Below are 57,671 nucleotides of genomic sequence, written 5' to 3'. Positions count from 1 at the left end.
CCCCAGTTCGTGGCCGGCTTGAAGGGGTCGGGCCTGCCGCAGGCGCTGTTCGCGCTGCTGCTGGCGATCGTCGGCTTCGGTACGGCCATCGGGATCAGCACTACGCTCGGATACAACCCTGGACTTGCAGCCGGTCTCGCCGGCGGGGGACTGACGCAGTCGTCCATCATCGGTGTTGCGCAGGACTCCATCGCAGGACTGCCAATCAGCAAGGAGACCGCACAGACGTGGAGCGATCTCGTTCCCGTCGCCTACGCCGTCACCTACATCTTCGGCACGGTCGGCGCAGCGCTCTACGTTTCCCTGTTGGCTCCACGCTTCCTCGGCATCAAAGACCTGCCTGCCGCCGCGAAAGCGCTGGAGACCAAGCTCGGGGTGCACGACAAGAACCCCGACGTCACCAGCGCCTACCAGCAAGTGGTGCGCCGTGCCTACCGACTGCATGACAGTTTCGTCGCGACCACGGTGTCCGCCTTCGAGGCGGAAGCACAGCGACGCTCGGGCGTGGCGCTATTCGTCGCCCGCATCCGCCGCGACGGCACGATCATCGAGCCGACGCTGACCGACCCAGTAGAGCCCGGCGACACCGTCGTCGTGTCCGGGCACCAGACGGGGCTCATCGAAGACCACCTCGACACGGTCGCAGATGAGGTCGACGATCAGGCACTGCTGGACTTCCCGATCGAGGAACTCACCGTTGTCCTGACCAATCGCGAGCTGGACGGGCAGACCGTCGGGCAGCTGCGGCAGGATCCACGCGCGCGGCGGATCTTCCTGCGCAGCATCACTCGTGGTGGTCAGGACGTTCCATTCGGTACGGAGACAACCGTTCACGCTGGCGACGAACTCCGAGCACAAGGACCCCTGCCGCTCCTGGAACAGGGAATCAAGTACGTCGGCTTCCCGGAGCGAACAGACCCGAAGACTGACATGATCACCGTCGCTCTCGGCATCACCGTCGGCGCCATCATCGGAGTTCCCGCCATCACCATCGGGAACGTACCGCTGTCGCTGACGACCAGCGTTGGCGCCTTGATCGTCGGACTGATCCTCGGCTGGCGGCGATCCAAGAGCCCCACTTTCGGGCACGTCCCCGCCGGAGCCCAATGGTTCTTCGAGACCGTCGGGCTGACCGCATTCGTCGCAGTCGTCGGCATCAACGCCGGCCCGGGCTTCGTCGACGGCCTCCGCCAATACGGTCTGCAACTCTTCCTTGCCGGCGTCGCCGTGACGCTCGTGCCGCTGATCGTGATGACCTTCGTCGGCCGATTCGCATTCCGATCGACCGACCCGGTACTCATCCTCGGCATGCTCACCGGCGCCCAAACCACGACCGCAGCAGTCGGAACACTGCAGGAAACCGCGAAGAGCAGCATTCCGCTGCTCGGATTCACCGTCCCGTATGCCATCGGCAACATCGTGCTCAGCATCGGCGGCGCCGTCGTCGTCGCCGTGATGGCTCATTAACACCTCGTCAGGAGAAACGTCATGCCCATCGCCAGTGTGTCCCGCGACCAGATCGCACGCTTCGAGACCCTCTCACCGTTCGAACTCAAGGCCGAACTCCAACAGATCGCGGGCGAGCACGAATCCCGCACCGCGTTCCAGATGCTCAACGCCGGACGCGGCAACCCGAACTTCATCGCTCCGACCCCCCGTGCAGCGTTCTTCGCCCTGGGCCAGTTCGCACTGACCGTGTCACGCGAGAACGCCGAATGGGACCCAGAGCTCATCGGAGTCCCCGAGAAGGACGGCATTGCTGACCGCTTCGACACCTGGTTGACGGAGCATGACGGAGAGCCCGGTATCGACCTCCTGCAGCGCACACTCCGCTACGGCGTCGATGAACTCGGTTTCACACCCGACTCGTTCGTCTGGGAACTCGCCGACTCCATCATGGGTGACCACTACCCGGAGCCGGACCGGATGCTCCACCACACAGAACAAATCGTGCACCGCTACCTCGTGCAGGAGATGTGCAACCGAATCGAACCAGACAGCCCCTACGACCTCTTCGCCGTCGAAGGCGGCACCGCAGCCATGTGCTACATCTTCGACACGCTGCTGGAGAACCGGCTGATGCACAAGGGCGACAAGGTCGCCCTGATGACCCCGATCTTCACTCCCTACCTAGAGATCCCCGAGCTGGACGACTACGCCTTCGACGTCACACACCTGCACGCCACCGCAGTGGACGCCAACGGTGTGCACCTCTGGCAATACCCTGACGAGGAACTCGAGAAGCTCCGTGACCCGTCTATCCGAGCCGTGTTTGTCGTCAATCCGACCAACCCGCCTTCAGTGCGGATCGCGGAAGAGACACTGACTGCGATCGCTGACATCGTCCGCACCGACAACCCCAACCTCGTCATCGTTACCGACGACGTGTACGGCACGTTCATCGACGGATTCCGGTCGCTGCTGTCCGAGATCCCACGCAACACCATCGGCGTGTACTCGTACTCCAAGTACTTCGGCGCCACCGGCTGGCGCCTCGGAGTCATCGCCGTGAACCAGGACAACATCTTTGACGAGCAGCTCGCAGCACTTCCCGAAGACGACCTGGCCGCACTCGACCGCCGATACGGGTCCCTGTCGCTCAACCCACGGGCGATCAAGTTCGTCGACCGATTGGTCGCTGACAGCCGATCGGTCGCGCTGAATCACACCGCCGGGCTCTCGCTGCCGCAGCAATGCATGATGCTGCTGTTCTCGGCCTATGCGCTCCTGGACACCGACGACCACTACAAGCACGAAACCCAGGGGCTGATCCAGCGCCGTCTCCGCCTCCTCCTCGACGGAGCGCAGGTGGAACTCCCGGAAGACCCGAACCGGGTCGGCTACTACATCGAACTCGACATGCTCTCCTACGCGGAGCGGCTGTGGGGTCCGGAGCTGTCGCAGTACCTGCAAGACACCTACGAGCCGACGGACATCCTCTTCCGGCTCGCCGACCAGACGGGCATCATCTTGCTCAATGGCGGAGGGTTTGAAGGTCCTGCTTGGTCGGTCCGCGTGTCGCTGGCGAACCTCCGTGACGACGACTACGTCCAGATCGGCAAAAGCCTGCGCGCGGTCGGGATGCAGTACCTCGACGAGTGGAAGCGATCGAATGCTTCGCTCACGCAGCCCATGGTGATCCCTGCGGATGAACAGCCGTGACCGATGTCTAATCCTGCGACGAAACCGGACAGTGCAACCTCCCCGGTGCTGCGATTAGCTGGCCTCGCAATCGGCAGCGGACCAGGCGCCGTCCTCCCGGCACTGTCTGCCACGGCACAGCCCGGTGCACCTGGCGTGGCGTTCGTCGAGACGGAGGAGACACCCGTCATCGCCTCGCTGGTCGCAGCAGGTCGCATGGTGGCAGAGCGAGGACGACTGCTCATCGACGGAATCGAAGACCGCGCCGCGGTCCGAACACGATCCGCACTGGTGGACACCCCGGGCGTTGCCGAACCCTTTCCAGTGCTCACCCTCCGGCAGATCATCTCTGAGGAGCTGATCTTTGCAGATCAGCACGCTTCCCCGGATGCCGTCAGCACGGTACTCGAGGCGCTCGGAGCGCAGCCCTTCGAGCACACCCAAATCCAGCACGTGCCAACGCATCTACGAATACGCCTGCTGAGCGAGCTCGCGTTGCTCCGTGACGGAGTCGACATTCTTGTCGTCACAACCCCCGAACGCCACGGCGGGCCGATCGACGCATGGTTCAACGAGATCTGGACGATCGCGCAGCGCGGTATCGCCGTGATGCTCATCACCTCGTACCCGATCAGTGGCCATCCTCTCCGCTCGTCCCCGGCAGCCGATCAGTCGACGCCAATCAGTAAGGAGGTCAGCGGATCGCTGACCTCTACCGGTCACCTTCACGATCCTCAGGAATGAGTCCCAATGACCCTGCTCGCTCTCATCCGAACGGAGCTCGCACGACTCACCGCGACACCGATGGCTCGACTGGCGTTCGTCGCGCTGATGATCGTTCCGCTCATGTACGGCGGCGCGTACCTCTGGGCCAACCAGGACCCCTACGCACGCCTCCACAACATCCCAGCAGCGATCGTCAACTCGGACCTCGGATCCACGAACACTGACGGCCAGAGCGTCAACTACGGCAAAGACGTCCAAGACCGAGCCGTCAGCGGCAACACATTCGCTTGGCACACCGCCTCAACTCGGACGGCTGCCGCTGGAGTGCGGAGTGGACGCTACGACTTCGTCGTCACCATCCCGAGCAGCTTCTCAAGCGACCTCACCAGCGCTTCGACTGAGAAGCCACGGCAAGCCAAGATCATCCTCACCACGGCGGACACGAACTCCTACCTCGCGTCCACCATCGCCGAGCAGGCAGGCAAGACACTCCGCCAAGCAGTGCAACAACAAGTCGGCAGAGAAGCCGCGAAAACACTGCTCGTCGGCCTGTCAGACATCCGCGACCAACTCGGCTCCGCCGTGTCAGGTGCCGACAAGCTCGCCGCCGGCGCCACTACCGCACAACGCGGATCCAGCACCCTCAAAGACGGATCCGCGGCCGTCAGCGACGGAGCCTCAGAGCTCGCCGCCAAGACACGACGCCTTCCTGCGCAAGCCAACGAGCTCAACGACGGTGCGCAGCAACTCGCGACAGGTGCAAGCGCGCTCGGAGAGGGTCTTCAACAACTTGACCGCCGGAGTGCTCAACTGCCAGCGAGCACGTCCGCCCTGGATGACGGGGCGCAGCAACTCGCAACCGGGCTGAACACGATCGACGACGGCACAGCCAAGCTGCCCGAACAGACCGCTGCCCTCAACACCGGTGCACAACAGCTCGCAGCCGGGCTGAACACGATCGACGACGGCACAGCCAAGCTGCCCGGGCAGACCGCTGCCCTCAACACCGGTGCACAACAGCTCGCAACGGGGCTCACCGCCCTCAGTAATCAGACGACGAACCTGCCAACACAGACGAGCGCCCTCAACGACGGCGCCCAGCAGGTCGCCGGTGGGACCACCGACCTCCAGCAGCGGCTCGTTCCCCTCGTCAACGCTTCGAATCTCACAGCGGAGCAGAAATCTGCCCTCATCAGCGAGATCGAGTCCGTCCGCGCAGGGAGCCAGACGGTCGCCGACGCGACCGGGCAAATCGCGTCAACGGCGCCGGCCCTCACCGCAGGGATCAGTCAGTCCGCTGCTGGCGCCTCACAACTCGCCAACGGCACGAAAACACTGTCCGAAGCAGCCCCCACACTTGCGGCCGGAGTTCAGAAAGCATCAAGCGGAGCAACGCAACTCGCCGACGGCACTGGACGGCTCGCGAAGGCAAGCCCAGCACTTGCGTCGGGAATCAGCGACGCCTCGAAGGGAGCACAGCAGCTCGCCGGCGGCACAACAGCGCTCGCATCGGCGGCGCCCGCGTTGACAAACGGCATCCAGGAAGCGGCGAGCGGAGCAACCCGACTCGACACTGGCGCCTCACAACTCGCTGCTGGCACCAAAGCACTCGCGGCCGCTGCCCCCGCCCTGCAACAAGGCACCGCACAACTCGCCGACGGAGCGTCCCAAGTCGACACCGGAGTTGGCTCGCTGCAGAACGGCCTCGCCAAACTCACCGACGGAGCACGTGAACTGTCGTCAGGGCTAGCCAAGGGGCAGCAGCAAATCCCAGCATCCGACACTGCGAGCCGCAACAAGCAATCAGCCGTCATCTCGAACCCGACCGACGTCACCGATGACAACATCGCCGCCGCCGGCACGTACGGCGCTGGGCTCGCCCCGTTCTTCATCTCGCTCGCCGCCTGGATCGGGATGTACGCCCTTTTCCTGATCCTCAAACCGCTCTCGAAGCGGGCGATCTCAGCTCTGCGCGGACCGATCAGCATCACCCTCGGCGGTTGGCTCACGCCCGCCATCCTCGGTGTCATTCAGATGATCGCTCTGTACTGCATCGTCCGTTTCGCGCTCGGTTTCGGCGTCGTCCATGTCGCCGGCACGATCGCGATCATGATCCTCGCCTCGGCGACCTTCGCAGCCATCATCCTCGTCTTGAACGTGCTCCTTGGCTCCGTCGGGCAGTTCCTCGGCCTCGTTCTGATGCTGCTCCAACTCGTCACCGCAGGCGGCACGTTCCCGTGGCAGACCCTGCCGCCGCCGCTGGCCGCGCTCCACCACCTCCTTCCCATGAGCTACTCCGTCGACGCACTTCGGCAGCTCATGTACGGCGGATCGATCGCTACCGCATGGTCAGACGCGGCAGTGCTCATCGGATGGCTCGTCGCGGCCCTCACAATCACTGCCCTCGCCGCCGCGCGACAGCGGCGAACTCGCCAGCTGCGAGATCTCCGCCCGAGCCTCATCGGCTGACCCGACACCAAACGCAGCCGCACTTACACCCCAGGAGACACACATGAAAGCAGCACGCTATTACGACCGCGGCGACATTCGCATCGAGGACATTCCGGCCCCGACCGTTCAGCCAGGCTCAGTCCTGATCGACGTCGCCTGGTGCGGAATCTGCGGAACAGATCTCCACGAGTACCTTGACGGGCCGATCTTCGTTCCCCCTGCTGGGCACCCGCATCCGGTCTCCGGAGAATCAGCGCCCATCGTCCTCGGCCACGAGATGTCCGGCACGGTGGCCGCTCTCGGCGAAGGGGTCTCCGACCTGAAAGTCGGAGAAAGCGTCGTCGTTGAGCCGTACATCATCCGAGCAGATGCCGACACCTCCGCGACGTCGGAGTACCAACTCTCCCGCGACATGAACTTCATCGGACTCGCCGGTCGCGGGGGAGGACTCTCCGAACAGATCGCCGTCGAACGGCGCTGGGTGCACCCCGTCGGCGCTATGCCGCTCGACCAGGCGGCGCTCATCGAGCCCTTGTCGGTAGCGCACCACGCCGTCAAACGCAGCGGCGCGCACGCAGGCGATGTGGCGCTGGTCGGCGGCGGCGGTCCCATCGGACTCCTCACCGCTGCAGTGTGCAAAGCCGAAGGGCTCACCGTGATCCTCAGCGAAGTCAGCACCGCACGGATGCAAAAAGCCCGTGCAACGAGCGTTGCGCACCATGTCATCGATCCCACCGAGGAGGATGTCCCCACCCGCGTCGATGAACTCACCGACGGTCGCGGCGCTGACGTCGCCTTCGAGTGCGCCGGCGTGGACGCCGTCCTCGACACCTTGCTTGTGGCTGTTCGACCCGGAGGTGTCATCGTCAACGTGTCCATCTGGGGACACCGGCCAGTGGTCGACCTCGAAAAGCTCGTCACCAAAGAGGTTGACCTTCGGGGCACGATCGCGTACGCCAACGATCACGTCGCCACAATCGACATGGTGCAATCCGGGGCCCTTGACCTCGCTCCCTTCATCACCAGCAAAATCGCGCTCGACGACCTCATCGACGAAGGGTTCGAGCAACTGATCCAGCACAGCGACCAACACGTCAAAATTCTTGTGCATCCATGATAGATATGGGAATCACGAAAGAGGCTATTGGTCCGCGCGACCAATCCGCACCATGGATGAACGCTTCTCCGGCGACAGCAGTACGACGTTTCTGGACTGGTTTTTTCATCACAACGGGGCGGGCATCACGGAGTGAGTACTGGTGGTGGCTGCTCATTGCCTCAGCAGTGGGAACAGTAGGTGTGCTGTGTTGCATGCATCGATGATGCAGCAGGGCGACTGTCGATTGCGATCGGTGTGGGTTGGGTGATACTCCTGATCATCCCGACAGTAACGCTGACCAGCCGACGGCTTCACGACGCCGATCTGTCAGCCTGGTACAGCTTCCCGGGATGGTGCGTAGCAGCTTTCGGCGCATTCCTGTTTCTACTCGGAGCGGTATCGATCCCGGAAGGGGGAGAGCTTATAGCTGCTCGAGCAAGCACTCTTTGGGCTTGCTCCACAATCTCGTTTGCAGCCGCCATCCTCATAGCGGGCACACTTGCTATTTTCCCTTCGCGTGGTGCTGGGGAGCGCTTCGACGCTTCGAACTGAACCGTTATCGATCCGAGGTTCACAAACAGACTCCTGCGTACTGAGACGCTCGGGCTGATGGCTGATGGCTGATGGCTGATGGCTGATGGCTGGTCAGCGGTTTCGTCGAAGTGCGAACGCGACGAGCGTGATGCCGATGAGGGTGGCAATGGCGCCGCTGCATGCCCAGATCGACCCGACCATGCTCGCATGGTTGATGCTATGGATCACCTCAGCGGTGGCTGGGTGGAACGTGTCGGCTTGTTCGGCGGCAGCGTGTTGGAGAAGCAACCCGATCACTGCGGCGACGGCTCCCGCGACGAGAACCATCATGCCGGCAATCAGCCATCCGGGACGGGGCGAATCGCCTGAGAATCGTCGTCCGGGCGCTGGCTGCAACACGCCACCATCGTCTCGTTACGGCCAGGTTCAGCACAATGGGGGTGTGGGGGAGCTGCAGCGACGGTGGGAAGCGATGGCCAAGTCTCTATCCGCGTTCGGGGCGGAGCGCGGTCATGTTGACGTGCCGCGGTCTCACAGAACGGCTTCAGGAGCGCCGCTGGGCGCATGGCTGCATCGTCAGCGCACGCTTGCCGCGGACGGCCGGTTGCCGCCCGACCGACGGGAACGTCTCAACGATCTCGGAGTGCGGTGGACGGTCTACGCACGGGAAGCAGGGATTGCCGCATTCGCGGCGTTCGCCCGACAACATGAGCACGGTCTGGTTCCACACACGTTCCGCACGGCTAGTGGCTTTCCGTTGGGAACGTGGGTGCAGTCCCGACGGAAGCAGTGGTCGGCTGACCCCGATCGTGCGCTCCGATTGTGGCCGGAATTGGTGGCGTTGGGGTTCGTGTGGGAAGTCCGCAATGCTGAACATGCCTGGGTGGCCGCCATCGCAGCGCTAACGCGGTATCGCGACGGCCATGGAGACGTGCTGGTCCCGCAATGGTTCATCACCGAGGACGGACTGCACCTGGGCCGGTGGGTGGACTCCCGACGGGTGGAGTACCGGTCGGGCGTGCTGACACCGTCACGCGTCGCCCAGTTGGAAGCACTCGGAATCGTGTGGAAGCTTCGCGAGTCAGCGGACGACCCTGCGCGGCAACGCCGGGAGGATGCGCACTTTGCCCGGATGCTGGACCGCGTCGCTGCCTGGTCGACACAGCACAACGACCGCATTCCCGGTGTTCGGGTGGTAGACGGTGACGGGGTCGCGATCGGCCGATGGCTGCTTCGACAGCGGCGACTCTCCCAGCAGCGCCGCCTCACTCAAGACCGGATAGCACAGCTCGACGCGTGGCACGCTGCATGGTCAACAGGCCGCGGAACCATGCCCGGCATCTGAAGCTCTGGTCCAGCTGCTTCACTGATCGGAGGAATCACCTTGCATCGTCGCCCCGTGTTGCGTCGTCCTGTCCGTCGACGTGCTTCCGATCCCGGCAGCTCGTCCACTTCACCGTTCCGGACGGGATTCTGGTTCGTTCTCGGTGGTGCCGCCGCGGTCGGGGTCGCCGTCGGGATGGTGCGTCTTGGTGGCGTGATGACCTGGGTGAGACTAGCGGTGTTCGTAGCGTTGGGCTGCAACCCGGTTGTGCGGGGGCTGATCCGGCACGGACTGTCACGATCTCAGGCGGTGCCGGTCGTGGTCGCCGGTGGCGGGCTGCTTCTTGCAGGTGCGGTGGCCCTGGTGATCCCGACCGTGCTCGCCCAGATGCGGAAGCTCATCGCGGATGCACCCCAGCTGGTCGCGTCGATCGGCGATCAGGCATGGCTCGGGCACCTGCAGAGCCTGCTGCCCATCGGCGTGAACGTCGAGGTGCTGCTCGAGCAAGGTCAGCACGCGCTGACGCGTCCGGCTGTGCTGGAGAAGTTGACCAGCGGAGCCGTGTCGACCGGGATCGGCGTCTTCGGGACGGTGTCCGCGATCGTGACGATCGGGGTGCTGGCGTTGTGCCTGCTCGCGACGTTGCCGCAGGTAGGTGCCGGGATGCTCGCCCTCGTCCCGGCGAGGTCTCGAACGTTGGTCACGTCGCTGGTTCCGAAATCGCCGTCTCAACCGGCCGGTACGTCGGCGGGATGCTCCTGCTGGCGGCGCTGAACGCCGGCCTGGGGTTCGTGGTGATGCTGATCGTGGGCGTGCCGTTCGCACCCGCGGTCGCTGTCATCGTCTTCTTCGTCGCCCTGATCCCGCTGGTCGGATCCGTCCTCGCGACAATCCTGACCGTCCTCGTCGGGTTGACGGCCGGGCCATCGACAGCGATCGCTATCGGCTTGTACTACCTGGTCTACATGCAGATCGAGGCCTACGTCCTCACCCCTCGCGTGATGGGGAAGGTTCTCGCTGTACCGGTGCTGCTCGTCATCATTGGTGCTCTCGTCGGTGGAACGCTGCTCGGGCTCACCGGTGCGCTGGTCGCGATGCCGGTCACGACCGCCAGCCTGCTGATCATCCGACGCGTCGTCATCCCCGCACAGAACGCCAAACAACACTGACGCCTGCGCCTACATCACATTCTCGAGCTGAAGTGGGTGGAGGGGTACCGCTATTTCTGTCAGTTGACTAAATTTCGTGTTGGGGACACAAAGATGTGTGTTCGTGACGAAGCGCAGGGAGCGTCATGAGGCAGCAGCAAGGTGGCAAACCGTCGAAACTGGTCGGGGCACTCGTCGTGCTCGGACTTATCGGGTTCGGTGCGGCTGCAGTGCCGCAGCCGGCGTACGCGGCGGGATCGACGCTGGATCAGGAGACGTTCCAGAACGCGACCGTGCAGGATCCACGCTGGCTGCCGCTGAACGACGCCTGCTTGACCGCGCAGACGGCGGGAACCGCGGCGCCAGCGGATGCCTCGGCGCTGGGAGGGTGTACACAACTGACCGACAGCGTCATGAACCTCGGTTCCGGCACGGACGGTTACTTGCAGCTCACCGACAACGGGTACTTCCGCTCCGGCGGTGCCGTCTTCGACCGGGCGTTCCCGTCGTCGGCCGGGTTGGTGGTCTCCTTCGACCAGTACCAGTACGCGGCGACCAGCACCGGCGACGGACCCGCGGACGGCATCGGGTTCTTCCTCTCCGACGGTTCCTACACACTGAACCAGACCGGCCCCCAAGGCGGTTCACTCGGCTACGCCACCCAGGGCGGGTCAGCCGGCCTCGAGCACGGTTACCTCGGCGTCGGCTTGGACGTGTACGGCAACTACGAGAACCAGCCGTTCGTCGGAGTGCGCTGCCCGGACGGTGTCGGCGTGTTCTCCCCGGGCTCCGTTGCCCTCCGCGGCTCTGGGGATGGCCTCGGCGGGTACTGCCTGCTCGGGTACGAACGCTACGGCCAGCTCCGCAACGCCCCCGCGGTCGCGCCCGGCGGCGCGCAGGGCACACCGCAGCGAGTAACGGTCACGATCTCCCCGACCACCTCGGCCGATCCCTACCCGTCGGTCACGGTGGAGATCAACGGCACGGTCATCCTGACCCAGCGAGCCAACACCCCGGCGCCCGCAACACTGAAGTTCGGGTTCGCTGCCTCCACCGGCGGCGGCCACGAGGTCCACATGATCCGTAACGTCGCTGTGTCGACGGTCAACGCCCTAGGTGCGATCAACCTGGTGAAGACCGTCGACCACACCGACCGCACCGGCACCCCAAACACGATCTTCACCGAGGGTGACCGCATCCCTTACTCATTCGTCGTCACCAACTCCGGCGCCGAAACCCTCACAGGCGTCGCGGTCACCGATCCCAAGATCGCCGACATCGTCTGCCCGGCGACAACGCTCGCAGCCGCGAATTCGTTCGTGTGCACGGGCACGTACGGGCCATTGACCGCCGCCGAAGCGTCCACCGGTACCTTCACCAACACCGCAACGGTCACCGGCATCGACGAGGACGGCACACCAGTCACAGCCAACGACACCAGCACGGTTCCGACCTACACGCAGGGCACCGTGTCGGTCACGAAGCGTGTGACCGGGAACGCCATCTCGCAGCTCCCGGCGGATGCGCCGTTCTCGGTGCGGTACTCCTACCCGGCGGGCGTCTACCAGCCAGCGAACGACCCCACGCAGACCTACCCGGCCGGATCCGGCACCCTCACACTCATCCGTGACCAGACGGCGACGAGCCCGCCGATCCCGACCGGCGCGGACGTCACCTTCTCCGAAGACACCCCCGCAGCGATCCCCGACACCACCTGGTCAACACCCACCATCGATCCGAACCACGCCGTCGTTGGGGACACCGGCCCGACGGCTGTCGTCGTAACGAACACGTTGCAGCAGGTTCCGGGCAGCATCTCGTGGACGAAGACCGATCCGGACGGCACCCTCCTGGCAGGCTCCGAATGGTCCCTCACCCCGGCAGACGGGGGCGACGCGGTGCAGGTCGCCGACAACGGCACAGGTGACGCCGACCCCGCTGCAGGGGCACTCCGCGTTGAAGACCTGTCATGGGGCGACTACACCCTGACCGAAACCCGAGCACCCGACGGGTTCCTTCCTGACATCACACCCCGCACCATCACAATCGGTCCCGGCGCGCTCACCGCGGAACTCGGCGCGATCAGCAACGACCCCGCCCCCGCGGTGACCGGCACCGTGACCTGGACGAAGACCGACACGGACGGCGTCCTGCTGCCGGGGTCGGACTGGACCCTCACCGGACCCGACGGCAGCACCGTCATCGCCGACCGCACCGGCCCCGACGACACCGCCGCCGACGAGGACCCGACGGCGGGGGCGTTCCGCGTGACGGGTCTGCCGATCGGTGCCTATACCCTCACCGAACGGACCGCTCCCGACGGATACGAGCTCGACCCGACGGCGCACCGCTTCGCCCTCACTGCGGACGATCCGAGCCTGGACCTCGGCGCGTTCACGAACACCGCGAACAGCGTCGTCCCGCCGGTCACTCCGACACCTACACCACTGCCCGGGTCCGGGGTGGAACCGCCCGGAGGGCTGCCTGAGAGTGGTGTCCTCGCGTTCACCGGCAGCCCGCTCGGGGTCGGCACGATCGTGCTCGCGATGCTTCTGCTCGGTGGCGGTGCCGCACTCCTGGTCCGCAACCGACGCGCACACTCGACGAAAGCTGACGCCTCATGAGCACCGCACACGACACCACCGGCTTCACCCTCGACGCGCACCGACTGGAACACACCGCCCTCCGCACCTTCCGGATCGCGTTCGGGATCAGCGGCGCAGCAGCCATCGTCATCGGCATCGTGCTGCTGATCTGGCCCGCACACACCCTCGTCGTCGTCGCAGCCGCCGCCGGCATCTACTTCGCCGTCACCGGGATCATCCGCGTCGTGGTCGCCATCACCGCGACGACGACCAGCACCGGCCACCGCATCCTGAGCATCGTCCTCGGCCTATTCCTCCTGGCCGCCGGCATCATCGCGCTCCGCAACCTGCAGGTAGCCGCCGTCACTCTCGTCATCGTCGCAACCGCCGTGATTGGCATCGGCTGGGTCATCGAAGGTGTCCTCGCGCTAGCGGAGAGCCGCGGCCCGAGAAGTGGGTGGTCGATCACCTTCGGCGTGCTCAGCATCATCGCCGGCATCATTGTCGCCGTCACCCCGGTGTGGTCCGCGATCTGGCTGCTGACCTTCACCGCCATCAGCCTGATTATCCTCGGCATCATCGCCATCATCCGCGCCGCCACCCTCGGACGGAAAGCTCGCACAGAACGCCCCTAATCGCATCCCGCCATAGCAGCACTATCTACATCACTCGGAGGGGGAACCGATGACAACCAATAATCAGCAGCCGCTGCTCGAGCCGCTCTACGGTGCGTCGTTCAGCCAGGCGTTCGTGCGATTCTGGCAAAAGTTCTTCATTTTCTCCGGCCGGGCATCGCGCAGCGAGTATTGGTGGTGGTACCTCTTCGCAGCACTCGTGAACACGGTCCTCGGATCGCTGTCGAACATCGACGGCCTGGCGGGACGGATCTTCTCAGCAGTTAGCACGGCCTGGGGGCTGCTGATCCTCATCCCGACCCTGGCTCTGCTCTGGCGGCGCTTGCACGACACGAACCGTTCCGGCTGGTGGGCGTTCTCACCGTTGCTCTGCACCCTTGTTGGGTTCGTGCTCCTCGGGATCGGAGGGGGCATCGCGCTGCAGCACACGCAAGCAGCCGTCGCGACCGCAATTGTGTTCTGGTTCATCGCCGCGGTCGCGTTCCTCGCCGCCCTGGTGATTCTGCTCATCCTGACGGTGCTGCCAGCGAACCCGGCGGGAGTCCGGTTCGACCGGGCCCCGTAGATCAGCATGGCGGATGCATTGTGGCAGCCGGACCCGCTGGGTCCTGACTTCTAGATGCGAGCCCTCCCGCTCGGGACCGACAGCGAGGCGCCAGTCACCGCAACGGTCATCCGCTACACGGGGCGGGTGTTTCGGCGTCCCCGCGCGCCGCTGACCGAGCTTGACGTGCTGTACGTGCACGGCTGGTCGGACTACTTCTTCCACACCGAGCTCGCCGGCCGCCCTCGGCGCACGCTTCTACGCCATCAATCTCCGAAAGTATGGCCGCAGTCTCCGCAGCGGTCAGACCCCGGGATACGTCGACGACCTCGCCGCCGCCGCCTCGGGATCGCGTACTGAGCTGCGGTCGACATGCGGTCCGGTGTGCACGGGTGGAAGCTCGGGGGCGTCACGTCGGCGGTGGTTCGCGACGGATGCGACCTAGCAAGGGGACGTCCGCGATCCAGTTGACGTAAGAGCGAACTATTGGCGTGAACGAGAACGGCCGGCGTCCCGAGGGGCGCCGGCCGTTGCCGTGGAGGGGGAGCGTCAGTGTGCGGCGTCGTACGCGTCGCGGACGGCCTGGCTGATGCGACCGCGGCTGGAGACCTCGTGGCCGTTCGCGTTCGCCCACTCGCGGATCTTCGCGAGCTCGTCGGAGTTGCCGCGCTTCGGGGTGGTGCCACCGCTGGTGCGGTTCTGGCGTCCGCTGACCTTGCGGGCGGCGGCGACGTAGTCGGAGAACGCTTCGCGGAGCGCGTCCGCGTTGTCATCCGAGAGGTCGATCTCGTAGTGGTTGCCATCGAACGAGAAGGGCACGGTGCGTCCCTTGCCTTCATCGATCGTGTCGCCGGTCAGGTCATCAACGAGGGTCGTTGTGACTTTCTGCGCCATAGGAACGCCGCCTTTCGTGGGGATGGGGGTGTTTCCTTTCTACTGTGGCAGAAACGTCGGCTGCGTTCGTGAACACGTGCGGCGTGTGACGGTGGGCCGAGCACGGCACAATGGGTGCGATGACTGAGGCCGCTCCGATCCCGTCCGGGTACGCCGCCGCGCTGGCCGACCTGAAGCGCCAGGTGCGCCAGGCGCGGTTCACCGCGCAGCGGCGCGTGAACACGGAGCTGGTGCGCCTGTACTGGGGGATCGGCGCATCGATTCTGCGCCGGCAGGAGGAGGAAGGCTGGGGCCGCAACGTCATTGGTCGACTCGCAACGGATCTTCGGGCGGAGTTCCCGGAGATGAAAGGCTTCTCGCCGCGGAACCTCGCGTACATGCGGGCGTTCGCCGCCGCATGGGACGACGAGCGGAATCTGCAACAGCCTGTTGCAGAACTGCCCTGGGGCCACATCACGGTCCTCCTGGACCGGCTCGACGACCAGGAGCTCCGCGACTGGTATGCCGCACACGCTGCAGCGCACGGGTGGTCGCGGAACGTGCTCGAGCACCAGATCAAGACCGGCGCCCACGCCCGGCTGCAAGCGGCACCGTCGAACTTCCCCGCAACACTGCCCGCGGGCGACTCGGATCTCGCGCAGCAGCTGACGAAGGATCCGTACGTGCTGGACTTCCTCGCGCTCGACGGCGATGCGAAGGAACGCCACCTCGAGCAGGCGCTCGTCGACCGGATCATCGACACCCTCCGCGAGCTCGGCGAGGGGTTCGCGTTCGTGGGCCGGCAGGTGCACTTCGATGTCGACGGGGACGACTTCTACGTCGACCTGCTCTTCTTCCACGTCGAGCAGCTCCGCTACGTCGTCATCGAGCTCAAGACCGGCAAGTTCAAGCCCGAGTACCTCGGCCAGCTCGGCTTCTACGTCGCCCTCGTCGACGACCGGCTCCGCCGCGCCCAGCACGCGGACACCGTCGGACTGCTCCTCGTCGCGGACAAGAACGACGCCGTCGTCCGGTACTCCCTCGCCGGACAGCAGAGCCCGATCGGGGTGGCCAGCTATGACCTCCTGCCGCCGGCGGTGCAAGCAGCGCTTCCGTCAGAAGCGGACCTCACAACCGCACTGCACGACATCGGCAACGACAGCTGATCGCCGCCCTCACTGCTGCTCTCACCGTAACCGCACCGACAGAACATCGACCACCTGCGCCCACGCCACCTGCTCGCACTCCCTGATGTTGAGTACTGCTGGCCTGCTGCCGGTTAGAGCGCACTCGGAAGGTCACGCCGGCTGTGGTGGTGCGAGGAGTGTGCCGCGGATGACGGAGCCGTGGAAGGTGCGGACGGCGACGATGAGCCATGCGGCGACGAGACCGGTGTAGTAGACGACGGCGAGGACGGCGATGACGGTGAGTCCGGAGTGCAGGGCGAGGCCGTTCAGGCCGGTGACGCAGGTGCCGACGGGGAACGTGAATGACCACCACGTCAGGCTGAACGGCAGGTGTTCTCGGGCGGGGCACACCGGCGCACAATGGAACAGCACCGAGGGCCGGGACCGGGCGGTGCTGCGCGACCTCGCCGCCACCGTGGGGCGAGCCCGGCCGGCGGCCGCGAAGGACGTCAGCATGGCCGGCATCGTCGGAACGGTCGGCATGCTCGCCGAGGCGTCCGGCGGCGGAGCCGTCCTCGACGTCGCCGACATCCCGACACCGCGGCTCGCCACCACGGCCGACTGGCTCGGCTGCTTCCCCGGCTTCGCGATGCTCACCGCCGACGACCCCGGCACGTCCCGGATGTCCTCGCCCGCAGCGACGACAAGCGAGTGCGGCGAGGTCACGAAGGAACCGGGCGTCCGCCTCCGGTGGCCGGACGGCGAGGAGACCACCGTGGTCACCAGCACGGTCACCGGCCTCGGCACCGCGGCGGGCTGACCGTGCGGATCGCCCTGCTCACCTACTCGACGAAGCCACGCGGCGGCGTTGTCCACACGCTCGCCCTCGCGGAGGCCCTGGCCACGATGGGACACGACGTGACGGTCGGCACCCTCGGCCGCAGTGGCGACCGCGTGTTCTTCCGCGACGTGGACCCGCGGGTGCGACTGCAGGTCGTCCCGTTTCCGGCTGGACCCGACGAGGAGACCGTCGGGGAACGCATCGTCCGGTCCATCGCGGTGCTCCGCGACGGCCTGGACCTCGACGGTTTCGACATCGTGCACGCGCAGGACTGCATCTCCTCGAACGCCTGCGAAGGCGCCGTCCGCACCGTGCACCACCTCGACACGTTCACCACCGAGCAGCTCATCGCGTGCCACGACCGCGCCGTCCGCGAACCAGCAGCGCTCGTCTGCGTCTCCAAGTCCGTCGCAGCGGAAGTCGCCCGAGAATATGGCCGCGTCGCGACCGTCATCCCGAATGGCGTCGATGCGGCCCGCTTCGCCCGCGCAGCCGGGGAGACCGAGGACGCGATGGCCGCGCGCGCCCGGTGGACCGACCGCCTGGGTCGATACGTGCTCGCGGTCGGTGGCATCGAACCCCGCAAGGGCACGATCGACCTCCTCGCCGCCTACGACCGACTGCGCTCGGCGCCGGGAACCGAGAACGTCCGGCTCGTCCTCGCAGGTGGCGAGACACTGTTCGACTACCGCCCGTACCGGGCCGCCTTCGACGCGATGGTGGCCGAACGGGCGATCCCGGTGACGGAACTCGGCGTCGTCCCCGACCCGGACCTGCCATCCCTAATGGCAGCGGCCGCCGCGTTCTCCTTCGTGTCGACCAAAGAAGGCTTCGGGCTCGCCGCGACGGAGGCCCTCGCCGCGGGCGTCCCCGTCGTCGCACGGGACCTCCCCGTCCTCCGGGAGGTGTTCGGCCCGACGGTCCGGTACGCCGCCGACGTTGACGACATCGCCCGAGGATTGCGGTCGGCAGTCGGCGATCCCGTCGACCCGGCTGCGGGTCGTGCTCTCGCGGCGAGGTACTCCTGGCCGGCCGCGGCCGCCGCGCACGTCGCCCTGTACGAGCGGCTCCGCGAGAACGCAGGCGGCAGCCCAGTGGGCCGGACCCGACGGACTTCCCTGCACGTCTGACGAACGATGCGGATCACCATTTCGCGAGCGTTCACGGAACTCGCTCAGCGCTCGCCCGACGCTCCTGCCGTCCGCGACGGTAGCGACGCCCTGACGCGCGGCACCCTCGAGGCGCGCTCCAACGCCCTCGCCCGCCGTTACCGGGACGCCGGAGTCAGGACCGATTCGTTCGTCACGGTCGTCGGCGGCAACACCGTCGACACGGTCATCGCGACCGTCGCCGTCTGGAAGGCAGGGGCCACCCCGCAACCGCTCTCGCCACGCCTGCCCGCCCCAGAACGGCAGAAGGTGCTCGACCTCGTCGATCCCGCACTCGTCGTGTCAGACGAGCCGGTCGCCGGCCGGACATGGATGCCACTGGACGGAGCCGGAGACCCGGCGAGTGACACCGACGCGAGGCCGCTCGAAGACCACGCGGCGGCGTCCTGGAAAGCACCGACCTCGAGCGGCAGCACCGGCACCCCGAAAGTCGTCGTGGCCGCCGCGTCGGCGCACGTCGATCCGGACGGACGCGTCGCGGAGTTCGTCCCGCGCCACGCCACCCAGCTCGTCGCCGGACCGCTCCACCACGCGGCACCGTTCGTCTATGCGATGCGCGGTCTCATGACCGGGCACGCGCTCGTCCTCATGCCCAGGTTCGACGCCGCGGCGTGGCTCGACACCGTCGTCAGCGCCCGCGCCACCTGGGGAATGCTCGTGCCCACGATGATGTCCCGGATCATGGCCCTCGGCCCTGAACTTTTCGCCGACGCGGACGTGACATCGCTCGACTCGGTCCTGCACATCGGCGCCGTGTGCCCACCACACGTCAAACGTTCCTGGATTCGGTGGCTCGGACCAGACCGAGTCGTCGAGGTCTACTCCGGCACCGAGTCGAACGGCCTCGCCATGATCCGCGGCGACGAGTGGCTTCAACACCCGGGCAGCGTTGGCCGTCCGATCGGCGGCACCACCATCCGCATCGTCCGGCCCGACGGCCGCGCCGCCGGCATCGGCGAGACCGGACGCATCGAGATGACGAGACCCGGTGCCGCGACGTACCGGTACCTCGGACGCGGGGTGCCAGCCCAGGACTCTTGGCACAGCCTCGGCGACAGCGGCCACCTGGACCACGACGGCTACCTGTACATCGCGGACCGGAACGACGACCTCATCGTCTCTGGTGGTGTGAATGTGTGGCCCGCAGCGGTCGAGTCCACACTCGAACGTCACCCGGCAGTGCGAACCTGCGTCGTCGTCGGCAAACCTGATCCGGACTTCGGACAACGCGTCCACGCGGTCGTGGATGTGGGAACCAGCTCCGTATCCCGAGAGCAGCTCGACGATTGGGCAGCTTCAGCCTTCACACCCGACGAGCGTCCTCGAAGCTGGACCATCGTCCACGCCCCCATCCGAGACGACACCGGCAAGGTCCGCCGTCGCGCCTGGCGCTGAGACGTCCCGCCGGGCCCGGCAAACAACTTCACCTTCATCCGATGGCCCGGACATGGATCTCGGCGACTTCCCGCGTGCTCTCGTGGCGTAGCGCATGGTTGCGCTAGTAGGCGCGTTTCTCGCTAGCGTCGTCGGTGACATTCTGGGGGTTGTTGCCCTTCGCCAGATCGCGACAACAGCGAGGAGGGGCACGGTCTGGCAATTTCAGCCAATCATCGTCGGATTCGGCCCCATCGTGCTCGGACTCGCAGCCTTCGGCTTCCTGGAAAAGCTCTTTGATCGAAGCTTCTCTGCCTACGCGTAACGACGACCGCGTTATCTGTTCGTTCTCGTTGAGTGTTGCTGGCGGTGGTCACGTTGGTGGCGCTGCTCGGGTCGTTGTTGGCGGTGGTGTCGCCGCCTGCTCCTGCGCAGGCGGTCGCGACGGGTGGCCCGCAAGCGTGCCTAACGGTGCTGCGCCTGACCGGTCGCCGCGCGCACGAAAAACCGCAATCTGACATAAGGTACATTATCGGCTCGAGGTCGAAGGCTGGGCTAGGGCTCGAGTACCGGATCATGGCTCGGGTATTCGAGGTGTTCGACCGCGGCTTTCATCCCGGCATCGTGCGTGTCGATCGTCGCGTCGAGCCCGGCAGCGATGACTGAGCCGAGGTGGATCGCGTCGAGTGTTTTGATGTGAGGTCCGATTGACTCTGCGGCAGCTAGTACACCATCGGTAATCGGCAAGATGCCAAGGACATCGAGAATCTCGGTTCGGGGTGCGACCGGTAGTCGTTCTCGTCGCTGCACCCTGGTCAGTTCCGTTTGCAGCAGCCGACCTGTGACGAGATCGTGTTCAGGAGCTAACGTCAGTCACGGCATCGATCCATTCGGCAGCTGAAGGCGAATTCCCGAGCAAGGCTCGAAGGGCAACTGACGTGTCGAGATAGTAGGTGGTCACCTGTCTTGCTCATCCGCCAAGAGGGCATCGACATCCTCCGCGGTGCGGAGTTCCTGCCGAGCCAACTGCGCGAGGCCCGAGCCGCCAGGACGCTTTTCGGCGCGGCTGGCAAGCCCGAAGCAAGTGGGACGACGCGCGCCACCACCCGGCGACGTGACCGACGCTGTAGGCGGCGGTGTCGAACCCGACCAGTCCGGCGACGACGTAGGCCACGGACTCGGCCTCGGTTTCCATGAGGCCACGGTGCTCGGCGTACTCGGACAGGTCGTCGACGTGGCCAAGGACGATGTGCGCGAGCTCGTGAATCAGCGTCTTCGCGGCGTGCTCCGGGGACAGGTGCGAGCCGATCACGACGCGACGAGCCTCGGGGTCGGTGAACCCGTTGCGGTGCTGCCCCGGCTCGGTGTGCTCGACGGTCCACCCGTCCGCGACCAGGTGCGCGGTCAGGGCATCGATGACGCCGTGGTCGTCGGTGCCGGTCAGCGGGGCGGTGAGCGTCGACGGGTCGTCTGCGTCCGGGTCGATCGGGTCCGTCTGGGCGATATCGAACACCGGCAGGATCGGGAACCGGGGGTAACGCTTCTCTCGCGTCTCGCCGTTCTCGTCCTCCTCGGTCACCTTCTTGGTGCTGTAGCCGAAGATGCGGAGCGACTTCTCCCCCTTACGGACCTGGCGGCCGAGGGCCTGCCACTTCCGAAAGCCGGCCACGCGTTCGGCGTCGGGCCGCTGGCTGAGGATCAACAACACGTTGTTCAGGCTGTAGGCGTGGAACGCGGCCGCGAACTGCAGGAACGCGGTCCACCGGTCCGAGTCGCGCAGCTGCTCAACCTGCGTTGCCATCGACTCGTGGAGCGCGGCGGCCTGCTCCTTCCGCTGCTCCGGGCTGACGGACGTGCGACGGGACTTCGCGGGGCGCTTCTTGATGGTGGTGGTAATCATGGCGGGTCGGTCCTTTCGGGGACTGGACGTGTGGGAGGGTGAGTGGGAGGGTGAGTGGGGGGGGGGGGGCCAAAAAAAGGTGGTTACGCGCCCCGCCGCCGGGAAAATTCAGTGGGGGGGGGGGGGTGGGGGCGGTGGGGGGGGCGGCCGTCACCAATTCTGAGGGGCCCCCCCCCGCCTCTGCTGTCACTCGTCGTCGGTGCGGGTGAAGGTGTCGACGAACGTCGTGAACTGCGGACCCGGGATCGTCGCCGAACTGACGAGCACGTACCCCATGCGGGTGCGGGTCTTCATGTTTTCGTCTCGTTCGCCGAGCTTCCGCAACTGCCGCTGCATGTCGTCCTCCCCGACGACCGGGACGAACGTGGTGAGCGTGTCGATGTGCTGCATGTGTGCTTCCTCTCCCTCTCGTTGTTTTGCCGTGAAGGCGACTTGTCGCCGCTAGGACGAGCGGGTGGAATGCAACCCCTTGGGGCGGCGGGGGAGAGAATTTCGGCGCGAATTAAGCGAAGCGCGCGCCGAAAATCTCGGAGGAGACGGCGGCTTGCCGCTTGCGCTGCGCCCGAGCGTCCGTACGCTGCCGAAGGCTTCACGGCAAACCAACGGCCCGAAGGGCCTACAGCGCCGGCGAAGCCGGCTCCCCTGGAAGCGAAGCGACTCCCGGCCCCCGGCCGGAAGCCCTAGCCCGGAAACCCCGTCCGCTACTGTGTGGGCGGTTCAGGGGGTCGCATGAAGCAACGGCATCGACGGGTACCCGTCCCATCCGCGGGGTCGCTCGGGGTGCGCGCTGGCGGCGTCCGGGACGTTCCTCGCCTCACGGTCTGGTCGTGGCACATGATGCCGCGGAACCCGATCTACGTCTGGCTCGTCGTTGGGGTCGCAGCGGTCTCGTGTGCGGGAGTGCTGCTGCTCGGACACCCACTGTGGATCGCGCTGGCCATTGCCCCGATCGTCGCTCCGCAGTGCCTAGTGATCAGTCCGAGGACCGTCCGCTACCTCGCCGGCGACTTGACCGAGTGGCGGCAGCGGCGCACGGAGGTCAAGACAGCAACGTGCGCAGCCTCGTGACGTGACGGCCGGCGAACGGTGTCAGCCGGGCGTACCGGCCGCTCAGGATGTAGCCGAGGATCTGCGTCGTGGTGAGACCGTGCGACCGGAGCAAGCCGGCGGCGACGCGAGCGCGGGTGTGCGAGCGGTCGTCGGTCCAGCCCTTGTAACCGGAGTCGACCAACTCGTCCAACGCATCCTGCGTTGCGTCCTCGACGTCGACACTGAGCACGTCGCCGGTGCTCATGTCACGTGCGCCGACGAACTGCGCCCATCCGCGCAGCGGGTCGCTGGGGTCCTCCGCCACGATCGCGAAGCCGTTCGCCGGCAGTCGGACGCCTGCGAGCAGGTCATAGCCCGGCCGGATGATCGCCACGACGTCGGCGCCGTCGACGGGCGTCGGCGAGAGCAGCGTCCGCGTCTTCCACGCCGCAAGCTCGTTGGGGACGACGGTCAACTGGTCGACGACGACCAGCCCTCGAGCGTGCGTCTCGTCGCGCAGTTCCAACGCGAGCTCCGCCGCGCACGTGACGCTCTCCGCGCCCCACGGCACGAACAGCACCCTCGATCCCAGCCGGCCCGCAAGCTCATCAGTCCCCACCGGTGTCCCCCATCCCCTAGGAGGCCTGCGCCACGGGCGTCAGGTCCTCAACGTCGTGTGCGTCGTCATCGTCGCGCAGCGCGCGGCGTACCGACGACATGCCAACGCCGAGCGTCGTCGCGATCGTCTGCCACGTCTCCTTGTCGGCCCGCATCCGTCGCGCGATCGCGATCCGCTCCGGCGTCATAACCGTGGGACGGCCGCCGCGGCGGCCGCGGTCCCGGGCAGCCGCGAGGCCGGCGCGGGTGCGGTCCGAGATGATGCGCCCGTTCATCTGCGCGAACGCCGCACAGATGTGGAAGAACAGTTCGCCGCCGGCGCTGGTCGTGTCGAAGGGTTCGGTCAGCGACCGGAACTGGATGCCACGCTCCTGCAGTTCGGTCACGATGTTCACGACGTCGGTCATCGACCGGCCCAAACGGTCCGTCGAGTACACCAACAGCACGTCGTCCGCGCGCAGGTGCTCGAGGCAGCGGCGCAGCCCGGGACGGGCGGTGTTCTTCCCCGTCGACTTGTCGGAGAAGATCGTGCCCGCGCCGGCAGCGCGCAGCGCGTCCTCCTGCAATCCGAGGTTCTGGTCCAGGGTGCTCACCCTGGTGTAGCCAACGATCATCGGGTGTACCCGTCTCTCGGCAGGTCGGTTCCGCGGCTGATGTTGATGCCGCCCCGCATCGACGGTCGGTCATCGAGTGTCGGCGGAGCCGGCCTGGTGGCCTCCGACGCGGGACGTCCGTTCTGCCGGCTGAGCATGTCGACGGTGCGTTGCTGGTCCGCCATCAGCGAAGCAGGGGCGGCCGCGTCGATGGGCTCGATGGCCTTGCCGAGGACGGTCGCGAGACGGTCCGCGCGCCCGGTGGCCTGGTTGTAGAACCGGGCGGCTACGAACTCGTCACGCAGCGGTGCGCCAGCCTGGAACTGGCCGGCGTCGAGCCGGTAGCCGGCGTTCTCGGACAGCTGGGAGAAGAACACGAACTGGGAGCGAGTGTTGCCCTCGCGGAACGAATGGATCGTGTTGAGCTCGCCCCAGTGCTCCGCGAGCCGTTCCACGAACCGGTCGCGTTCCATGCCGGCCAGGTGCCCCTCCCCCGCAAGTTGCCGGTACTGCGACTCGGCGGCCTCGCGAACGGCCGGGCCCGGGTAGTAGCCGTACGCGACCTGCGGTGCAGCGGGATCGCCGGGCGCGAAGTTCACCACGTCCGGGCCGCTCTTGGTCATCCGCGTGTCCGGACCGACGCGCTCGTCCCCAGCCCACTCGTACGTGTCCTGGAAGATCCGCCGGTGGATTTCCTTCATGTGCGCGTAGTCGAACTCCCCCGCCACCGGGTTGGCGGCGAGCTCGACGAGGCGAGCTTGCGCGGCGAACTCTTCCTTCGCGCGCAGTCGCGCCCCGTCGGTCTCGTTCCACTTGTTGCGCAGGACGTCCGTGCCGGGGATGAAGTAGTCATCCCAGTTGCGGAACGTGGTGGCCACGTCTACTGAGCGTCGAGGTGCGCGATGCCGGCGGCGATCGCGTCGTCGGCGCTCATCGTGCCGGCGGCAACCCGACGGCTGAGCGCGCGCAACGTCGGGTCGGTCACCTCGTGACCGGCCAGTGCCAGCGCGGCGTCAGCAAACTGCACCCGACGATCCACCTCGGCAGCGTCAGGGGCGAAGTCGATTGCGCTCAGCACCTCGTCGATCACCGCCGTCTCGCTGCGGTACTTCGCGTCGAGCTCGGCGCGCGCCTGCGCTCCGGTGATCTTGCCCTCGAGGATGCGGCGGGCCCGGTCCACGGCGTCGGAGCTCAGGCGGTTTCCGCCGAGCTCGTGGCTCTTGATGATCAGCGCCATCTCCTGCTCGACGTCGACACGACGGCCGCCTCGCGGTCCGACCTTGGTGACCATGCTCGCTCCCCTGCTCGGCTTCCATTCTACCAAACTGCCCGTAAACGGTCCACTCTAGTTTTGGACAGCAGCGAGTTTCGGCAACGGGTTTTGGAGTGACCGCTCACGCTGGTCTGCGCGGTCCTGATCCGTTCTCTTGCATCACTCGCTCGCGGGTGACGCCGCGGCGCGGAGGTAGGCGTAAACCGTCTCTCGGCTGACGCCGTACTCCCTTGCCAGTACCGTCTTCGGCACTCCGGTGCTGGCGCGGTTGATCAACTCTGCGATCTGCACCGCACCAAGCGATCGCGCCCGGCCGCGGTACACGCCACGCTGCTTCGCCAGCGCGATGCCCTCGCGTTGGCGTTCCCGAATCAGTTCGCGCTCGAACTCGGCAAACGCTCCCATCATGTTCAGCAACAAGTTCGCCATCGCGCTGTCTTCTCCTGTGAAGGTCAGTTGCTCCTTGACGAACTCGACGCGGACCTTCTTGTCCGTCAGTCGGCGCACGAGTCGGCGGAGGTCTTCGAGGTTCCGGGCGAGCCGGTCCATCGAGTGCACCAGCACAGTGTCGCCGTCGCGGACAAACCCGATCATCGCTTCAAGCTGCGGGCGGTCAACGTCCTTCCCGGACGCCTTGTCCTCGAACACACGATCCAGCGCGATGCCGTCAAGCTGCCGCACCGTGCTCTGATCCAACGTGCTCACCCGCACGTACCCAACCTGCTGACCCGACAACACGGCCTCCGACCCTCTTCTGTCAGGTTGAAGTCTAAGACCAGCGGCCACCGGTGTCAGAGAATGCCAAATCGAACCCTATTCGGACGCGAGCCAGGACCGCCGCCTGACGTCCAGTTGGGGTGTACCCACTTCTGACGCTGATGCGACCTGTCCATCCTTCGGAGCGCTTCTGGCTGACGGTGATGCACGATGCCCCTCCCTCTCCACGGACGAAGGGGCATCGTGTGCGGTTATCACAAGTGCGAACGCTCGCTTAGTCTCGCCATTCTCCCCAGCCAAAACTGCTCTCGGCAATGAAGTCGGCAAACTCGGATCGCAACCGCGCAACGAAGTGCACATCTGTCTCGTCGGGGGAGAGTCCGAGCGAGAAAGTCTCCCCAAGGACTACGACCTTGATTCGATCCTGGCGAGTGGGGCTACTTTCCGGAGAAAGACGATTTCCCGCGCGCGTCGTGAATTCGATAATGCTTCGCGCCCGCTCCTGTTCCTTGAGAAGATCCCTGACAACATTGTCAGCTAGTGCATTCAGATGGGCGACGGTACTCACTTTGTCCTATCGGTGACAATGAAGATACCACTTGTGTCAACGTATGCCGTTCCCGGCTGACCATACTTGTACGCACGGAACTTGATGTTGTCGTAGTAGCTAATTTGGTGACCCACAATGATGCCCGACATTGTTCCATGGAAGAAGTACGTGCAATGCTTCACGTGGTCAGAATTAGTATTAGACGTTCTGTTGGTGTGGTCCCAAATCTGCATTCCGAGCTCAGTGGCACTAGAAGTCGCGCCGCTACAGAATGCCACACTGACCTGGAAACCCCACGCCATCTTAGTAGTTCCACAGGCACGCTGCATATCAAAGGTGGCATTGAACGTCGAGTAGTGATAGTGCTTGTTGCATAGCAGGCCACTTCCCCGAGGCCCCTGCACGCTGCCGCTTGAAGCTAGCTGGATCGTGGGGCGCGTCGCGCGTGCGGAGTACGAGGTGGTAGATGTTCCGGCGTCCTGCGCCGTGTAGTCCGCAGCGTCATCAGGCGCCCCTGGGGCGTCCGACACGGAGGAGTCGGCAACGAACACAGCAGGGACAGTGGTCAGGGTCGCGGTTTGACCATCGAGCGTGGCCTCAACTCGTGCGGACCAGTAGTAGGTTCCGCCGTCAACCAGCAGCCCGCTTGGTACGGACCACCCGCCTGATTGCGGATCACTGGTGCTAACTGGGGCCTGCGTTGTGTCTGGCTGATCCCAAATGCGGTAGACGTAGGTCGCCTCGTTGGGAAGCGCAACGTCGTCTGCCCAGACCTCGAGTTGAGGTGTGAGGGACACGTGATCCGAGTTGTCCGGGACGGAGGTCGTTGCCGTCGTCGTCCAGTCCCCAAAGGTTGCGAACCAGACGGTGGATGACACAGTCCCGTCAGCCTGGTCGGCGTCAACGCTCAGCACATGGCGCCCAGCGGTGCCGGGTACGTGCAGAGAAATACTACTGGGCTGCGTTTCGCTCAAAGCGATGTCGGTCGGTTCACCGTCATCAAGGGTGTACGAAACCACCTCATCTGAGTGGTCGGCCGGCTTCGCGGAAATTGTGCAGTCGATTCCGTCAATCGGAATTGACTTCAGCCACGCTCCGGCTGCTACCGAGCCGCAGGTGATCTTCGCGGGAGTCACTGAGGAGTACCAGCCCTGCACGTCCACCACATAGTTCGTCGCGTCGGCGACGTTGCGGAGAGCGATCTTGCCGTTCGTACCGAGCGGCACGGTGATCGTGTTTGTGCGGATGTCGTCGGCTTGGAAGTTGATTGCCGTAGTGCCGGGGTTCGTGGCGCCGTCAGCGTAGGCCTGCGCGTAGCCGGCGCTACCGGCGTGCGAGACGATCAGCGTCAGCGTCACTGCAGTGATGCCGGAGCCCATAACCGGGACGCCAGCTTTGCCTGCGATCTGGATGGAACGGGTCTCGCTCTTTGCCAGAGCCGTGTTTCCGGTTGCCCTGGAGTCGTAGGCGCGCCCGTAGGAGGGGGTGAAGATGGCGCCGCTCGTGCCGGCGGCGGTGAAGTAGCCCTGAAGATCGATGACAAGGTTCGCCGTCGATGAGCTGTTCGCGATGGTGATCTTGCCGTCCGACGACAGCGGTACCTGCGCCTGGATTGAGGCGGCGACTGACGGGGCGTAGTGCAGTGAGTTCTGCGGCTTCGTCCCTCCGGTCGCGTATGGGGTGAGGTAGCCGTCGCTGTCGGTGCTGTTGATCGGGAGCAGGTTCACCACGACGCCGGATGCACCGGACGGGATCCCGTTCGACCCGGTGATCTGCACATCAATGCTCTTTCCGGGGGCGATCGTCGACTTGGCGGCGCCGAGGCCGGAGCGGGTGTCGACGATGCGCTTAGCGACGGGCACGAACCCGCCCGCGGCCGTGCCGTCCGTGTTCGCGGTGTAGTAGCCCTGCACGTCCAGAATCAACCGGGTCGCGTTCTCGGTCATGACCTGAATCGTGCCGTCCGCACCAACCGCGACGGTGGCGCTGTTGGACGTGTACTCACCGGAGACGCCGCTATAGATCAGCATCGTCGTCCGACCAGAGTTGGCATCGGGCCGACCGAACAGCGTCCCCGCACCAGCGGAGCCTCCAACGGTGGCGTTCAATGAGACCGCGCCGACCGAGCCGTCATCCGGCAGCCCAGCAAGGCCCGCGACCTTGATGGTCCGGTACTTGCCAGCCTCCATCGGCGTGCTGAATCCACCGGTACCCGTCTTCGTATCAAGGATGCGGCCCGTCGCCGGGACGAAGACGCCACCGGTGCCGGTGTCGTTTAGAGCATGTGCCGGCATCGTGGCTACAAGCAACGAAGCAACGAGTGCGAGCGCGCCGAGAACCGCGACAGCAATGCTGCGCTTCCTCGCGCGCGGAGCGTGCAGGACTGGTTGCACGAGACCCCCTATGTCAACAGACCGCACGAGTTGCTGTCCGTCCTCGCAGCGTAAGAGGAGCACCCGCTTAGCTTCGCGCCACCCATCCGGGGGTCGCAACAAAAGCCCTGGTCAGAGGGCGTTGTACCAGGGCGGTATTAACGGACTCTCAGCATCGTGGTTAGCCAAGCCCGCACCGATGGACAGGCAAAGAAGCGTGACCGAAATTACGCAAGACAACGTGAGCAGTGAGCAGCCACAGTTCTGGACAGGTCCGGAACCGGCATGTGAGCAGCTTCGCTCGGTGTCGTGGTTCTCGCCTTGCTCTGTGTCGTGATCGCGTCTCGGTAGACGATCGGTCAATGAGACAGGATGGGGTGATGAGCGCATCAGCGGTAGTGATGGTGATCGACATGCAGGTCGGCGTGCTCGACGGCTGTCACGACGCCGACGCGGTGACACGTCGGACGGCGGTCCTCGTCGACCGGGCACGAGCCGCCGGCGTGCCGGTCGTCTGGGTTCAGGACCACGACGACTTCCCTGAAGACACTCCACTCTGGCAGGTCGCCGCACCTCTCGAACGTTTGGACGGCGAGGTGACTGTCCGGAAGACCCGACGAGACGCATTCGTCGGAACGGATCTCTACGAGGTCCTCGCCGCTCTGGGCACGACGCACATCATCGTCGCTGGTGCGCAGACGGACTACTGCATCCGGACCACCACCCAAGCTGCCGCCGTCCGTGGATTCGACGTCACCCTCGTCGGCGACGCGCACACCACCATCGATGCTGTTCACGACGGCACCGCGATCTCCGCCGAACAGATCATCGCGCACACCAACATGTACTTCTCGGGCCTTCGCTACCCGGGCCATCAGTACGCAGTCGAGCAACACGACCGAGTTGATCTGCAGCCACGTCGCTGACGCTCGGGCGAGACGCGTCCGCGGCGAACACGGCCCGCTTCTGTCCCGTCCGTTGACCGATCCGCTTCGGGACGCCGGCTAGTCAATACGGTTACATCAATGCCCACGCCAGACGAAGGGACCACCAGTGACGGACCGCATCCGACGCACGTCGCTCAGCAACCGCGCTGCCAACTGGAACCTCGCCCTCATTTGGGTCGTGATCATCATCGGACTGCTGACCGCCATTGGTTGCGTCGGATTCATCCTCAACGAGAGCCTGACCTCTTACGCCACCTGCAGCGTCCGCGATGCGGGTTGTCGTGGTGACGCCGGCTGGTTCAGCAGCATGGGGCTCACCCTCTTCGGAGGGTTCGCGGCAGTCATCACCTGCGGCGCCATCGCAATCCGCCACCACACCCGGAGAAGCGGCGTCCTGTACCCGGTTGCCGGTCTCGGCGGTCTCCTCCTACTGACCGCGGTCGGCTACGTCCTTCTCAAAGCCCTCACCGGCACGTAGGTGACGGGCGCGGGCTCGTGTCACTGCGGCGCCGGTGGGAACTGGATGTTGACGGCTCCGGCGCGGCGGCGAAAACAGGCCCCACGGCATGACACTCACCAACGTGGCGGCTCGATTCACTCGACATACCCGAGGAGGTCGACAGCAACTGGCGAAGTCGAATCTGCTCGACCACGCGGCTGGACCATTCACGGTTTGAGATAGCCCCGGAGCGGCAACGGCGTCGGCGCGCTGTCTTTGTGGCTCTGCGCGGATCATCGTCAATTGAGATTGCTTCGCGCGACGCACCGGTGTCTGCGGTGCGATGCTGACGGGGTGATCCTGCTGAACGAAGCCGCCCGCGGCGCGTGGATCGTCGAGCGCGCCGGCCGATGGGCGACGGTTGGCGGTGTAGGTGGCACGGGCTTCGAGGCGTACGCGAGGCTGCTGCACCCAGTGGATGCGCACCGCACTGACCCGAACACCGTTGACGAGTGGGGCAATCCCGTCGACGTTGAGCACACGCGATGGCGGTGGGCCGAGGTCGCGCATCGCAACGACCGGGTGATGCATCCCCTGGTGCAGTGGTGGCGGATCACTGACGACGAGGAGACCAGGAGTTGGCCGGATGGATGGAGTGTCGGCCAGTCCGACGATGGGTGGTTCGACCCGGAGGATCTCGCGATCCTGACAATGCACCTGCGGGCCGCAACCCAGACGCCAGAGGACCTGGTCATCGGCGCCTGGGAGGGCACGGGCAACCCGCCGTGGGCAGAAGGAGGTCGGAACGCGCTCGCACGAGCTCGCATGCAAATGCACTGGCCAGGCCGTGACATGTGGCTATTCAGCTCGAGTCTGGGCGAGCTTGCGGATCCGACGTGGGCGCACCGCACCGCACCGTGTCTGGATGGGAGTGCAGCCGCTCCAACCAGGAGGCGCCCTACACGTCCATGATCTGGCCCGAGGATCACGCCTGGGTCGTCGCGTCCGAGGAAGACTGGGACTCGACCATCATCGCCGGCTCACGCACACTCGTCGACAGCATCCTCGCGGACGACCGATTCGAGGCCTTCGAGGTACACGAAGGCGACGACCTGAGCCGGGACGGCGATCTCCTCAACCCCCGGCGGAACCCGACAGCAGGGCCCTGAGGCGATCAGCGCCCGGAGAGGGGTCGTTCACCGGTGCAGGCTCGGAGGCCTCGGGATGATGGCCGGTACCCAGCAGCTACTTGGGTCGCCAATTCCCATATGACTGTCCCGCAAAAATGCCCGATGAAGGTGCCTTAAACGCTACAGTCGTCGCATGCTTGTCGGATACGCCCGCGTCTCGACCTCCGGACAGGACCTCGCCGCGCAGCGGGATGGTCTCCACTCGCTCGGCGTCCATCCCGAGAACGTGCACGTCGATCACGGCATGTCTGGAACAAACCGTGAACGCCCGGGGCTCCGCGAAGCTCTTGCCGCGGTCCGCAAAGGTGACGTCCTGGTAGTCACCAAGCTCGATCGCCTCGCCAGATCACTCCCCGACGCTCGTGACATCGCCGACGAGCTGACGCGCAAGGGCGTGACGTTGAACCTCGGAGGTTCCGTCTACGACCCAACCGATCCCGTTGGACGGCTTCTGTTCAACGTTCTCGGAATGGTCGCGGAGTTCGAAGCCGACCTCATCCGTGCCCGCACGCGCGAGGGGATGGCGATCGCCAAGGCCGCGGGCAAGCTCCGCGGGAAGAAGCCCAAACTCTCCGTCTCACAGGAGAAGCACCTGGTCGCGCTGCACCGCGCCGGCACGCACACCACGAGCGAAATCGCCGAGCTCTTCGGTGTCGCCCGCTCGACCGTCTACCGAGCGATCCAGCGCGGCGGAGCGAACCCACCCGCCGCCTGACGACACCGAGCGAAGCTGCTCACAGCCAGTGCCTCGCAACCAACCTTCATCACACAGATCATCGCTGACGCTTGCGACACCTGGTTGCGAGACCCGCCACTAGCCGCATTGGTAGACCGCGACGGACGCGAGCTCAACGCTGACGAGACGTCTCGCAACCCTAGGGATACGAGCCATCCGCTCGAAGTGGAAGGGGGCGGTGCCGTAGGCCCGCCCCCTACGCTAATTAACTGTGCAGCGTTTCCCAGTACCGCAGCTCGATTGTGTCCCCATCGCTGAGTTCGCTCGAGATCAATGACACCAGGTGATCTGCTTGACGCTTATGGGCAAGCGCTGCTTCTTCATTTTGCCAGCCGGAATCGGGCATGTAGCCACTATTAAATGTGGCTGCCCATTTATAGATCTCCCGCTGTAAGCCCTCGCTTAGAGGGGGCTGACCTGGCGGGCAACTACCTTCCTCGTCAGTCCCCAGTGGCCAATCGATGGCGTAATCGTTACCCAATATATAGTGAGTCACATTCGCACCTTTTCAAACGTGCTCCCAATATGAATCTGCATGATTGCTTCACAATAGAGACGATTGCAAGTTAGGGCTTCCGGCCGTTTGACGGGAATGCTGTAATCACCTTCCAATTCCCGTTTCCTACCGCAGTATTCACCGTGTAGATCCGAACCACATGACCCTTACGGTCTTTAATTTCTAGTATGCCCAAGTATGTGTACGAGTCGTTTTCGGACCGGTACGACACATTGGTAGGGCTAGCGTAAGTGGTGGTGAGTGCGCCTACCATGAGTTCTTCAGGCTTAAGGCCCATAGGGTACTTGTTCGCAATTCTGATCCAGTCGTCCATGTGGCCCGGGTACGGCCGCCAAATGTGACGCATCCCTCGGGTTCCCGGCGTCCCACAAACAAGGTCAGCATGCCCACCCGAAACGACTCCCGACCAGTGCCTGCGGGGGAAGGAGTCATCAACCTTGTGGTTCGGATCGGCGGTAGCGCTGCACGCAGGCACCGGATCGTACCTGGTCGTGCGCATCGTGCTCATCGCGGGCTGAGGAGCAGCAGTGTCCTCCGGGTCGGACTCAACGGGTGAGTCGGCGGTGTACGTGCCCGCGTCCGCGGCTGCTGTGCCGCTAGCATCTTCTCCCGCAGCCTGAGCCGATGTGGAGAAACTAAATGTTGGGGTAGTGAGCGTCGTCGTCGCCCCCTGAGCATTGGAGCCTCGAACTACCGCATGCCAGAAGTACGCACCCTCTGGCAGGCCGGGAGTCTGTGCGATCTGATCCGCCTGCTCACCGCTTTCCCATACAACCGCTGCTCCAGCGCTATCCGTCGAGACCGTGAACGCGAAGGTGGCGTCGGTTGGGAAGTTGTACTCTTCGGACAATGAAACACCGAGGTAAGGCAACTCGTCAGTAACCTCGTCAGCAGAGGGAGTGCCTTGAAGAGCGCTTGCGCTCCAGTCGCCAACGGTGAAAGTGTAGTCCGTTTCGTCGGCGCCGTCGCCGTTTGCGTATGCGCGATAAGCCGTGATCGAGTGAGTGCCACGGGACAGCTCCACTGCAACGGTTGTCGTTATGGACGCGGACTGGGAAAGGTCGACTTGCGTCACATCCTCGCTGTCGACAGCGTAAACGAGGCGTTCTCCGCTGGTAGTGGCTGGGCTCGCAGAAATTGTGCACTCGACGGCGGTCGAGTCCGGCGTAATAATGACCGCGTCGGACGAGTAAGGCTGGGGGCAGACTACGCTCGGCGCGGAAGGGTTCGCGTACCACCCCTGGACGTCGATGATGAAGTTGGTTGCGCCGTTGCCGATGTTGTGAAGGTTGATCTTCCCGTTCGCGCCGACGGGGACGGTGATGGTGTTGGAGCGGACTGTGCCGTTGTCGTAGCGGAGGGATGCGGTGTCGGGCTCGCTGGTGCCGTTGGCCCAGACGCGGCCCCACCCGGAGCCGTTCGCGGCGTTGGCGGTCAGGGTGAGGACGACGGAGTTGATGCCGGATCCCATGACGGGGACACCGGCCTGGCCGGCGACGTCGATCGCGCGGGTCTCGTTGCCGGCGAGGATCGTGTTTCCGGTCGCGCGGGTGTCGAAGATGCGGCCCGAGCCCGGCGTGAACACCGCACCGGAGCCCCCGGTGGCGGTGAAGTACCCCTGCACGTCGATGGCGAGGTCCGTGGTGCTGTTGGCGTTGTAGACCGTGATCTTGCCGTCAGCGGACAGCTGCACCTGCGCCTGCATGGTCGTGGTGGTGCCGCCGGCATAGTTGAACGAGTTCGCCGGCCGCGCCGCACCCGTCGGGTACGGCGTCAGGAACCCCACGTTCGACGTGCTGTTGATCGCAACCAGGTTCACGATCACCGCGGACGCATCTGCCGGGACACCGGCGGTGCCGGTGACCTGCAGCACGGCGCTCTTGCCGGTGGTGAGCTGCTGCTGCGGCAGGCCCGTCCCGGAGCGGGTGTCAGCGACGCGCTTACCGTTCAACGGCACGAACCCGCCCGGGGCGGTGCCGTCCGTGTTCGCGGTGTAGTAGCCCTGCACGTCCAGGATCAGCCGCGCGCTGGTTTCGGCGTAGACCTGGATGGTGCCGTCGGCGCCGACGGCGAGGACGGACGAGAACGACGTGTTCTGCTGCTGCTCCCCGCCGTAGATCCCCATCAGCGTGTACTTCGTGTCCGCATCCGGACGTCCGAACAACTGCCCAGCAGTGGTGATGTCAGCCACCATCGCAACGACCGACACGGCACCGACCGAACCGTCATCCGGCAGCCCTGCGAGGCCGGCGACCTGGACGGTGCGCCACGTCTTCGCGGGCATCGGCGTCGAGTAGCCGCCGATGTTGTTCTTCGTGTCCAGGATCCGACCCGTGGTCGGGACGAACACACCACCGGTACCGGTGTCGTTCAACGCAGACGCTGGCGTCGCCACCAGCAGAGAACCGATCAGTGCGAGCGCACCGAGTGTGACGGCAGCGATGCTGCGCCTCCTCGAGCGCGGAGCGTGCAGCAACGTGCGCACGAGACCCCCAATGTCAGTGGACAGCACGAGCCGCTGTCCAGTTCCCGCAGCATAAGAGGAGCCTGAGATCGGCTCGGTGGCCCCCGTTCGGGGAGCGAAGGAAAACCCCAGTTCACAGGCTTAGTTCCACCGTGGGCTTAATGGACTCTCAGCATCACAGCCCGACCGGATGAGAGCTCAGCGTCGTCCGCCGACGATCCGTTGACTGCGACGGTCCCTGGGCTATCGGATGATGAGGTCGTCGATTCGTGCGCGGCCCGCGTCGACGATGCGGATGCCGTCACGCGTGGCCGACGTGTTGAAAGCGTCCTGGCCAGAGTAGGCGATTGAGCCGTTGACGTAGATCTTGATCTTCGTGCTATCGGCCCGGACGCGGACCGTCGAGCCGGGCTTGACCTCGCTGCTGAGTGCCTTGCCGATTTGGGTGAATCGGCCGTTGACGCGCTTGTAGACCTTCGCGTTGCCCTTGCCCGACCCGTGGACGTCGAGGGCGTAGTAGTTCTTCGAGTTGCTCAGGCGCCACACCGGGCCTGCGCCCTTTGACGAGAGCGCGGTCATGGTGAGGCTGACGTCGACGTCGGCCTTCCTCGTCTCGACGGTTGCTGCGGACTCACGCGCCGCACCGCCGCTGGCGCGGTATGCGGTGCCGTTCGAGATGCCGTACTTGACGCCGCCGACCGTGGAGTAGGACCGGCCGTGCAGGTCCTTGCCGAGTCCGGTGGTCTGGTTGGGGCGGTTGAACGAGTCGTAGCTGACCGACGGCGCGGGCGTCAGGACGTTCTGCCCCTCACGGAACGGCGTGCTGGCCAAGGCCGTGGTGATCGCCGCGGCGATGTGCGCTTGACCGGCGTCGTTGGGGTGTTGCCCGTCGGGGCTGATCATGGTCGCCTTGTCCCACCCGGTGAAGGCATCAGCGAGGACGACGGTTCCGTCCTGCGGGTACGACGCGACGATCTTGCGCAGGGCGTTGTTGTAGCGCACCACGTCTGCGTCGGTCGGCGGCACGGGGTAGCGCGCGTACCCGGCAGGCGTCGACGTCGTGTCGAGCACGATCACGATCGTGGGCGGGAACGGGCTAGTCCCACGCACCCAGTCGATGAATCCGCGAACGTTCGCCTGGAACGTCGCCGCGGGCACGTGCCGGCCGACATCGTTCTGGTTCCCGAGGTACGTGACGAGGCCGTAATCGCCACGCTTCCACGTATTGCGGGCGCGCGAGAGAATCTGCGCAGTGGAAGCACCGCTGATGGTCTGGTTGGACCATGCCGCCGGATCCGTTCCGAGGCTGTCACGGACCAGGGACGGGTAAAGCGTGCCCGGGACCGAGCCGGTGCCGGGCTGCACCTGGCCGAACGAGTGACCGTACGCGACGTACCGCACGCCGCGCAGCGAGTCGGACGTGACCGGGACCGCGTGCGCGACACCCGGCATGAGCGCTGCGACGGCTGCGAGAACGACGGCCGCCGCGGTGGTCAGGGCAGAGCGGCGGGCCAGGGTCATGCGCATTCGTCATCCTCCTCCGGACGCCGATTGCGCCGTGATCGATCCGGGCGCAGCAGTAGCACCCCATCCGAAACTAGATCAGGAGCCCGCTCCGCCGCAGTGCCCCGTTTGCGGGGCACTGCGGCGGGCAGGGCAAAGGCGAGCCGTAGAGTACGAGGATCCGTCGGATGAGACGGAAATCAGGTGCGCACGGTAGGTGTCGGAGCGAGTGTTATACAGGCGATGCTTCTGATCGTCTTCACCGCTTTCGCTGTACTCATCGCCTGCGCAGGTGTCTTTCTCGCGCTCTTCACCGTCGTTCATGTCATCAGGCACGCGAACGGTAGGAACGAAGATCACCGACCAGCTCGGCTGCTGATGTTGGCAGCAGCAGCACTTGGCGTCGCTTCATCTGCATCTGTGTTCTTCCTCGCCGACTTGTCGGCCGCTGCCACCGTTGTCGGAGCAGCAACTGTCCTGTACGTCGTGCTCACTCTCATCGATCCGGTACACCGCGGACATACGTCTTTATGGATGCAGCGTTCCACACTGCTCGCCGGCTGCGTCGGCCTGTTCACAGCGGCGTCGACGACGCCGGCGAGTCGACGCCGAGGGGCTGGTCTTCCGGTGGATTCGGATATAACGGCCGTGGACGGCGAAATAGGCGGCGGAGGGTGAGGAACGCCGCCGCGATCGCGCCCTTCTCGTCTGGGTGGGCCTCGGCATAGGCAAGCCGGGAGTGGTCGTCGACTGCCGCATGCACGTAATCGAAGCCAATCCCGCAGCCTCACCAGTTCCGCTCGATGGTGCCGGGTCGCTCGGCTCGATGGACCGAGTCGATGCGTGCGCGGACAACGCAGCGATGGAGTTCTTCTTCGCTCCGCTGCAGAAGAACGTCCTCAATCGGCGACGTTGGGCGACGCGCGAGGAGTCCCGGCTGGCGATCAGCACCTGGATCGAGAGCACGTACCACCGACGACGTCGTCAACGTGGTCTGGGGAAGCTGACCCGATCGAGTACACGACGATCATCAACTCACAGGTCGTACTCGCGGTTGAACCGACCCAGTCAACTCAACCTGCAGCAGTACCATTACATCATCCGTGGGATCGGTTGACCTGTGTGCGCGTCAGTTTACGAAGGAAGCACGCGCCCAGCGAAGATCTCGTCCCCCGGGTAGCCGGTCCCGTCGGATCGTCCCGGACCGACCAGCTTCCCGGTGCGTGGGGCGTGGAACGTCGTGAAGGCACCATCGACGAACGCCACGTGGTGGACACCGGACGGACCGTCGTAGAAGACCAGATCACCGTCGCTCGCGTCACCGACAGGCATCCGCTCCACTACCTGCGCTTGATCGTCCGCATCACGGGGCACGATCAGCCCGACGGCACGGTGCGCGATGTGCACGAGCCCTGAGCAGTCCACGCCGGCAGCCGATGCGCCGGACCAGAGGTAGACCGAACCGGTGAACCCGCGGGCGACTGCGAGCACCTCGCCTGCGTCGTGCTGCTCGACGGATGGGTCGGTGATCGCCGCGCGTGGCAGCGAAGCTGTGCGGTTCGGCGTGCGGACGACGACAGTGCTGCCATCATCGTCGAGCAGGTCCAGGACCGAGCCGACGGACAGTCCGGATGCTGCCGGCGCCGTCCGCACGACGACGGGGTGCGCCACCGGTACTCGTTCTGCGAGGTGCGCGGTCGGCACCCACCCCGGGTACCCGGCAGGCGACTTGTGCGACTGCTGTAGCGGGAGAACGATCCGGCTCCAGCTGCCTCGCATCTCCAGGACCTCGACCGGCTCGCCGAGCAGTGCATGGGTGTCCACGCGCCCGTGCAGACCGTGCCGCGCCCCCAGGTCGAGGTTAGATGCCCAGGCGGCGAGGTCCGGTCGGGCTGCTGTGGCGACTGCGTCAGCCCCGGTGGGGCTGTCAGGCGAGACCCACACTGCCGTCGCTGTGACGGCGACGACGTGCTCCGCCGAGCTCGCGGCGCGGAGCGCCTCCGGCAGCGGACGGACGGTGAAGGCAGTCACGGGTGCACCGTGATCCCGGCACTTGCGAGCGCTGCACGGAGCCGGCCACCGTTGGCCTTGAGCGCACGGCGTGCCTGCGCGGCCTCACTTCCGCTGAGGAGCGCGAACACAGCCACCTTGACGGATCCTTCGGCAGCATCGAGTGCCGCGTTCGCGGTCATCGCATCGGCCCCCGTCACCGCGGAGATGGTTCGCAGCGAGCGCGCCACGAGTTTCTCGTTCGTGGCGCGGAGGTCGATCATGACGTTCCCGAAGGTCTTGCCGAGTCGGATCATGGTGAGCGTTGACAGCATGTTGAGCACGAGCTTCTGCGCCGTGGCTGCCCCGAGTCGGGTCGATCCGGCGATGATCTCCGACCCGACGACCGGCTCGATGGCGATGTCGGCGGCCGCTGCGGAGCGTGACGGGCTGTTGCATGCGACCGCGATCGTCAGGGCCGACCGTTGACGGGCTTCGTGGAGCGCGCCGAGCACGTACGGCGTTCGGCCGGACGCGGAGATCCCGACGACGGAGTCATCCGGACCGATCGAGAGCGCAGCGACGTCTGCGCCGCCCTGATCGGGCTCGTCCTCTGCTCGCTCCGCCGCGCAACGGAGCGCTGTGTCGCCGCCAGCGATCACGCCGACGACCGTCGCGGGGTCCGTACCGAACGTCGGCGGGCATTCGCTGGCGTCGAGCACACCCAACCGGCCGGATGTGCCGGCACCGACGTACACGAGCCGACCGCCGCGCTCCATCCGCTCCGCAATGCTGTCCACGGCTCGCACGATTGCGGGCAAAACCCGGTCCACGGCGTCGACGGCGCTCCGATCGCGTTGATGCATCGCCCGGACGAGCTCCTCGGTTGAGAGCAGGTCGAGATCGCGCATCGCCTCGTCGACGTGTTCCGTCGTCAGACCGTCGAGCTCGTCACCGAGATTCTCCTCAGGGGTGGGGCGCACGGACACGGGTGACCTGCCTTTCGTGTGGGAGCGAGGTTTCGATTGCGAGTCGGGCGGCGCCGTCGAGCGCGTCCCCGGCGGGGGCCAGCACCGTGAGTCCAGCGGCCCCGAGCGCAGCGGCGAGCACTTGCGCGAAGTCGTCGTGCTTGGTCAGCCCGCCGATGACGGCGATCTCGGCGTTGTCTTCGGCGACCGCTGCGCGGCAGGTCGTCACGAGTTCGATGACGGCACGGTCACGGATCGTCGTCGACACCGCGTCCCCCGAAGCGGCGGCATCGAGCACCGCGGGCGCGAACGCAGCCATCGCCCGCTCGGGTGCGTCGGCTCCGCCGATCACCGCGGGGAGCCGGTCGATTGAGCCTTCGAGAAGGAGTGCCTGCTCGAGCAAGGACGTCGACGGTCCTCGTCCGTCGGCCGCGCGGATCGCCGCGGCAAGACCGTGCTGCCCGATCCAGCGTCCAGACCCGGTGTCGCCCAGCCACCTGCCCGCACCGTCCACGCGACGGAGATCGCCGTCCGATCCGATTCCGACGGCGACAGCTCCGGTGCCGGCGACGAGCACGGTGCCCGGTCGGCCGGCGAGTGCGCCGACGTGTGCGGTGACCACGTCGCTGGACACCAGAACATCGACGTGGCGCTCCGCCACGAGCAGCTCGGCCAGCGCGGCTCCCGCCTGTGGAGCCGTCAGCGCTCCGGCCGCGCCCACAGCGATCGTCGTGACGCCGTCGGAGCATCCGGGTGGCAACATGTCGAACGCGCTCCTGATGCTCGCTCGAGCACGTTCCGGCCCGTTCCGCTCTGCGAGGCCGCCGGCCCCCGTGCTCGCCACGGTCGCCGACCCGAGACGCAGGCGGCACGCGGTCTTCCCGAGGTCGACGGCTGCGACACGGGGCGAAAGGGGGTTCATCGCTGCTCCGATCCGAGTATGTGGGCAATTTACACGATTCGTGTTGATTTTGAAAAGCATTGACCTACTTGTGTGGCGCTCCCTACGATGGACTTCAGAAGACATCGGAGGGACCACGCCGTGACCGTAGGCGAACAACCGCGCAGCGTCGGGGTGAGTATCAGGACCTCGATCCAGTCCGGGCTGGACGGGTATCCACCCTCGATGCGCCGGGTCGCAGAAGCGATCCTGCGTGACCCACGGGTAGTCCTGGAGCAGACGATCACCGAGCTCGCTCGAACGTGCGAGACCAGCGAGACCAGCGTGGTCCGTTTCTGTCGCACCCTGGGCTTCACGGGGTACGCGCCGTTCCGGCTGCAGATGGCGGCCGAGCTGGCGAGCGAGTCCGCTCAGTTCGGCGACGACCCGTTGTACGGCGATGACGCGGCGTCCGAGGACAGCATCGCCGGCATCGTCCAAGCGATCAGCCATGCCGAGATCGTCGGCATCCAGGAGACCGCAGCGGCGCTGGATCTCGACGTTCTCCGCACCGTCATCGACCGGGTCGCCGCCGCATCCCAGGTGGCGCTCTTCGGCGTCGCCGCCAGCAACGCCGCGGCCACCGACCTCGCACAGAAACTCAGGCGTGTGCGGATCACGGCGATGTCCTTCGTCGATGCCCACGACGCACTCGTTCCGGCTACGTTGCTCGGAGCCGGCGGCGTGGCGATCGCGTTCTCGCACAGCGGCCGGACGCGCGAAGCGGTCGAGTTCCTCAACGCTGCGCGCAGGTCCGGTGCCTTCGCTGTCGCGATCACGAGCACGCTCGACTCCCCACTCGCTCAAGCGAGCGACGCCGCCTTGCGGACCGCGGTCCGCGAGACAACCTTCCGTTCGGGGGCGATGGCGAGCCGGATCGCGCAGCTGACGATCGTCGACTACCTCTTCGTCGGCGTGGCACGCGTGCACCACGAGCGCAGCATCAACGCGATCTCTGACACGCGTGCGGCCGTTCAGGCGCTGCGAGACCCCCGATGACACCGTCGGACACGGTCGACCCGGTGACTCGCGTCCCGCTGGGCGGGATCGATCGCATCGTGCGGGATCGACCGCTCAGAGAGACGGTGTTCGGTGACCGGACGGTCGCGCTGGTCACGAACGACGTCGCGACGACCGCCAGCCTGGAACGCAGTCTCGATGCACTCGTCGCGGTCGGTGTCCGTGTCACGCACGTACTGGGGCCCGAGCACGGGCTGCACGGGACCGGGCAGGCGGGCGAGTCCGAGGCGACGGTGTGCGACGAGCGCACCGGTCTGCCCGTGCTTGACACGTACTCCATGTCGGCCGACCGTCTCACCGAGACGATCCGCGACACCGGTGCGGAGCTCGTGGCAATCGACCTGGTCGACGTCGGTGCCCGACTCTGGACGTACCCGTGGACGACGGTCGACGTGCTCGTGGCGTCGTCCCGTGCCGGTGTGCCCGTCGTAGTGCTCGACCGACCGAACCCGCTCGGAGGTCGGGTCGCCGAAGGGCCGGCACTGGACACGGCGTACGAGAGTTTCGTCGGCCGCCTGCCGATCCCCCTCCGACACGGTCTCACCATGGGCGAGATCGCGACGACCGCGGTGCAGCTGGGGCACGCGGGACTGGACGACCACACCATGCTCGAGGTCGTCACCATCCCCGACCCGGAGGACCGCGGAGTGCGCCATCTGCCGGGATCACCATGGGTGGCGCCGTCACCCAACCTTCCGACGCTCGACACGGCGCTGCTCTACCCGGGGATGTGCCTCGTCGAGGGCAGCGCGCTCAGCGAGGGACGCGGCACCACCCGTCCCTTCGAGGTCATCGGTGCGCCGTGGGTCGACGACCGGTTCGTCCCCGCACTGGCGGACCGCGGACTGCCGGGAGTGCGCTTCCGTGAGACACACCACCGTCCCACCTTCCACAAGTACGCGGGAGAGACCGTGCACGCGGCCTTCGTCCACATCGTGGACCGGGTCGCCGTGCGTCCGGTGCTCACCGCTGTGACCGTCCTCGAGGTCGCAAGGGATCTCTACCCGGAGCGGTTCGGGTTCCGCGCTCCGAGCACCGAGGCCGGAACGCCACAGCCCTCGCACCCGATCGATCTGCTCTGGGGATCGGACACCCTCCGCACCGGACTGGAGCACGGCGAGCAGGTCGTCGAACTCGTCGACGACGCTTCCGCTCCGACCCCGGCTCCGCCCCTGGGCCCGTCGTGACCCGGGATCCCGGCGAGCGGCTGCGGCAGGCACTCGCCCTCGCTATCGCATCCGGGGTGTGCTCGGCTGCGAGTGCCGCCATTGCGGTCGGAGGCGAGCTGGTCGTCCATGCCGACGCCGGGACGCTCGCCAGTCAAGCCGCGAATGGTGCGTGCGCCGACAGCGCTTGCCACGCACCGGTGACCCGGGCGACCAGGTTCGATCTGGCGTCCTTGACCAAGACCTACTCCGCACGCGTCCTGCTCGGTCTGGTCGACGACAGGACACTCGACCTGGACCGGCCGATCGCCGCGCACCTCCCCGAGTACGCCGCGGACCCACTTCGGCGAACCGTCACGCTCCGACATCTGCTGACGCACACCTCCGGCCTGCCCGCGACTTGGGGCGGGTGGCACGCCCCGATGGCGGCCGTGCTCGAATCGACGCCGACGGACGCCCCGGTCTTCCTCGGAAGCCCTCTGCAGGACCAGGACGCACTCCGACGCACCCTCGCTCGCACCGCGCTGACCGCGCCTCCGGCACAACGGTGGGAGTACGCGTGCACCGGGTACAACACCGCGATGCTCGTCGCCGAACAAGCGACGGGCACACGGTGGGAAGACCTGGTCCGCCACGTCGTCCTCGAGCCCGCGGGGCTGCGGGACACGGACTTCGCCCCTCGCGAGGCCGGAATTGTCGACGTGGCACGGACCGAGCACCAGCCGCGGCTCCACCGAGGAGTGATCGCAGGCGACGTCCATGACGAATCAGCGTGGGCGCTCGGTGGCAGAGCCGCGAACGCAGGACTGTTTGCGACGACCGACGACGTCCTGCGGTGGGCGGAGACCATCCGGCGCGGCGCCGACGCGGCGACCGCGCACTCGATGTGGGACGACCAGCTCCCCGGAATCCTCCGTCGCGGCACGGCGGGCCCGTCGTTCGGTGCGTCACTGGGGCTGCGAATCGGCGAACGGTCGTGGATGGGCCCGTACTTCCCCACGGGCCGGGGACACACGGGTTTCACCGGTACGTCGTTCCTCGTCGATCGCGAGCGTGCGATGTCCGTGGTCCTGCTGACGAACCGGGTCCACCCGAGCCGTTCGGGCCCGCCCGTGACGCAGCTGCGGCTCGCCGTCGCCGAGATCGCCGCGTCGTGTCTCTGAACCGAGGTGACCTCGGACCGTCGATCAGTTGGTGTTGCACCGCCGAGGACGGAACGACGCTCGCTGAGCAGGCGGCAGACGTTCCGGTGCCGGCCGCGTCGATGATCAAGCTGCTCGTGCTGTCGGCCCTGCTCCGCAGCGTCCGCACCGGACGTGTCGCCCTGACCGACACCGTTGCGGTCACGCGGTGGTCGGACAGCACCGCGCCGGGCGACGGACGCCGCTTCGCGCCGCAACCGGCCGATGCCGATGCGGACTTCCCGCCGGACGGCACGCTGGTGTCGCTCCACGAGCTCGCGACGTGGATGATCGCGCGATCGTCGAACGAGGCCACGAACTGCATCGTCGACCGAATCGGTGTCACGACCGTGCACGACGAGATCCGCGAACTCGACTGCAGTGGGACGGTCTTCGCCCGCAAACTCGGCGATGTCGTGGCCGCAGCCGCGGGTCTGGAGAACATCGTGACACCGAGAGACCTCACCAACACCATGCGCGCTCTCACCGGGTCTGCGACGGCGCGGCAGATGCTGGCGCAACAGCAGTTCCCGCACATCGTCTGCGAGCTACCGAACAGCGTCGCGTGGCACGGGTCTAAGAGCGGATGGATCCCGGGCGTCCTGCACGATGTCGCGGCAGCCGGAGTGCGCGGCACAGGCACGGTCGTCCTGGCGGTGTGCACGACGGCTTCGACGAGCCCCAAGGGAACCTCGTCGTCCGCCGCGTCGCTCGTCTGTTGCAGTCATGTTTCCAATCACGTAAATGATTGACCTCTTAATCTGGATATCGGTAATCTTCCAACATCGTAGAGATTCCGGGCAATGACGCCAGGAGTCTTCCCCGTGTCGAGCGAGGAGAGGCCATGACGCTTCAGAACACAGCAGGAGCGCGCCGCCGCGCGCGGAGACGTGAAGGAGTCGCACCGATCGCGAGTCACGCGATCCTGGTCGTCACCACCCTGGTGGTGCTGCTCCCACTGCTCTTCGTCGTGTTCCTCTCGCTGAAGGACATCCCGGGCATCCTGGGCACGCCACTGTCGTGGCCGGACACGTTCCACTTCGAGAACTACGCACAGGCGTGGACCGAAGGGAACCTCGGTACGTTCCTGGTCAACACCGTCGTCGTCGCCTGCATCACCGTCGCCGCGATCCTCGCGTTCTCATCCCTGGCTGCGTTCGTGATCGCGCGTTACCGCTTCCGTGGGAACCAGTTGCTCTACCTGTTCTTCGTCTCTGGCCTGGCGCTGCCGATCCAGATCGTCGCGCTCCCGATCTTCATCCTCATCAAGCACCTCCATCTGCTCAACACGCTCACCGGCCTGATCCTCGTGTTCGCCTCCGGGGGGATCTCCTACAGTGTGTTCATCCTCGTCAACTTCATGCGGAGCATTCCGTTCGAGCTGCAGGAAGCGGCGACGATGGACGGGGCCGGCCCGTGGCGCATCTACTGGCACGTCGTCCTGCCGCTCATCAGGCCAGCACTCGGGATCGTCGCGATCTTCCAGTTCCTCTCCGCCTGGAAGGAGTTCTTCCTCCCGCTGCTACTCGTCCAGGACACCTCGAGCATGACCGTGCCGGTCGGCATCCTGTCCTTCGTCGGCGAGCACTCCACCGAGTGGCAGCTGCTGCTCGCCGGCCTGGTGATCGTGAGCCTCCCGACGATCATCGGTTTCCTCCTCGTCGCGCGACAGTTCCGACGGAACCTCGTCAGCGGCGGCGTCAAGGCATGAACCTCCCCCGAAAGGACCGCACACCCATGTTCCGATCACTTGCTCGCAGCCGACGTCTCGCCGTTGTCGGTGGCGTCGCGATCGTCGCCGCCCTCGGTCTCGCAGGCTGCTCCGGCAGCGGCTCCGCCACCAACGCCTCGTCCGGCGGATCCGGGCCGACTGTCAGCGTCTGGTCGTGGAGGTCCCAGGACAAGCCGCTGTGGAACACGGTGCAGAAGGACCTTCGTGCCCAGGGCACCGACCTGACGATCAAGTTCCGTTCAATCAGCGCGACGTCCTACGACGCGGTGCTCAAGACCGCGATGAACGGCGGGAACGGCCCGGACATCTTCTACGACCGCGCCGGAAACGGCACCCAAACCTACGCATCGGCTGGTCTCGTCGCCCCCGTCGATTCCTTCATCGACACCAAGAACTTCCAGTCGGCATCACTCGCGGCCGCGCAGTACAAGGGCAAGACGTACGGCGTGCCCTTCGCCGTTCAGACCATGTCGATGTTCTACAACAAGGATCTGCTGTCCAAGGCCGGCATCAAGAAGCCGACCACCTGGAACGGGCTCATCGCCGCAATGAAGAAGCTCAAGGCGCAGGGCACGACGCCCATGTACATGATGGGTGTCCAGCAGTGGCTCCTCGCGCTGCAGCTCGAAGCGATCGGTGCGTCGACCGTCGATGACTCGACTGCCAAGGCGATCACCGCGAAGACGCAGAGCTACACCACCAGTCAGTACGTCAAGTCGCTGAAGGCGTTCAAGCAGCTCGAACCGTACCTCGAAGACAACTGGCAGGCCACCGGGTCCGCAGGCAACGAACAGCAGACCGCGTTCGCCCTGGGCAAGACCGCCTTCATCATCGACGGGATCTTCGACACCGCCACCATCGACCAGGTAAACCCGAAGCTCAACTACGGTCAGATGCTCGTCCCCTCGCCGACGGGAGCGAAGTCGAAGATCGCCTCCTACGTCGACGGCAACATCTCGATGAATGCGAAGATCTCAGACAACGCGACCAAGAAGGCTGCCGAGAAGGTCATCGCGTTCAGCGGCACCAAGGCCTTCGGGAACGCCTTCTCGAGCGTGGCCGGAGAGATCTCCCCGATCGGCGGCGTCACCATCCCGAAGAAGTACCCCCTGAGCGTCCAGGCAGCGCACTGGTACCAGAACGACGCGATCACGCCCACCATCGGCATCCGATCCGCGATGGACACCCCCTCGCCGGACCCGACGTCGCTGAAGAAGAAGTCCTCGCCGTCGAGCGACACCGGTATCTTCACGGCTGAGCAGAACGTGGCGGTCCCCCTGCTGAAGGGTCAGCTCACGCCCGAGCAAGCCGCCGAGAAGATCGACGACCAACTGTCCTGGTACTTCGGGGGGAACTGATGACCTTCTCCACGGAGGTCACCGACCAGAGCGACAGCGTGCCGGTCGTCGCGCCGACGGATCGCCAACGGCTCAGAACGCGCAGACCGGTTCCGCGGCGACAGGCGTTCACGCTCGCGGCGTTCGTGGTGCCCGCCTTCATCCTGTTCGGTCTGTTCGTGATCTACCCGCTCGTCGCGGGGGTTCGATACAGCTTCTACAACTGGGACGGCACCGGGCCGCTCGTCAACTTCATCGGACTGAAGAACTACGCATTCGCGCTGTTCGACCCGTCCTTCGCACCGCAGTTCTGGCGTGCGATCGGCCACAACCTGTACTTCTTCGCGATGTCGATGGCGCTCACGCTCGTGTTCGGACTCGGGCTCGCGTACTGCCTGCTGCTCGTGAACGAGCGAGCGTCGCAGCGGTACTCCATCATCATGATGCTGCCGTTCACGCTGCCGCCGGTGGCCATCGCGTACATCTGGACCGTCTACCTCGAACCCAACACCGGTGTGCTCCAGACGCTGCTCAACAACCTGCACCTCGATGCGCTCGCGCTCCCGTTCCTCGGGTCCACCGTCCTCGCGCTCCCCACCATCGCGGTGATCACGGCGTGGGTCGGGATGGGGTTCCCGGTGTTGGTCTTCCTGGCGTCGATGACCGATGTTCCACAGGACGTCATGGACGCCGCTGCACTCGACGGCGCCGGGCGGTTCCGCATCCTGTGGTCCGTCCTCATCCCGTCGATCCGACCGACACTGATCATGATGACGACGATGAACTTCATCGGCGCCTTCGGGACCTTCGACCTGATCTACATCATGGAGGGTTCGCAGGCCGGTCCCGACTACTCCACCGACGTGTTGGGAACGCTGTTCTACCGCACGGGGTTCGGTGGGTTCGGCTCCACCGCGCAGTCCATGGGCCTCGCCACCGCACTCGCGGTGCTCGGCTTCATCATCGTGGTGGCAGTGTCGGCAGTGTTCCTCCGCCTGCAGAAGCGGTTCGCGGATTGACCGGACGCATCGCGTCCGTCGCCGTCCACGAGGTCGATGCTCCCCTGCTCCGTCCCTTCGTGACGGCGGTCAGGTCCGCCACCGACTACCGGGCCGTGCGGGGGGGGGGGGGGGGGGGGGGGCGGCGCGCGGGGGGGGGGGGGGGGGGGGGGGGGGGGGGGGGGGCCGTCCTCGTCGAGCTCGTCGACGAGGACGGCCGCTCGGGGTGGGGCGAGGCCGCGGTGAGCTGGCGTGTCACCGGTGAGAGTCCACAGAGCGTGCGCGCGGTCGTCGAAGGCCCGCTGCGTGACGTCCTTGTCGGCGCGGACATCGACGACCTGCCTCGGATCGACACTGTGCTCCGTGAGGCGGTTCGCGGGAACGATGCCGCGCGGTCGGCGGCGGACTGTGCAGCCTGGGACCTTCACGCGCGCCGTCGGGAGATTCCCCTGGCCGACCTCATCGGGGCGGCGACCAGGACATCGGCCGGAGGTGAACGGGACCGGGTCGTGACGACGGACATCACGCTGTCCGCTGTCCACCGCGACGATCAGATCGACGAGCTGCTCCGCCGCGCAGAGTCGGCCGTGTCCCAGGGATTCGGCGCGATCAAGGTGAAGGTCGGCACCGGAATCGACGACGTTCGGCTTCTTCACGACGTCCGGACCGCGGTGGGCCCGGACGTCGCACTGCGCGCAGATGCCAACCAGGGGTGGGACGTGCAGACTGCGATCCGCACGATCAACGAGTGGGACGTCCTCGACCTTGGGATCCAGTTCGTCGAGCAGCCCGTCGCCGCCTGGGACATCGACGGGATGGCCGCGGTCCGGAGCGCCACCTCCACGCCGATCGTCGCCGACGAGAGCGTCCGCGACGACAGGGACGTCTCACGCATCGCGGACCGCGGCGCGGCGGCAGCGGTCAACATCAAACTCGCGAAGACCGGCGGGATCTCCGGCGCGCTCGACGCGCTGCTCACGGCGAAGCGAGCCGGGCTCGACGTGCTCATCGGATGCATGCTCGAAACGCACGTGGGCATTGCTGCTGCCGCTGCGCTGGCGACGACCACGCCTGGCGTCCACGACCTCGACGCCGGAACCTTCCTGCGCGCCTCCCCAGTAACAGGCGGACCGCGGTACACGGGACAGTACGTCGTCCTCGACGACGCACCCGGAACAGGAATCCAGGGAATCACGTCCCCCACCTATCCACACGCAGGAGAACTGCCAAAGACCATCGCATGAGCTCGGCCTTGTGCTTCCACCTTCGGGACGCCTATGACCACTCCGGCTCGAGCACCGCAGCAGCATGTCGAGGTTTCCCCATGAATCCTGTCAAGCGGCAAGGGGCGTCGCCGCACCGTCGTGCGAATGCGATGAGGGCTTGGTTGGGGCGCTTGTCCACCTACGAGGCCCGCCGGGCCGCCACGCTGCCAATCGCTGCGTAATCACACCCCGTGTCCAATGCGACGCGGTCTGCTCCGCTCCCGCGGTATCTCCGGCCGTCACCTGCGAATTCAGCGTCCTGGCTAGCCCCTCGGCGAACTGCAGGTCGTTCTTCGCCATGACACCGTGGGCGACGATCCACGCCACGGTCGCGGCGATGATGACGATGAGCGCGACGACGCACCACAGAACGACACGTCTCGGGCGTCTCTCCCGGGCAGCGGACCGTCGCGCCGTCTCGATGGAACCCGTTGCGTCGGTAGAATCCCTCGGCGCGGGGGTTGTCCTCCGCGATCCACAGGTACGCGGGCGCTTCGCCGACGGCTGCGTCGAGCAGTGCCTGCCCGGCACCCGACCCGGATGCCGACGCCAGGGCAGAGATTCCCTCGAGCTCCCGGTCGCGCGGGGCGCCGGACTAGCGTCCGGCACCCGCTGAGGCCCGCCCCACGACGGCGTCGTCGATCGAGACCAGGAGCACGTCGGTCTGCGGATCGGCGATGACCGTCCGCCAGCGACCGGCTTGCGCATCGACGTCGAGACCCGCCAAGAAGGAGGCCGGCAACAGGTGCGCGTAGGCCTCTCGCCAGGCCTGGACGTGCACACGCGCGATGCGGTCGGCGTCTGAGACGCTCGCCGGACGAACCACGGGGATGTTCATCCGACGATGATGCCGCGCGTGGCGACGCCACGTCACGCCCGGGCCCCCGTTCGGGTGACAACCGTGAGTAAGTGAAGTTCGCCTTACCTAACGTGACACCTGTGATCGCAATGCTGACCAACGCGACCGCCACCCGGTACCGCGACCCCGTCGGGTCCACCGTGGACCGGCTCGCCGGCCGGATCGCCGGGGTGACGACGCCGACGACGAGCACCGAGGCCGCCGACCTCCGGGACCGGGTGGCCGGGATCGACCTCGACGGCGTGCCGCTCGGGACGGAACGTTGCAGGATCGGTATGTCACGTCTGCGGCTGACCCGTGGCTCGAATCACGACGCTGCCCGCCCTTGGCAGTGCGTCCAACACGAGTCCGCACGTTGTGGATCGTGCAGTCGGTATCGGGCGTGAAGGCGGGTCAGCGTTGCGCGGAGGACCAGTTCAGGTCCGGCCACTCCAAGGGATCTGGCAGGCCCGCTTGGGCCGACCGGTACTCCGCACGCAAGCGTCGACATAACGCAGAGCGTGATTCCACGACGGCGGGCGGCACCGACATCTCACGATCATAGTGCGACCGGTTCGGAGTCGGCCCACCGGGCGGCGACGCTGCCAACCGGCCCGCGCCATCAATCCCGGTCTGCATCAGTTGCATCGGTGCCGATGGCGGCGGCGAGATCCGCTTCCGATGGCAACGCCGCCCGCACAGCAGGCGGGAGCAGGTCGTAGCTGGCAACACCGATCGGGTTGTGCTGTCCGGCAAGCGAGTACCGGACGACCGCGTCGTTCTTGTCTGCAACCAGGAGCAGCCCGACAGTGTCAGCGTGCTGGGCCCGTCGGAGTCGGTCGTCGACGAGAGCGACGTAGAAGCCGAGCTGACCGAGGTACTCAGGTCTGAACTTCCCGGTCTTCAGTTCGATGACGACGTAGCGCAGCTGCTCAATGTGGAAGAACAGCAGGTCCACGTAGAAGTCGTCTCCATCGACGTCGAGGTGCACCTGCCGGCCGACGAACGCGAACCCCTCGCCGAGCTCGCGGAGGGTGTCGATGATCCGATCCACCAAAGCCTGCTCGAGGTGGCGTTCCTTCGCGTCGCCGTCGAGTGCGAGGAAGTCCAATACGTACGGATCCTTCGTCAGCTGCCGCGCCAGGTCCGAATCCCCTGCCGGCAAGGTCGAGGGGAAGTTCGTCGGCGCCGCTTGCAGCCGGGTGTGCGCCGTAGTGCGAATCTGGTGCTCGAGGACGTTCCGCGACCATCCATGTGCTGCAGCTTGAGCGGCATACCAGTCACGGAGCGCATGGTCGTCAAGCCGGTCGAGGAGGACGGTGATGTGCCCCCACGGCAGTTCTGCAACAGCCTGTTGCAGAATCCGTTCGTCACTCCACGCCGCCGCGAAGGCCCGCATGTAGGCAAGGTTGCGCGGCGAGAAGCCCTTCATCTCGGGGAACTCGGCCCGCAGGTCGGTCGCGAGTCGGCCGATGACGTTGCTGCCCCACCCTTCCGCGTCCTGCCGTTGCAGAATCGTTCGACCGATTCCCCAGTACAGGCGCACCAACTCAGTGTTGACCCGCCGCTGGGCGGTGAAGCGAGCGTCGCGAACCTGACGCTTCAGATCCGCCAACACGGCACCGTACTCGGATGGAATGGGCGTGCTCGAAGACATCAACACCATCCTGCCCTGCGCACCCGAATCCGCGTGCGCCCGGAGACAATCCCAACTCCGCACGCGCTCTTCTGCCACAGTTGACGTACTCCCAGTCTCACATGGAAAGGCGACGCTCCCATGGCGCAAAAGGTCACCACGCACCTCATCGACGATCTCACCGGCGACACCATCCACGACGGTGAGGGCCGCACCGTGTCCTTCTCGTTCGACGGCAACCACTACGAGATTGACCTCACCGACGACAACGCCGACGCGTTCCGAGAAGCGTTCTCCGACTACGTAGCCGCCGCCCGCAAGGTCAGCGGTAGCCGGCAGGGCCGCACGAGCGGTGGCAACACCACTAAGCGCAGCAACTCCGACGAGCTCGCGAAGATCCGGGAGTGGGCCAACGCCAACGGGCACGAGGTCTCTACCCGAGGGCGCATCAGCCAGGCCGTTCGCGACGCCTACAACGCCGCTCACTAACCCAAAGCACACTCTCCCGGGCTACGCTCGATTCGAGCACCGCTCGCCCGGAGCTCCGGCCGGACCGTCACGACACTGACGGTCCGGCCGTTCTCATTTCGGAGCCGATAGCAGGCTCTTATGTCAGTCGACTGCCCGCCTGACCGATTCCGCCAATTGATACGGACAGCACCGGCAAACTACTTTGCTTTGTTCAGAAGCGGGAACGCTTCATACTTATGGCGCCGGTTATCGAACGCTGGCTTTGTGCCCTCCAGGATGTCGACTACCGACTTAGCGACACCCAACTCGGAAATACTTCCACTACTCACATTAAACACACCATCTGCAACCGAGGCATGCACGATCTGATCCGCATCGCCCACGACCGCCAAGTTTGCATTATGCGTCACGATGATGGTCTGCCTACGCGCGGATGCCTCACGTATCGCGGGAACAAGAACCGAGGCTATAGTCGCATTGTCGAGATTTTCCTCGGGCTGATCAAGTAAAAGAGGCGTCGTGCGACGGTCCACGATTAGGTAGAACAGAGCCAGCACAAGCCCCCGCTGCCCCGGGGATAGCTGCGCCAACGGGAGTCCATCGCCAATCAAACCGAAACGCACTTCAAGCCAAGACAAGTCAAGGAGTGCGACTAGGAAGTCGGGTAACGAAGTCCCGGCTCGAAGCCCCGCTCCTGCATGCCGGGCTGCGCCATCCTCGGCCCCACGATCAGTACCCAGGCGTCGCACTATGAGCGCAAGTTCGCCGGAGATGTCATCCCAGCTCATCGCAGAGACTCGCTGCGGCAACTCTCCGATCCACGAGCCCAGGTCGGTGTTACGTCGCCCGTCGAGAGAAGCACTCAGCCGCTGGATTGCGGACGTGAATTCCAGTGCCGCCCGGAATTCTAGGCCGGCCTTTTGCACAACCTGAGAGTCTGCGATGAACCTGGAGGCAGGCGCGTATAAGTCAAGCACTGCTTCGAGCTCGGAAAGTAGAGCTTTATGAATCTCCTCGCTTACCGAGATGAGGCGACTTTGGCATTCCTGCAACTTCACAGGCGCCGACCTTGCTCTATCTAGGAGAGCTTGGAGAAACACGAGGGACCCGTGTTGATCGATGCTCCCACTGATTACTTGAATGCGCTCTTCTCCCTGCAGTACGCGCTGACGAGCCAATTCTCGCGTGCTGTCGACCGCGGCTAACGCATTGGCCAGTTCGTTCAGCCTCGATTCGGCGGCATCACGCTGCTGCTGCAGACTTGCATTGGTGAAGCTCGCGGACGCACTGCGCGCCTGCTGCAAGGCCCGCCAGCGCTCAACCCAGTCTTGGTTGATTCGAACCGTGACCAAGTCTTCATTCTGCGCCTGCTCGTCGGATGAAAGCAGCGAGCGCGCCTCTCGATTCAGAATTGCCGCGGCTATTCCCAAATCGGTCGCTTGACGCACTAGCCTATCGGCATCATCAAGTTGCCGCGAAATTGAGCCAATAGTCAATTGGTTCTGCGCGATGTCGTTGAGTAGCCCTTGGCGCGCAGCCGCAAGTTCCTCAGATTCCCGGCGAAGTGCTCCAACGGTCTGGTCGTTGCCACTCGCTGCATCGAACTCCGCGAGAACCTGACGATCAGCAGCGAGAGCCTCCTCAGCGGTCTCCAGGTCCAGGCGTTTCAGCCCGATACGCCCTTCGATCTCGCTGGGGACGTTCGCAGCAATGAAGTCTGACCAGTCGGAGAACGCATCGGCCTCGCGGCGAAGCTCTGCGCGAAGCCTGGCGACTTGTTCACGAGCGGCGGTAGTCTTTCTGGCTATCAACCCCTCGAACGAAGTCTCCCCCGTTTTCTCCTGCTCGGGAATGTGGGTGAACAGCACATCTCGCAACTCATTCTCGAAGATGTGACTCTCCAACGATAGCGGGTCAGTCGTACACACCTTCTCCACGTATCGCCGCGGCAAGTATTCGACGAGCACTGGAGCTGCCGGGTCGTGTTTTGCAGTGAGACTGACCGTGCGTTCTTTGGCGGTCCGCCACGTGATGGTGGACGCATACTCCTTTGCCGCTTTGTTGCTGGCAGTTAGGAAGCAATTTGGAGTTAGGAAGGCGAACTCAGCGTTACGCGATGAATTGCCAGCTAGCGCAATACAGTCGAGGAGTGCTGACTTACCTTGGCCCTTGTTGCCCACAATGGCGACGAAGCCACTATGCAACGGCAATTCATAATTGAACGATCGGAATTTTGTGGGATCACTCGGGCGAATTGCAATTGAATCGACGTATTCATCTGGCGCCTTTCGCCCACGATCCAATGCTGGTGGCTGCAGTCCCACGAAGACGCGGTTTTCGAACTCGTCGATAGCATGAATAAGGCCGGCGAACGTGGGAGTGGTGTTCATCCAAGTCGAGCACGCTCCAAGGCGGTCTTTCTCGGTCGAATCAGCCCAGGTGTGTGCGTCGCTGCAGTCCAACAGTCGATGATTGACGCTTTGAGCTTTAAGCTTTTCAACTTGCATCGCCCAGTCACTGGGGTCCTCGAATGCGGTGAATAGAAACTTCGCATTTGAGATGATGTTGCGTTTGGATGCAACGGCTTGCTTCCACTTAATTGCATTCCACTCGGTTTTTCCCAGACCCACAAGCGCCTTCCCCTTCAAGAACGACGACTCGAGAACGTCTAGAACGGAATCGAGGGGTAAGTTTAGTTGATTGAAGCCTTCCTCGAGATCGCTATCGAAGTTGTGCAGTTCGTCAGCAGGAACCGTTTCCTTCATCTGGCGGCCAAGGTCCATCAAAGATTCTCGCGTCACCGCCCCCTTCCAGTCCGCTCCCTCCGTCGCATCCGTCAGAGAGAATTGCCCGTGAAGCCTGTCGAGGAACTGCTGCTGAATCACCCGTGGCTCTAGCTCAGGGTCAAAAATGACGTGCAGGTTTGCTCGGGCAAGCTTGCTTTCGGTACCGCCAAACTGATCGATGCGCATCTCCAAGACGGGGAATATCGCGTCGAGATTTTGAAGTCGACCAGACAGCTTTGCGTTGCGAACGCGGTTGTAGCCATCAAGAAACCAGTAGTCGTTCAGGCCAATGACGCGAACATCTTTGGGGAGCGCCTCCAGCGCGTCAATATAGCGCGCCCAAGTTTCCTCGTCGTCGGGTCCGTAGTTTTGAACAATCGAACTGGGACTGTGAACATGCAGGTCCCAGATACTCCAGTCGGCCCCACGGTTGCGCTCTGTCATGGGGATGATCATAACGACAATTGCTCATCGCCTCGGGATGGAAGGTGTTCCGGCGATGACCGGCGGTGAAGATGAGGCGAGCGTTGGCGTCGCGGTCGCAGGGACGAGCCGGCAGCACAGGCGCTGCTCTCGAAAGGAGGCTTCGCATGCAGCGTTGGAGTATGCCCTAGCGGCACGCCTTCTGGACGGCCGTATCCCGTAGTTCTGGGGTGTCAAGGCGTTTTACTGCGACGAATGCGTGCACGGGGCTAGAGATGATGCAACGCTCGCATCGACGTCACGCTGGCACGTTCAGCAGCAGGGCGCCGGCTTCATCGAGCGCTGTGGATCGCGACGACTGCACGCTCCAGGCAAGGCCCTGCGCTGTGGTGAGTTCGAGCTGTCCGTACTGGACGACGGGGAGCACCGGGTTGTTCTTGAAGCGACGATCCGGTCCGCCCTTGACGTTGACGTACTGCCAGGTCTGGTCGATGAGCTGGGTGTCCTTCGGGACCTGACCCGGCTGTTCGACGAACCGTGTGACGGATCGGCGCACGGAGAGGTGCCGGTACGCAACGTCGGAGTAGTGCTTGCCGGAGCAAACCAGTAGGCGATCAGGCAGGAAGTACAGGGCGTCCTTCCCAGCACGCAGAGTCGGGATGTCGACGTTGGTTGCGAGACCCTTAGGTTGCTGGATCCGTGCCGTGGCCGGCACTCGACGCACGATCGCGCCGACACCAGCGTTTGCCTTGTGCTGGTAGGTGGTTTGAACACGGCCCGACTCCACGGTGCGCCACAGCCGGTCACTTGCAACAGCGGCACCCCACGCTGTAGCGAACCGGTCGAACCAGACGGCAGGCGCGTCCTCGAGGTCGTAGAGCAGGACCACATTCTTCTGCAGCGCGTCGCGCAGGAAGAGCCACCAGCATCCCGGCACGGCGACCGCCCAGATGATGACGCCCCACGGCAGCAGCGCTGCTCCGAGGATGAAGGCTGTGACCGCAGCAATCCATCCCCATCGGGGACGCCGTGCTGCTGCGTTGAGCTGCTGGACGATGCCGTCCCCGCCGGTCGGGCGCAGATCGAGTGCTGTCAGGCCACTGACGTCGTCCATGTCCACCGCAGCGAAGTTCTGCAGCACCGGCGGGCTCGGCGGAGCGATGCGAGGCGCTCGAGATCCTGACGAGGACAGGTACGTGGCGCCACCGGAGCCGACACGTACGTAATTCCCCCGCGGCCCCGTACCGACCCGAAGTCCCGGGATCCCCGCACTGACTCCGAGTCCCGACTTCGACAGATTGAACCGAAGCGGCCCCGCCTTCACGCTTCGCCTGATCGTAATCCCCACGCTCTCATCCCGTCTCATCGGTATCTCGTCCAGCCAGCGGGCTCGTCCGCGGCGCCCGCAGCCTCGGAGCGGTGTACCCGCCGCCCCTCGAATTGGGATAAGGCGATGCGGTGAGAGCTCACGCAGACTTGGGCAGTCCTCAGCAATTAGGAGCATCATCGCATTCCTCTTCCATGTCAACGGACCTTCACAAGGCGCCCCTCGGAAGAAGATCGCCCCGTCAATGTGGGTCGGATTGGTCGCCACGCTGCTGGCTGCGCTGCTCGGACTGGCGTCGGGCGGTGTCTGGTCGATGCTGGTGATGGCCGCCCTCGTAGTCCTCCTCACAGCGCTTTACGGGCTGCTGTTCCGTCGCACCACCTGGCTCCGCCTGCCGCGGAAGCGCTCCGCTTCAGCCCTCGGGGCAGGACTCGCCCTGGTGGTGCTCCTCGGATCCGGATCGGCTTTGGGCGCCGCACACCCACCAGCGCCGGCTTCCGCGGTCGACCCTGCACCTACCGTTTCGGCTTCTCCCGCAGCGAGCACAGCTCCACGCAAGACACCGACACCGACACCGACACCGACACCGACACCGATCGTCACGACGAAGGATGTCACCGAGACGACGCCGATCCCGTTCGAGTCGACCACGGTTGAAAGCGCCACACTCGCGCAGGGCACCTCCACCGTCACCACCACCGGCGTGAACGGTGTGCGGACGACGACGTCCCGCGTCACCTTTACGGACGGCGTTGAGACCAGCCGTCAGCAGGTCAGCGAGACGGTCACAACCCAACCCGTCGCCCAGGTGACCACGATCGGAACGTACGTCGCCCCAGCCCCAGCCCCACCGGCACCGGCACCGGCACCGGACGGCGGCGGCGGCGGCGCGACCGCACTCTGCAATGACGGGACGCTCTCCTACGCAGCTCACCACCAAGGGGCTTGCTCTCATCACGGAGGCGTCGCCAAGTTCTACAGGTGACGTTGTCCCGCTCTCCAACGGCAGCGTCCGTCCCGTCGCGTTGTCGCACCAACGGGCCCAGAGTGTCGGCGCTCGCTCCTACGGTGTGGGTAATGCTCACGTCCGTGAGCGCTGATGGCAAAGGAGCCGATCATGCGAGTCGCCCCGTATCACTCGACGAATCAGTCAGACCCCGACGTTCACCACGACG

Annotated in this window: 53 protein-coding genes and 4 pseudogenes (1 of these 57 running past the window's edge); 34 read left to right on the top strand and 23 right to left on the bottom strand. The window is 65.4% G+C overall.

Annotated elements, in window-relative coordinates:
• The 6 genes from Q7F20_RS01300 to Q7F20_RS18645 all read left to right on the top strand — a co-directional run.
• Positions 1–1,467 carry the 3' portion of a hypothetical protein gene (locus Q7F20_RS01300; RefSeq protein ID WP_305738306.1) on the top strand. The gene continues 240 nt to the left of window position 1, outside the view, so only the last 1,467 of its 1,707 coding nucleotides appear in the window; the start codon falls outside the window, past its left edge; the stop codon is at positions 1,465–1,467.
• 21 nt (positions 1,468–1,488) lie between these two features.
• Positions 1,489–3,162, top strand: a complete 1,674-nt coding sequence (locus tag Q7F20_RS01295) for a bifunctional aspartate transaminase/aspartate 4-decarboxylase (protein ID WP_305738305.1) — start codon at positions 1,489–1,491, stop codon at positions 3,160–3,162.
• Between the two features lie 135 nt (positions 3,163–3,297).
• Positions 3,298–3,885, top strand: a complete 588-nt coding sequence (locus Q7F20_RS01290; RefSeq protein WP_305738304.1) for a hypothetical protein — start codon at positions 3,298–3,300, stop codon at positions 3,883–3,885.
• Between the two features lie 6 nt (positions 3,886–3,891).
• Entirely contained in the window at positions 3,892–6,336 is a 2,445-nt protein-coding gene (locus Q7F20_RS01285) for a YhgE/Pip domain-containing protein (protein ID WP_305738303.1), read from the top strand.
• Between the two features lie 43 nt (positions 6,337–6,379).
• A complete protein-coding gene (locus Q7F20_RS01280) occupies positions 6,380–7,435 on the top strand; it encodes a 2,3-butanediol dehydrogenase (protein ID WP_305738302.1) in 1,056 nt (351 codons plus the stop codon).
• 180 nt (positions 7,436–7,615) lie between these two features.
• Complete coding sequence (locus Q7F20_RS18645) at positions 7,616–7,969, top strand: DUF805 domain-containing protein (protein ID WP_370871596.1); 354 nt, start codon at positions 7,616–7,618, stop codon at positions 7,967–7,969.
• A gap of 93 nt (positions 7,970–8,062) precedes the next feature.
• Here Q7F20_RS18645 and Q7F20_RS01275 read toward each other — a convergent pair whose 3' ends face one another.
• Positions 8,063–8,350, bottom strand: a complete 288-nt coding sequence (locus tag Q7F20_RS01275) for a hypothetical protein (protein WP_305738301.1) — start codon at positions 8,348–8,350, stop codon at positions 8,063–8,065.
• Positions 8,351–8,393: 43 nt separating this feature from the next.
• Here Q7F20_RS01275 and Q7F20_RS01270 point away from each other — a divergent pair, with 43 nt between their 5' ends.
• The 6 genes from Q7F20_RS01270 to Q7F20_RS01245 all read left to right on the top strand — a co-directional run bounded on the left by Q7F20_RS01270 (position 8,394) and on the right by Q7F20_RS01245 (position 14,208).
• Complete coding sequence (locus Q7F20_RS01270; protein WP_305738300.1) at positions 8,394–9,296, top strand: helicase associated domain-containing protein; 903 nt, start codon at positions 8,394–8,396, stop codon at positions 9,294–9,296.
• A 174-nt stretch (positions 9,297–9,470) separates the two neighbouring features.
• Entirely contained in the window at positions 9,471–10,049 is a 579-nt protein-coding gene (locus tag Q7F20_RS01265; protein WP_370871598.1) for an AI-2E family transporter, read from the top strand.
• Complete coding sequence (locus tag Q7F20_RS01260) at positions 10,028–10,444, top strand: AI-2E family transporter (RefSeq protein ID WP_305738299.1); 417 nt, start codon at positions 10,028–10,030, stop codon at positions 10,442–10,444. Before Q7F20_RS01265 ends, Q7F20_RS01260 begins: the two co-directional genes overlap by 22 nt.
• 125 nt (positions 10,445–10,569) lie before the next feature.
• Positions 10,570–13,047, top strand: coding sequence for a SpaA isopeptide-forming pilin-related protein (locus Q7F20_RS01255; RefSeq protein WP_305738298.1), 2,478 nt, complete (start codon positions 10,570–10,572; stop codon positions 13,045–13,047).
• On the top strand, positions 13,044–13,643 hold the full coding sequence (locus Q7F20_RS01250) for an HdeD family acid-resistance protein (protein WP_305738297.1): 600 nt from the start codon (positions 13,044–13,046) through the stop codon (positions 13,641–13,643). The genes Q7F20_RS01255 and Q7F20_RS01250 overlap by 4 nt, the downstream gene beginning before the upstream one ends.
• Positions 13,644–13,692: 49 nt before the next feature.
• On the top strand, positions 13,693–14,208 hold the full coding sequence (locus Q7F20_RS01245) for a DUF805 domain-containing protein (RefSeq protein WP_305738296.1): 516 nt from the start codon (positions 13,693–13,695) through the stop codon (positions 14,206–14,208).
• A 528-nt stretch (positions 14,209–14,736) separates the two neighbouring features.
• Here the strand turns inward: Q7F20_RS01245 and Q7F20_RS01235 are convergent.
• Positions 14,737–15,081 carry an Lsr2 family protein gene (locus Q7F20_RS01235; protein ID WP_305738295.1) on the bottom strand — a complete coding sequence of 115 codons (345 nt, stop codon included), beginning with the start codon at positions 15,079–15,081 and terminating at the stop codon, positions 14,737–14,739.
• Between the two features lie 119 nt (positions 15,082–15,200).
• Between Q7F20_RS01235 and Q7F20_RS01230 the strand changes: the two genes are divergently transcribed.
• A complete protein-coding gene (locus Q7F20_RS01230; RefSeq protein ID WP_305738294.1) occupies positions 15,201–16,226 on the top strand; it encodes a YhcG family protein in 1,026 nt (341 codons plus the stop codon).
• Between the two features lie 132 nt (positions 16,227–16,358).
• Here the strand turns inward: Q7F20_RS01230 and Q7F20_RS01225 are convergent, their stop codons facing one another.
• On the bottom strand, positions 16,359–16,703 hold the full coding sequence (locus Q7F20_RS01225) for a hypothetical protein (RefSeq protein ID WP_370871595.1): 345 nt from the start codon (positions 16,701–16,703) through the stop codon (positions 16,359–16,361).
• On the opposite strand from Q7F20_RS01225, the gene Q7F20_RS01220 reads away from it, so the two are divergent.
• The 4 genes from Q7F20_RS01220 (at position 16,702) to Q7F20_RS01205 (ending at position 20,237) form a co-directional block, all read left to right on the top strand.
• Positions 16,702–17,007 (top strand): hypothetical protein, encoded by a 306-nt coding sequence (locus Q7F20_RS01220; protein WP_305738293.1) that lies wholly within the window; start codon positions 16,702–16,704, stop codon positions 17,005–17,007. The genes Q7F20_RS01225 and Q7F20_RS01220 overlap by 2 nt on opposite strands.
• 2 nt (positions 17,008–17,009) lie before the next feature.
• Positions 17,010–18,158 carry an MSMEG_0565 family glycosyltransferase gene (locus Q7F20_RS01215; RefSeq protein WP_305738292.1) on the top strand — a complete coding sequence of 383 codons (1,149 nt, stop codon included), beginning with the start codon at positions 17,010–17,012 and terminating at the stop codon, positions 18,156–18,158.
• Positions 18,159–18,164: 6 nt separating this feature from the next.
• Positions 18,165–19,592, top strand: a complete 1,428-nt coding sequence (locus Q7F20_RS01210) for an AMP-binding protein (protein ID WP_305738291.1) — start codon at positions 18,165–18,167, stop codon at positions 19,590–19,592.
• Between the two features lie 339 nt (positions 19,593–19,931).
• Positions 19,932–20,237, top strand: a complete 306-nt coding sequence (locus tag Q7F20_RS01205; RefSeq protein WP_305738290.1) for a hypothetical protein — start codon at positions 19,932–19,934, stop codon at positions 20,235–20,237.
• Positions 20,238–20,541: 304 nt separating this feature from the next.
• Here Q7F20_RS01205 and Q7F20_RS01200 read toward each other — a convergent pair whose 3' ends face one another.
• The 8 genes from Q7F20_RS01200 to Q7F20_RS01165 form a co-directional block, all read right to left on the bottom strand.
• Positions 20,542–21,471, bottom strand: a complete 930-nt coding sequence (locus Q7F20_RS01200) for an ArdC-like ssDNA-binding domain-containing protein (protein ID WP_305738289.1) — start codon at positions 21,469–21,471, stop codon at positions 20,542–20,544.
• Between the two features lie 186 nt (positions 21,472–21,657).
• Complete coding sequence (locus tag Q7F20_RS01195) at positions 21,658–21,861, bottom strand: hypothetical protein (protein WP_305738288.1); 204 nt, start codon at positions 21,859–21,861, stop codon at positions 21,658–21,660.
• A 649-nt stretch (positions 21,862–22,510) separates the two neighbouring features.
• Entirely contained in the window at positions 22,511–23,071 is a 561-nt protein-coding gene (locus tag Q7F20_RS01190) for a hypothetical protein (RefSeq protein ID WP_305738287.1), read from the bottom strand.
• Between the two features lie 64 nt (positions 23,072–23,135).
• A complete protein-coding gene (locus tag Q7F20_RS01185; RefSeq protein WP_305738286.1) occupies positions 23,136–23,732 on the bottom strand; it encodes a recombinase family protein in 597 nt (198 codons plus the stop codon).
• Complete coding sequence (locus tag Q7F20_RS01180) at positions 23,729–24,589, bottom strand: Fic family protein (RefSeq protein ID WP_305738285.1); 861 nt, start codon at positions 24,587–24,589, stop codon at positions 23,729–23,731. The genes Q7F20_RS01185 and Q7F20_RS01180 overlap by 4 nt, the downstream gene beginning before the upstream one ends.
• Positions 24,590–24,591: 2 nt before the next feature.
• The gene (locus tag Q7F20_RS01175; RefSeq protein WP_305738284.1) at positions 24,592–24,948 is read right to left on the bottom strand and encodes an antitoxin VbhA family protein; all 357 of its coding nucleotides are present in this window, start codon (positions 24,946–24,948) and stop codon (positions 24,592–24,594) included.
• A gap of 195 nt (positions 24,949–25,143) precedes the next feature.
• Positions 25,144–25,719, bottom strand: a complete 576-nt coding sequence (locus Q7F20_RS01170; protein WP_305738333.1) for a recombinase family protein — start codon at positions 25,717–25,719, stop codon at positions 25,144–25,146.
• Positions 25,720–26,265: 546 nt separating this feature from the next.
• Positions 26,266–28,644: a hypothetical protein gene (locus Q7F20_RS01165; RefSeq protein WP_305738283.1), complete on the bottom strand. Its 2,379-nt coding sequence runs from the start codon at positions 28,642–28,644 to the stop codon at positions 26,266–26,268.
• Between the two features lie 359 nt (positions 28,645–29,003).
• On the opposite strand from Q7F20_RS01165, the gene Q7F20_RS01160 reads away from it, so the two are divergent.
• The 5 genes from Q7F20_RS01160 (at position 29,004) to Q7F20_RS01140 (ending at position 31,914) form a co-directional block, all read left to right on the top strand.
• Positions 29,004–29,549, top strand: coding sequence for an isochorismatase family protein (locus Q7F20_RS01160; protein WP_305738282.1), 546 nt, complete (start codon positions 29,004–29,006; stop codon positions 29,547–29,549).
• Between the two features lie 127 nt (positions 29,550–29,676).
• Positions 29,677–30,048: a hypothetical protein gene (locus Q7F20_RS01155; RefSeq protein WP_305738281.1), complete on the top strand. Its 372-nt coding sequence runs from the start codon at positions 29,677–29,679 to the stop codon at positions 30,046–30,048.
• A 315-nt stretch (positions 30,049–30,363) separates the two neighbouring features.
• On the top strand, positions 30,364–30,981 hold the full coding sequence (locus Q7F20_RS01150) for a hypothetical protein (protein ID WP_305738280.1): 618 nt from the start codon (positions 30,364–30,366) through the stop codon (positions 30,979–30,981).
• Entirely contained in the window at positions 30,978–31,178 is a 201-nt protein-coding gene (locus Q7F20_RS01145) for a hypothetical protein (RefSeq protein ID WP_305738279.1), read from the top strand. The genes Q7F20_RS01150 and Q7F20_RS01145 overlap by 4 nt, the downstream gene beginning before the upstream one ends.
• A gap of 154 nt (positions 31,179–31,332) precedes the next feature.
• Complete coding sequence (locus Q7F20_RS01140) at positions 31,333–31,914, top strand: recombinase family protein (RefSeq protein ID WP_305738278.1); 582 nt, start codon at positions 31,333–31,335, stop codon at positions 31,912–31,914.
• A gap of 587 nt (positions 31,915–32,501) precedes the next feature.
• Here the strand turns inward: Q7F20_RS01140 and Q7F20_RS01135 are convergent.
• The 3 genes and pseudogenes from Q7F20_RS01135 to Q7F20_RS01125 all read right to left on the bottom strand — a co-directional run.
• Positions 32,502–34,937, bottom strand: a complete 2,436-nt coding sequence (locus tag Q7F20_RS01135; RefSeq protein ID WP_305738277.1) for a hypothetical protein — start codon at positions 34,935–34,937, stop codon at positions 32,502–32,504.
• Positions 34,938–35,159: 222 nt separating this feature from the next.
• Entirely contained in the window at positions 35,160–36,443 is a 1,284-nt protein-coding gene (locus Q7F20_RS01130) for an SGNH/GDSL hydrolase family protein (protein WP_305738276.1), read from the bottom strand.
• A 621-nt stretch (positions 36,444–37,064) separates the two neighbouring features.
• A pseudogene (locus tag Q7F20_RS01125) lies at positions 37,065–37,200 on the bottom strand (IS481 family transposase); the annotation flags it as partial.
• 30 nt (positions 37,201–37,230) lie between these two features.
• Here Q7F20_RS01125 and Q7F20_RS01120 point away from each other — a divergent pair.
• Positions 37,231–37,428, top strand: a pseudogene (locus tag Q7F20_RS01120) (IS3 family transposase); the annotation flags it as partial.
• Positions 37,429–37,553: 125 nt separating this feature from the next.
• Here Q7F20_RS01120 and Q7F20_RS01115 read toward each other — a convergent pair.
• From Q7F20_RS01115 to Q7F20_RS01105, 3 genes are read right to left on the bottom strand one after another with little or no spacing between them, the layout of a single operon-like run.
• Positions 37,554–38,450, bottom strand: a complete 897-nt coding sequence (locus Q7F20_RS01115; protein WP_305738275.1) for an NlpC/P60 family protein — start codon at positions 38,448–38,450, stop codon at positions 37,554–37,556.
• Positions 38,447–39,391, bottom strand: coding sequence for an N-acetylmuramic acid 6-phosphate etherase (gene murQ / locus Q7F20_RS01110; protein WP_305738332.1), 945 nt, complete (start codon positions 39,389–39,391; stop codon positions 38,447–38,449). The genes Q7F20_RS01115 and murQ overlap by 4 nt, the downstream gene beginning before the upstream one ends.
• The gene (locus Q7F20_RS01105) at positions 39,375–40,139 is read right to left on the bottom strand and encodes an N-acetylglucosamine kinase (RefSeq protein WP_305738274.1); all 765 of its coding nucleotides are present in this window, start codon (positions 40,137–40,139) and stop codon (positions 39,375–39,377) included. Before Q7F20_RS01105 ends, murQ begins: the two co-directional genes overlap by 17 nt.
• Before the next feature lie 279 nt (positions 40,140–40,418).
• Between Q7F20_RS01105 and Q7F20_RS01100 the strand changes: the two genes are divergently transcribed.
• The 8 genes from Q7F20_RS01100 to Q7F20_RS01065 all read left to right on the top strand — a co-directional run bounded on the left by Q7F20_RS01100 (position 40,419) and on the right by Q7F20_RS01065 (position 48,994).
• Positions 40,419–41,315, top strand: a complete 897-nt coding sequence (locus tag Q7F20_RS01100; protein WP_370871594.1) for a MurR/RpiR family transcriptional regulator — start codon at positions 40,419–40,421, stop codon at positions 41,313–41,315.
• Positions 41,316–41,338: 23 nt separating this feature from the next.
• Positions 41,339–42,523, top strand: a complete 1,185-nt coding sequence (locus Q7F20_RS01095) for a DUF1343 domain-containing protein (RefSeq protein ID WP_305738272.1) — start codon at positions 41,339–41,341, stop codon at positions 42,521–42,523.
• On the top strand, positions 42,520–43,665 hold the full coding sequence (locus Q7F20_RS01090) for a serine hydrolase domain-containing protein (RefSeq protein ID WP_370871593.1): 1,146 nt from the start codon (positions 42,520–42,522) through the stop codon (positions 43,663–43,665). Before Q7F20_RS01095 ends, Q7F20_RS01090 begins: the two co-directional genes overlap by 4 nt.
• Positions 43,656–44,435, top strand: a complete 780-nt coding sequence (locus tag Q7F20_RS01085; protein WP_305738271.1) for a serine hydrolase — start codon at positions 43,656–43,658, stop codon at positions 44,433–44,435. The genes Q7F20_RS01090 and Q7F20_RS01085 overlap by 10 nt, the downstream gene beginning before the upstream one ends.
• 92 nt (positions 44,436–44,527) lie before the next feature.
• Entirely contained in the window at positions 44,528–45,394 is an 867-nt protein-coding gene (locus Q7F20_RS01080) for a carbohydrate ABC transporter permease (RefSeq protein WP_305738270.1), read from the top strand.
• 26 nt (positions 45,395–45,420) lie between these two features.
• Entirely contained in the window at positions 45,421–46,773 is a 1,353-nt protein-coding gene (locus Q7F20_RS01075) for an ABC transporter substrate-binding protein (protein ID WP_305738269.1), read from the top strand.
• A complete protein-coding gene (locus tag Q7F20_RS01070; RefSeq protein ID WP_305738268.1) occupies positions 46,773–47,771 on the top strand; it encodes a carbohydrate ABC transporter permease in 999 nt (332 codons plus the stop codon). Before Q7F20_RS01075 ends, Q7F20_RS01070 begins: the two co-directional genes overlap by 1 nt.
• A 59-nt stretch (positions 47,772–47,830) precedes the next feature.
• A complete protein-coding gene (locus Q7F20_RS01065) occupies positions 47,831–48,994 on the top strand; it encodes a mandelate racemase/muconate lactonizing enzyme family protein (RefSeq protein ID WP_370871597.1) in 1,164 nt (387 codons plus the stop codon).
• Between the two features lie 160 nt (positions 48,995–49,154).
• Here Q7F20_RS01065 and Q7F20_RS18640 read toward each other — a convergent pair.
• Together Q7F20_RS18640 and Q7F20_RS01060 are read right to left on the bottom strand one after the other, a co-directional pair.
• Positions 49,155–49,583 (bottom strand): annotated as a pseudogene (locus Q7F20_RS18640) (GNAT family N-acetyltransferase); the annotation flags it as partial.
• Positions 49,584–49,610: 27 nt separating this feature from the next.
• Entirely contained in the window at positions 49,611–49,853 is a 243-nt protein-coding gene (locus Q7F20_RS01060; RefSeq protein ID WP_305738267.1) for a hypothetical protein, read from the bottom strand.
• A 71-nt stretch (positions 49,854–49,924) separates the two neighbouring features.
• On the opposite strand from Q7F20_RS01060, the gene Q7F20_RS01055 reads away from it, so the two are divergent.
• Complete coding sequence (locus Q7F20_RS01055) at positions 49,925–50,260, top strand: hypothetical protein (RefSeq protein WP_305738266.1); 336 nt, start codon at positions 49,925–49,927, stop codon at positions 50,258–50,260.
• 215 nt (positions 50,261–50,475) lie between these two features.
• Here Q7F20_RS01055 and Q7F20_RS01050 read toward each other — a convergent pair whose 3' ends face one another.
• Complete coding sequence (locus tag Q7F20_RS01050) at positions 50,476–51,510, bottom strand: YhcG family protein (RefSeq protein ID WP_305738265.1); 1,035 nt, start codon at positions 51,508–51,510, stop codon at positions 50,476–50,478.
• Positions 51,511–51,630: 120 nt separating this feature from the next.
• Between Q7F20_RS01050 and Q7F20_RS01045 the strand changes: the two genes are divergently transcribed.
• A complete protein-coding gene (locus Q7F20_RS01045; protein WP_305738264.1) occupies positions 51,631–51,978 on the top strand; it encodes an Lsr2 family protein in 348 nt (115 codons plus the stop codon).
• Positions 51,979–52,157: 179 nt separating this feature from the next.
• Here the strand turns inward: Q7F20_RS01045 and Q7F20_RS01040 are convergent, their stop codons facing one another.
• From Q7F20_RS01040 to Q7F20_RS18635, 3 genes and pseudogenes are all read right to left on the bottom strand, one after another.
• On the bottom strand, positions 52,158–55,190 hold the full coding sequence (locus Q7F20_RS01040) for a TrlF family AAA-like ATPase (protein ID WP_305738263.1): 3,033 nt from the start codon (positions 55,188–55,190) through the stop codon (positions 52,158–52,160).
• Between the two features lie 277 nt (positions 55,191–55,467).
• Entirely contained in the window at positions 55,468–56,310 is an 843-nt protein-coding gene (locus Q7F20_RS01035; protein WP_305738262.1) for a hypothetical protein, read from the bottom strand.
• Between the two features lie 72 nt (positions 56,311–56,382).
• A pseudogene (locus Q7F20_RS18635) lies at positions 56,383–56,535 on the bottom strand (DUF4236 domain-containing protein); the annotation flags it as partial.
• 205 nt (positions 56,536–56,740) lie between these two features.
• Between Q7F20_RS18635 and Q7F20_RS01030 the strand changes: the two are divergent.
• Positions 56,741–57,481 carry a G5 domain-containing protein gene (locus Q7F20_RS01030; protein ID WP_305738261.1) on the top strand — a complete coding sequence of 247 codons (741 nt, stop codon included), beginning with the start codon at positions 56,741–56,743 and terminating at the stop codon, positions 57,479–57,481.
• Positions 57,482–57,671 lie beyond the last annotated feature (190 nt).

Origin of the sequence: Curtobacterium sp. A7_M15 (assembly GCF_030705415.1) — a bacterium.
Classification (GTDB): domain Bacteria; phylum Actinomycetota; class Actinomycetes; order Actinomycetales; family Microbacteriaceae; genus Curtobacterium.
The sequence above is the reverse complement of the archived record's forward strand: the minus strand, read 5'-3'. Positions and strand labels throughout refer to the sequence as shown.

Excerpts from the sequence above, each read along its gene's own strand:
- Q7F20_RS01260 (WP_305738299.1), top strand. The coding sequence starts at position 10,028 with ATGCTCCTGCTGGCGGCGCTGAACGCCGGCCTGGGGTTCGTGGTGATG.
- Q7F20_RS01210 (WP_305738291.1), top strand. The coding sequence starts at position 18,165 with ATGCGGATCACCATTTCGCGAGCGTTCACGGAACTCGCTCAGCGCTCG.
- Q7F20_RS01200 (WP_305738289.1), bottom strand. The coding sequence starts at position 21,471 with ATGATTACCACCACCATCAAGAAGCGCCCCGCGAAGTCCCGTCGCACG.
- Q7F20_RS01145 (WP_305738279.1), top strand. The coding sequence starts at position 30,978 with ATGATCTGGCCCGAGGATCACGCCTGGGTCGTCGCGTCCGAGGAAGAC.
- Q7F20_RS01185 (WP_305738286.1), bottom strand. The coding sequence starts at position 23,732 with ATGATCGTTGGCTACACCAGGGTGAGCACCCTGGACCAGAACCTCGGA.
- Q7F20_RS01295 (WP_305738305.1), top strand. The coding sequence starts at position 1,489 with ATGCCCATCGCCAGTGTGTCCCGCGACCAGATCGCACGCTTCGAGACC.
- Q7F20_RS01225 (WP_370871595.1), bottom strand. The coding sequence starts at position 16,703 with ATGCTGACGTCCTTCGCGGCCGCCGGCCGGGCTCGCCCCACGGTGGCG.
- Q7F20_RS01245 (WP_305738296.1), top strand. The coding sequence starts at position 13,693 with ATGACAACCAATAATCAGCAGCCGCTGCTCGAGCCGCTCTACGGTGCG.
- Q7F20_RS01130 (WP_305738276.1), bottom strand. The coding sequence starts at position 36,443 with ATGCGCATGACCCTGGCCCGCCGCTCTGCCCTGACCACCGCGGCGGCC.
- Q7F20_RS01105 (WP_305738274.1), bottom strand. The coding sequence starts at position 40,139 with ATGTTGCCACCCGGATGCTCCGACGGCGTCACGACGATCGCTGTGGGC.
- Q7F20_RS01050 (WP_305738265.1), bottom strand. The coding sequence starts at position 51,510 with ATGTCTTCGAGCACGCCCATTCCATCCGAGTACGGTGCCGTGTTGGCG.
- Q7F20_RS01080 (WP_305738270.1), top strand. The coding sequence starts at position 44,528 with ATGACGCTTCAGAACACAGCAGGAGCGCGCCGCCGCGCGCGGAGACGT.
- Q7F20_RS01230 (WP_305738294.1), top strand. The coding sequence starts at position 15,201 with ATGACTGAGGCCGCTCCGATCCCGTCCGGGTACGCCGCCGCGCTGGCC.
- Q7F20_RS01175 (WP_305738284.1), bottom strand. The coding sequence starts at position 24,948 with ATGGCGCTGATCATCAAGAGCCACGAGCTCGGCGGAAACCGCCTGAGC.
- Q7F20_RS01040 (WP_305738263.1), bottom strand. The coding sequence starts at position 55,190 with ATGACAGAGCGCAACCGTGGGGCCGACTGGAGTATCTGGGACCTGCAT.
- Q7F20_RS01045 (WP_305738264.1), top strand. The coding sequence starts at position 51,631 with ATGGCGCAAAAGGTCACCACGCACCTCATCGACGATCTCACCGGCGAC.
- Q7F20_RS01220 (WP_305738293.1), top strand. The coding sequence starts at position 16,702 with ATGGCCGGCATCGTCGGAACGGTCGGCATGCTCGCCGAGGCGTCCGGC.
- Q7F20_RS01280 (WP_305738302.1), top strand. The coding sequence starts at position 6,380 with ATGAAAGCAGCACGCTATTACGACCGCGGCGACATTCGCATCGAGGAC.
- Q7F20_RS01250 (WP_305738297.1), top strand. The coding sequence starts at position 13,044 with ATGAGCACCGCACACGACACCACCGGCTTCACCCTCGACGCGCACCGA.
- Q7F20_RS01030 (WP_305738261.1), top strand. The coding sequence starts at position 56,741 with ATGTGGGTCGGATTGGTCGCCACGCTGCTGGCTGCGCTGCTCGGACTG.
- Q7F20_RS01285 (WP_305738303.1), top strand. The coding sequence starts at position 3,892 with ATGACCCTGCTCGCTCTCATCCGAACGGAGCTCGCACGACTCACCGCG.
- Q7F20_RS01255 (WP_305738298.1), top strand. The coding sequence starts at position 10,570 with ATGAGGCAGCAGCAAGGTGGCAAACCGTCGAAACTGGTCGGGGCACTC.
- Q7F20_RS01140 (WP_305738278.1), top strand. The coding sequence starts at position 31,333 with ATGCTTGTCGGATACGCCCGCGTCTCGACCTCCGGACAGGACCTCGCC.
- Q7F20_RS01075 (WP_305738269.1), top strand. The coding sequence starts at position 45,421 with ATGTTCCGATCACTTGCTCGCAGCCGACGTCTCGCCGTTGTCGGTGGC.
- Q7F20_RS01235 (WP_305738295.1), bottom strand. The coding sequence starts at position 15,081 with ATGGCGCAGAAAGTCACAACGACCCTCGTTGATGACCTGACCGGCGAC.
- Q7F20_RS01160 (WP_305738282.1), top strand. The coding sequence starts at position 29,004 with ATGAGCGCATCAGCGGTAGTGATGGTGATCGACATGCAGGTCGGCGTG.
- Q7F20_RS01265 (WP_370871598.1), top strand. The coding sequence starts at position 9,471 with ATGGTGCGTCTTGGTGGCGTGATGACCTGGGTGAGACTAGCGGTGTTC.
- Q7F20_RS01070 (WP_305738268.1), top strand. The coding sequence starts at position 46,773 with ATGACCTTCTCCACGGAGGTCACCGACCAGAGCGACAGCGTGCCGGTC.
- Q7F20_RS01195 (WP_305738288.1), bottom strand. The coding sequence starts at position 21,861 with ATGCAGCACATCGACACGCTCACCACGTTCGTCCCGGTCGTCGGGGAG.
- Q7F20_RS01060 (WP_305738267.1), bottom strand. The coding sequence starts at position 49,853 with ATGAACATCCCCGTGGTTCGTCCGGCGAGCGTCTCAGACGCCGACCGC.